Source organism: Halomonas korlensis (assembly GCF_900116705.1).
Classification (GTDB): Bacteria; Pseudomonadota; Gammaproteobacteria; order Pseudomonadales; family Halomonadaceae; genus Halomonas; species Halomonas korlensis.
Genome location: NZ_FPBP01000005.1, coordinates 170,367 through 226,982, shown reverse-complemented (window position 1 = coordinate 226,982; position 56,616 = coordinate 170,367). Strand labels below are relative to the sequence as shown.

Annotated in this window: 53 protein-coding genes and 1 tRNA gene (1 of these 54 cut by a window edge); 33 read left to right on the top strand and 21 right to left on the bottom strand. The window is 61.1% G+C overall.

Annotated features, from left to right (window positions below; genetic code table 11):
* The 4 genes from BM341_RS09295 to BM341_RS09280 all read left to right on the top strand — a co-directional run.
* On the top strand, positions 1–1,108 hold the 3' portion of the coding sequence (locus tag BM341_RS09295) for an ABC transporter ATP-binding protein (protein WP_089795185.1). 29 nt of this gene lie to the left of the window's left edge; 1,108 of the gene's 1,137 nt are visible here — the last part of the coding sequence; its start codon lies off the left edge, out of view; it ends in the stop codon at positions 1,106–1,108.
* 108 nt (positions 1,109–1,216) lie between these two features.
* Positions 1,217–2,326, top strand: coding sequence for an extracellular solute-binding protein (locus BM341_RS09290; protein WP_089795183.1), 1,110 nt, complete (start codon positions 1,217–1,219; stop codon positions 2,324–2,326).
* Positions 2,327–2,416: 90 nt separating this feature from the next.
* Entirely contained in the window at positions 2,417–3,670 is a 1,254-nt protein-coding gene (locus tag BM341_RS09285; RefSeq protein ID WP_089795181.1) for an ABC transporter permease, read from the top strand.
* A gap of 3 nt (positions 3,671–3,673) precedes the next feature.
* Entirely contained in the window at positions 3,674–4,525 is an 852-nt protein-coding gene (locus tag BM341_RS09280; RefSeq protein WP_089795179.1) for an ABC transporter permease, read from the top strand.
* A gap of 131 nt (positions 4,526–4,656) precedes the next feature.
* Here BM341_RS09280 and BM341_RS09275 read toward each other — a convergent pair whose 3' ends face one another.
* The 3 genes from BM341_RS09275 to BM341_RS09265 all read right to left on the bottom strand — a co-directional run bounded on the left by BM341_RS09275 (position 4,657) and on the right by BM341_RS09265 (position 7,679).
* Positions 4,657–5,532: a glycine betaine ABC transporter substrate-binding protein gene (locus BM341_RS09275; protein WP_089795177.1), complete on the bottom strand. Its 876-nt coding sequence runs from the start codon at positions 5,530–5,532 to the stop codon at positions 4,657–4,659.
* A gap of 105 nt (positions 5,533–5,637) precedes the next feature.
* Complete coding sequence (locus BM341_RS09270) at positions 5,638–6,471, bottom strand: ABC transporter permease (protein WP_089795247.1); 834 nt, start codon at positions 6,469–6,471, stop codon at positions 5,638–5,640.
* A gap of 5 nt (positions 6,472–6,476) precedes the next feature.
* The gene (locus BM341_RS09265; RefSeq protein WP_089795175.1) at positions 6,477–7,679 is read right to left on the bottom strand and encodes a quaternary amine ABC transporter ATP-binding protein; all 1,203 of its coding nucleotides are present in this window, start codon (positions 7,677–7,679) and stop codon (positions 6,477–6,479) included.
* 517 nt (positions 7,680–8,196) lie between these two features.
* On the opposite strand from BM341_RS09265, the gene BM341_RS09260 reads away from it, so the two are divergent.
* The gene (locus BM341_RS09260; protein ID WP_089795173.1) at positions 8,197–8,574 is read left to right on the top strand and encodes a hypothetical protein; all 378 of its coding nucleotides are present in this window, start codon (positions 8,197–8,199) and stop codon (positions 8,572–8,574) included.
* Positions 8,575–8,822: 248 nt separating this feature from the next.
* On the opposite strand, the gene BM341_RS09250 is transcribed toward BM341_RS09260, so the two are convergent.
* From BM341_RS09250 to BM341_RS09235, 4 genes are all read right to left on the bottom strand, one after another.
* Positions 8,823–9,992 (bottom strand): PQQ-dependent sugar dehydrogenase, encoded by a 1,170-nt coding sequence (locus BM341_RS09250; RefSeq protein WP_089795170.1) that lies wholly within the window; start codon positions 9,990–9,992, stop codon positions 8,823–8,825.
* Positions 9,993–10,103: 111 nt separating this feature from the next.
* Positions 10,104–10,979 carry an AEC family transporter gene (locus BM341_RS09245; RefSeq protein WP_089795168.1) on the bottom strand — a complete coding sequence of 292 codons (876 nt, stop codon included), beginning with the start codon at positions 10,977–10,979 and terminating at the stop codon, positions 10,104–10,106.
* Between the two features lie 115 nt (positions 10,980–11,094).
* On the bottom strand, positions 11,095–13,233 hold the full coding sequence (locus tag BM341_RS09240; RefSeq protein ID WP_175507838.1) for a TonB-dependent receptor domain-containing protein: 2,139 nt from the start codon (positions 13,231–13,233) through the stop codon (positions 11,095–11,097).
* Positions 13,234–13,468: 235 nt separating this feature from the next.
* Complete coding sequence (locus BM341_RS09235) at positions 13,469–14,020, bottom strand: PRC-barrel domain-containing protein (protein WP_089795167.1); 552 nt, start codon at positions 14,018–14,020, stop codon at positions 13,469–13,471.
* 165 nt (positions 14,021–14,185) lie between these two features.
* Here BM341_RS09235 and BM341_RS09230 point away from each other — a divergent pair.
* Together BM341_RS09230 and BM341_RS09225 are read left to right on the top strand one after the other, a co-directional pair.
* A tRNA-Ile gene (locus tag BM341_RS09230) sits at positions 14,186–14,262 on the top strand.
* A gap of 243 nt (positions 14,263–14,505) precedes the next feature.
* Positions 14,506–14,961 carry an aminoacyl-tRNA deacylase gene (locus tag BM341_RS09225; RefSeq protein WP_089795165.1) on the top strand — a complete coding sequence of 152 codons (456 nt, stop codon included), beginning with the start codon at positions 14,506–14,508 and terminating at the stop codon, positions 14,959–14,961.
* A 75-nt stretch (positions 14,962–15,036) separates the two neighbouring features.
* Here BM341_RS09225 and BM341_RS09220 read toward each other — a convergent pair whose 3' ends face one another.
* Entirely contained in the window at positions 15,037–17,001 is a 1,965-nt protein-coding gene (locus BM341_RS09220; protein ID WP_089795163.1) for an acyl CoA:acetate/3-ketoacid CoA transferase, read from the bottom strand.
* A gap of 252 nt (positions 17,002–17,253) precedes the next feature.
* On the opposite strand from BM341_RS09220, the gene BM341_RS09215 reads away from it, so the two are divergent.
* On the top strand, positions 17,254–17,703 hold the full coding sequence (locus BM341_RS09215; RefSeq protein ID WP_089795161.1) for a phasin family protein: 450 nt from the start codon (positions 17,254–17,256) through the stop codon (positions 17,701–17,703).
* A gap of 216 nt (positions 17,704–17,919) precedes the next feature.
* Here the strand turns inward: BM341_RS09215 and BM341_RS09210 are convergent, their stop codons facing one another.
* Entirely contained in the window at positions 17,920–18,867 is a 948-nt protein-coding gene (locus BM341_RS09210) for a glutathione S-transferase family protein (protein WP_089795159.1), read from the bottom strand.
* A gap of 71 nt (positions 18,868–18,938) precedes the next feature.
* Complete coding sequence (locus BM341_RS09205) at positions 18,939–19,394, bottom strand: DoxX family protein (RefSeq protein ID WP_089795157.1); 456 nt, start codon at positions 19,392–19,394, stop codon at positions 18,939–18,941.
* Between the two features lie 167 nt (positions 19,395–19,561).
* Here BM341_RS09205 and BM341_RS09200 point away from each other — a divergent pair, with 167 nt between their 5' ends.
* From BM341_RS09200 to BM341_RS19750, 4 genes are all read left to right on the top strand, one after another.
* Complete coding sequence (locus BM341_RS09200) at positions 19,562–20,464, top strand: LysR family transcriptional regulator (protein WP_089795155.1); 903 nt, start codon at positions 19,562–19,564, stop codon at positions 20,462–20,464.
* 182 nt (positions 20,465–20,646) lie between these two features.
* On the top strand, positions 20,647–21,015 hold the full coding sequence (locus BM341_RS09195; RefSeq protein ID WP_089795153.1) for a hypothetical protein: 369 nt from the start codon (positions 20,647–20,649) through the stop codon (positions 21,013–21,015).
* Positions 21,016–21,561: 546 nt separating this feature from the next.
* Positions 21,562–22,872, top strand: a complete 1,311-nt coding sequence (locus BM341_RS09190; protein WP_089795151.1) for an ATP-grasp domain-containing protein — start codon at positions 21,562–21,564, stop codon at positions 22,870–22,872.
* 295 nt (positions 22,873–23,167) lie between these two features.
* Positions 23,168–23,464, top strand: a complete 297-nt coding sequence (locus tag BM341_RS19750) for a con-10 family general stress protein (RefSeq protein ID WP_089795149.1) — start codon at positions 23,168–23,170, stop codon at positions 23,462–23,464.
* 113 nt (positions 23,465–23,577) lie between these two features.
* Here the strand turns inward: BM341_RS19750 and BM341_RS09180 are convergent, their stop codons facing one another.
* Positions 23,578–24,831, bottom strand: coding sequence for a threonine ammonia-lyase (locus BM341_RS09180; protein ID WP_089795147.1), 1,254 nt, complete (start codon positions 24,829–24,831; stop codon positions 23,578–23,580).
* Positions 24,828–25,469: a gamma-glutamylcyclotransferase gene (locus BM341_RS09175; RefSeq protein WP_089795144.1), complete on the bottom strand. Its 642-nt coding sequence runs from the start codon at positions 25,467–25,469 to the stop codon at positions 24,828–24,830. The genes BM341_RS09180 and BM341_RS09175 overlap by 4 nt, the downstream gene beginning before the upstream one ends.
* 219 nt (positions 25,470–25,688) lie before the next feature.
* Between BM341_RS09175 and BM341_RS09170 the strand changes: the two genes are divergently transcribed.
* The 5 genes from BM341_RS09170 to BM341_RS09150 all read left to right on the top strand — a co-directional run bounded on the left by BM341_RS09170 (position 25,689) and on the right by BM341_RS09150 (position 29,582).
* Complete coding sequence (locus BM341_RS09170) at positions 25,689–26,852, top strand: endonuclease/exonuclease/phosphatase family protein (protein ID WP_089795142.1); 1,164 nt, start codon at positions 25,689–25,691, stop codon at positions 26,850–26,852.
* A 99-nt stretch (positions 26,853–26,951) separates the two neighbouring features.
* Positions 26,952–27,518, top strand: coding sequence for an NnrU family protein (locus tag BM341_RS09165; protein WP_089795140.1), 567 nt, complete (start codon positions 26,952–26,954; stop codon positions 27,516–27,518).
* A 78-nt stretch (positions 27,519–27,596) separates the two neighbouring features.
* Positions 27,597–28,382 carry a tellurite resistance TerB family protein gene (locus BM341_RS09160; RefSeq protein ID WP_089795138.1) on the top strand — a complete coding sequence of 262 codons (786 nt, stop codon included), beginning with the start codon at positions 27,597–27,599 and terminating at the stop codon, positions 28,380–28,382.
* Positions 28,379–28,864 carry a phosphatidylglycerophosphatase A family protein gene (locus tag BM341_RS09155; protein ID WP_089795136.1) on the top strand — a complete coding sequence of 162 codons (486 nt, stop codon included), beginning with the start codon at positions 28,379–28,381 and terminating at the stop codon, positions 28,862–28,864. The genes BM341_RS09160 and BM341_RS09155 overlap by 4 nt, the downstream gene beginning before the upstream one ends.
* Before the next feature lie 154 nt (positions 28,865–29,018).
* Positions 29,019–29,582, top strand: coding sequence for a type 1 glutamine amidotransferase domain-containing protein (locus BM341_RS09150; protein ID WP_089795134.1), 564 nt, complete (start codon positions 29,019–29,021; stop codon positions 29,580–29,582).
* Between the two features lie 123 nt (positions 29,583–29,705).
* Here the strand turns inward: BM341_RS09150 and BM341_RS09145 are convergent, their stop codons facing one another.
* Complete coding sequence (locus BM341_RS09145) at positions 29,706–31,646, bottom strand: metallophosphoesterase family protein (protein ID WP_089795132.1); 1,941 nt, start codon at positions 31,644–31,646, stop codon at positions 29,706–29,708.
* Between the two features lie 203 nt (positions 31,647–31,849).
* Between BM341_RS09145 and BM341_RS09140 the strand changes: the two genes are divergently transcribed.
* Complete coding sequence (locus tag BM341_RS09140) at positions 31,850–32,605, top strand: phosphatase PAP2 family protein (protein WP_089795131.1); 756 nt, start codon at positions 31,850–31,852, stop codon at positions 32,603–32,605.
* Positions 32,606–32,629: 24 nt separating this feature from the next.
* Here the strand turns inward: BM341_RS09140 and BM341_RS09135 are convergent, their stop codons facing one another.
* Together BM341_RS09135 and BM341_RS09130 are read right to left on the bottom strand one after the other, a co-directional pair.
* The gene (locus BM341_RS09135; protein ID WP_217646197.1) at positions 32,630–32,980 is read right to left on the bottom strand and encodes a DUF1622 domain-containing protein; all 351 of its coding nucleotides are present in this window, start codon (positions 32,978–32,980) and stop codon (positions 32,630–32,632) included.
* Positions 32,981–33,288: 308 nt separating this feature from the next.
* The gene (locus BM341_RS09130) at positions 33,289–33,516 is read right to left on the bottom strand and encodes a con-10 family general stress protein (RefSeq protein ID WP_089795129.1); all 228 of its coding nucleotides are present in this window, start codon (positions 33,514–33,516) and stop codon (positions 33,289–33,291) included.
* Positions 33,517–33,826: 310 nt separating this feature from the next.
* Here BM341_RS09130 and BM341_RS09125 point away from each other — a divergent pair, with 310 nt between their 5' ends.
* Positions 33,827–34,948: a phospholipase D-like domain-containing protein gene (locus BM341_RS09125; RefSeq protein WP_089795127.1), complete on the top strand. Its 1,122-nt coding sequence runs from the start codon at positions 33,827–33,829 to the stop codon at positions 34,946–34,948.
* A gap of 59 nt (positions 34,949–35,007) precedes the next feature.
* Here BM341_RS09125 and BM341_RS09120 read toward each other — a convergent pair whose 3' ends face one another.
* Positions 35,008–35,823: a PRC-barrel domain-containing protein gene (locus BM341_RS09120; RefSeq protein ID WP_139232991.1), complete on the bottom strand. Its 816-nt coding sequence runs from the start codon at positions 35,821–35,823 to the stop codon at positions 35,008–35,010.
* 298 nt (positions 35,824–36,121) lie between these two features.
* On the opposite strand from BM341_RS09120, the gene BM341_RS09115 reads away from it, so the two are divergent.
* Positions 36,122–36,802: a PRC-barrel domain-containing protein gene (locus tag BM341_RS09115; RefSeq protein ID WP_175507837.1), complete on the top strand. Its 681-nt coding sequence runs from the start codon at positions 36,122–36,124 to the stop codon at positions 36,800–36,802.
* Positions 36,803–37,005: 203 nt separating this feature from the next.
* Here the strand turns inward: BM341_RS09115 and BM341_RS09110 are convergent, their stop codons facing one another.
* A complete protein-coding gene (locus tag BM341_RS09110) occupies positions 37,006–37,893 on the bottom strand; it encodes a LysR family transcriptional regulator (protein ID WP_089795241.1) in 888 nt (295 codons plus the stop codon).
* 166 nt (positions 37,894–38,059) lie between these two features.
* On the opposite strand from BM341_RS09110, the gene BM341_RS09105 reads away from it, so the two are divergent.
* Entirely contained in the window at positions 38,060–39,571 is a 1,512-nt protein-coding gene (locus BM341_RS09105) for a CoA-acylating methylmalonate-semialdehyde dehydrogenase (RefSeq protein ID WP_089795120.1), read from the top strand.
* Between the two features lie 18 nt (positions 39,572–39,589).
* Complete coding sequence (locus BM341_RS09100) at positions 39,590–41,257, top strand: GMC family oxidoreductase (RefSeq protein ID WP_089795118.1); 1,668 nt, start codon at positions 39,590–39,592, stop codon at positions 41,255–41,257.
* Between the two features lie 77 nt (positions 41,258–41,334).
* On the opposite strand, the gene BM341_RS19375 is transcribed toward BM341_RS09100, so the two are convergent.
* Positions 41,335–41,466, bottom strand: coding sequence for a putative transporter small subunit (locus BM341_RS19375; RefSeq protein ID WP_217646196.1), 132 nt, complete (start codon positions 41,464–41,466; stop codon positions 41,335–41,337).
* Between the two features lie 74 nt (positions 41,467–41,540).
* Positions 41,541–43,235, bottom strand: a complete 1,695-nt coding sequence (locus BM341_RS09095) for a sodium:solute symporter family protein (RefSeq protein ID WP_089795116.1) — start codon at positions 43,233–43,235, stop codon at positions 41,541–41,543.
* A 704-nt stretch (positions 43,236–43,939) separates the two neighbouring features.
* Here BM341_RS09095 and BM341_RS09090 point away from each other — a divergent pair.
* From BM341_RS09090 to BM341_RS09070, 5 genes are all read left to right on the top strand, one after another.
* Positions 43,940–44,146, top strand: coding sequence for a cold-shock protein (locus tag BM341_RS09090; RefSeq protein ID WP_089795114.1), 207 nt, complete (start codon positions 43,940–43,942; stop codon positions 44,144–44,146).
* 200 nt (positions 44,147–44,346) lie between these two features.
* The gene (locus BM341_RS09085) at positions 44,347–46,116 is read left to right on the top strand and encodes an SLC13 family permease (RefSeq protein ID WP_089795112.1); all 1,770 of its coding nucleotides are present in this window, start codon (positions 44,347–44,349) and stop codon (positions 46,114–46,116) included.
* A 105-nt stretch (positions 46,117–46,221) separates the two neighbouring features.
* A complete protein-coding gene (locus tag BM341_RS09080) occupies positions 46,222–46,893 on the top strand; it encodes an alpha/beta hydrolase (RefSeq protein ID WP_089795110.1) in 672 nt (223 codons plus the stop codon).
* 120 nt (positions 46,894–47,013) lie between these two features.
* Positions 47,014–47,238, top strand: a complete 225-nt coding sequence (locus tag BM341_RS09075; protein ID WP_089795108.1) for a hypothetical protein — start codon at positions 47,014–47,016, stop codon at positions 47,236–47,238.
* A 161-nt stretch (positions 47,239–47,399) separates the two neighbouring features.
* Positions 47,400–48,374 (top strand): malate dehydrogenase, encoded by a 975-nt coding sequence (locus tag BM341_RS09070; protein ID WP_089795238.1) that lies wholly within the window; start codon positions 47,400–47,402, stop codon positions 48,372–48,374.
* Between the two features lie 113 nt (positions 48,375–48,487).
* Here the strand turns inward: BM341_RS09070 and BM341_RS09065 are convergent, their stop codons facing one another.
* Entirely contained in the window at positions 48,488–49,144 is a 657-nt protein-coding gene (locus BM341_RS09065; protein ID WP_089795106.1) for a histidinol-phosphatase, read from the bottom strand.
* Positions 49,145–49,361: 217 nt separating this feature from the next.
* On the opposite strand from BM341_RS09065, the gene BM341_RS09060 reads away from it, so the two are divergent.
* Both BM341_RS09060 and ptsP read left to right on the top strand, forming a co-directional pair.
* A complete protein-coding gene (locus BM341_RS09060; RefSeq protein WP_217646195.1) occupies positions 49,362–49,853 on the top strand; it encodes an RNA pyrophosphohydrolase in 492 nt (163 codons plus the stop codon).
* 96 nt (positions 49,854–49,949) lie between these two features.
* On the top strand, positions 49,950–52,211 hold the full coding sequence (gene ptsP / locus BM341_RS09055) for a phosphoenolpyruvate--protein phosphotransferase (protein WP_089795236.1): 2,262 nt from the start codon (positions 49,950–49,952) through the stop codon (positions 52,209–52,211).
* Positions 52,212–52,228: 17 nt separating this feature from the next.
* On the opposite strand, the gene BM341_RS09050 is transcribed toward ptsP, so the two are convergent.
* Positions 52,229–53,002 carry an NRDE family protein gene (locus BM341_RS09050; RefSeq protein WP_089795104.1) on the bottom strand — a complete coding sequence of 258 codons (774 nt, stop codon included), beginning with the start codon at positions 53,000–53,002 and terminating at the stop codon, positions 52,229–52,231.
* 119 nt (positions 53,003–53,121) lie between these two features.
* Here BM341_RS09050 and BM341_RS09045 point away from each other — a divergent pair, with 119 nt between their 5' ends.
* From BM341_RS09045 to BM341_RS09030, 4 genes are all read left to right on the top strand, one after another.
* A complete protein-coding gene (locus tag BM341_RS09045) occupies positions 53,122–54,285 on the top strand; it encodes a response regulator (RefSeq protein ID WP_175507836.1) in 1,164 nt (387 codons plus the stop codon).
* A gap of 77 nt (positions 54,286–54,362) precedes the next feature.
* Entirely contained in the window at positions 54,363–55,154 is a 792-nt protein-coding gene (gene lgt / locus BM341_RS09040) for a prolipoprotein diacylglyceryl transferase (protein ID WP_089795100.1), read from the top strand.
* Positions 55,155–55,238: 84 nt separating this feature from the next.
* Positions 55,239–56,090 (top strand): thymidylate synthase, encoded by an 852-nt coding sequence (locus BM341_RS09035; RefSeq protein ID WP_089795098.1) that lies wholly within the window; start codon positions 55,239–55,241, stop codon positions 56,088–56,090.
* Positions 56,087–56,605 carry a dihydrofolate reductase gene (locus BM341_RS09030; protein ID WP_089795096.1) on the top strand — a complete coding sequence of 173 codons (519 nt, stop codon included), beginning with the start codon at positions 56,087–56,089 and terminating at the stop codon, positions 56,603–56,605. The genes BM341_RS09035 and BM341_RS09030 overlap by 4 nt, the downstream gene beginning before the upstream one ends.
* Positions 56,606–56,616 lie beyond the last annotated feature (11 nt).

Sequence of the window (56,616 nt, the reverse complement as noted above, 5' to 3'; positions counted from 1 at the left end):
GGTGGCAGCGCAGGCCGACTCGTCCGACTGCTTTGTCCGCTTCATCGATGTGCAGAAGAGTTATGACGGCGTTGAACTGGTCGTGAAGGGGTTCAACCTGGATGTACGGCACGGTGAGTTCGTCACCTTGCTCGGCCCGTCCGGTTCAGGCAAGACGACCTGCCTGATGATGATGGCGGGATTCGAGACCCCGACCCATGGCCAGATCCTGCTCAAGGGCGAACCGATCAACGACCTGCCACCCCACAAGCGTGGCATCGGCATGGTGTTCCAGAACTATGCGCTCTTCCCGCACATGACCGTGGCCGAGAACCTGGCCTTTCCGCTCGAGGTGCGCCATCTCTCGAAGGACGAGATCCAGCGCAAGGTGGATCGGGCGCTGGCCATGGTGCGCCTGGAGGACTTCGGCGCGCGGCGTCCCGCACAGCTGTCGGGTGGCCAGCAGCAGCGAGTCGCGCTGGCCCGGGCACTGGTATTCGAGCCCGATCTGGTGCTGATGGACGAGCCGTTGGGTGCGCTCGACAAGAACCTGCGCGAGGAAATGCAGTACGAGATCAAGCGTATCCATGCCAGCCTCGGCGTGACCATGATCTACGTCACCCACGATCAGACCGAAGCCCTGACCATGTCGGATCGCATCGCGGTCTTCAACGACGGTGTCGTCCAGCAACTCGCTACGCCCGATACGCTCTACGAGGCGCCGGAAAATGCCTTCGTGGCGAGCTTCATTGGTGAGAACAATCGCCTGCTGGGCGAGGTGGTCGAACGGCAGGGCGAACGCTGCCAGGTACGTCTCGACAGCGGCGAAACCGTGACGGCGACGCCTGTCGCCTGCGGTGAGGTGGGTACCAGGACCACGCTGTCACTGCGCCCCGAGCGTGTCGCCATCTTCGACCACAGCCGACAGGATGAGCTCGACAACTGCTTTCGCGGCGAAGTGCTCGAGGTGATCTATCTTGGCGATCATTTGCGCACGCGTCTGCGCGTCTGCGGCAACGACGACTTCATTCTCAAGACACCCAACGCCAAAGGCCATTCGGCGCTCAAGCCCGGTCAGGGTGTCGAGGTCGGTTGGTCCTGGCGTGACTGTCGCGCCCTGGATGCGTGAGCATCAGGTCGGGTCCGACGATCCCTGAGGACCTGGCCGGCGTCGTACCCGACGCCATGCAAGCGATGTAGCAGGGAACTGAGCAAGAACAACAAACGGAGAACCACCATGAAAACCCTCAAGACCTATCGTGTGATCAAGGGAACTGGCCTGGCGGTAGCCGGCATTTCGGCACTGGCCATGGCGGTCGGTGCCCAGGCCGCGACGCTTAATATCGTCTCCTGGGGCGGCGCCTACAGCATGAGCCAGCACGAGGCCTACGATAAGCCGTGGATGGAAAAGACCGGCGACGAGATCGTCAATATCGACCGTAGCGGCAATGCGCTGGCCGGCCTGCGCGCCCAGTCCCAAGCCGGCAACGTGACCTGGGATCTGGTCGACATGCTCCCGGCGGATGCCATGATCGCCTGTGCCGAAGGGCTGATCGAGCCTCTCGAGCATGATGAGCTACTGGCCGATGCCCCGGACGGTACGCCCGCAAGCGAAGACTTCGTCGAAGGCGGGCTGGGCGACTGCTTCGTGGCATCCATCGTCTACTCCAACATCGTCGCCTTCAATAGCGATATGTTTCCTGCCGACGAACAGCCGAGCACCATCGAGGACGTCTTCGACCTGGAAAACTACCCCGGCAAGCGGGCCCTGCTGCGCAAGCCGATCAATAACATGGAATGGGCGCTGATCGCCGACGGCGTCGAGCGAGACGAGGTCTACGCCATGCTCGAGACCGAGGAGGGCGTACAGCGCGCCTTTGCCAAACTCGATACCATCAAGGACGAAGTCATCTGGTGGGAGGAGGGCGCCCAGCCACCCCAGTTGCTGGCCGACCAGGAAGTCGCCTTCGCTTCGGCCTACAATGGCCGAATCTTCAATGCCATGGTCACCGAGGATCAGCCCTTCGAGATCCTATGGGACGCCCAGGTGTTCGAGCTGGATGGCTGGGTGGTGCCCACCGGCAAGCTCGACAAGGTGAAGGATTACCTGCACTTCGCCACCGATACCCAACGACTCGCCGACCAGGCGCAGTACATCTCTTACGGCCCGGCGCGTCTGTCGTCATCCGAGTTGGTTTCCACGCATGCCGAAACCGGCATCGAAATGACGCCGCACATGCCGACCCACGAGCCCAACTTCGCAACGGCGCTGCAGAAGGACGATCTGTTCTGGGCCGACTACAACGATGAGCTGACCCAGCGCTTCAACGCCTGGCTATCTCAGTAAGGCCTTGCCGCCACCCGGTGAGCGCCGGGTGGCGGCATCCCGTTGTGCACCCGCTGCCGATCGTTTCCTTCGCTTGATGGAGAGACCTGCGTGTCCGAATCTCCCGCTGCGCCCTTGAGAACCGCCGATGGCGTGCCGCTCAAGGTCAGTCTGCGTCGTGCCGTGCGACGCTCGAAAATCAAGGCGCTATTGCTGGTCGCGCCGCTGCTTACCTTTCTGATTATCGCCTTCGTGATGCCGCTGTTCGAGATGTTGTGGCGCAGCGTCGACAACCCTGAAGTCTCTACACACCTGTCGCGTACCGTGGCCGCGCTGGAGGGCTGGAACGGTGAGTCGTTACCCGATGAGACCACCTTTGCCGCTCTTGCCGAGGACCTACGCGAAGGTCAGCAGGCGCGCAATCTGGGTCTGCTGTCCAGCCGGCTAAATTACGAGAAATCGGGCATGCGCTCGACCATCAGCCGCACGGCGCGACGGATCGGCACGCTGGAGCCGCCGTATCGCGAGGCGCTGATCGAGGTCAATGATACCTGGGGTGAGCTCGATACCTGGAAACTCATCCAGCGCGAAACCTCTCCCTACACGATGTCGTATTACCTGGCGGCGATCGACCGTCAATTGAGTCCGGACGGCGAGATAATCACGGTGCCGGAACATATGCAGATCCACGCTACCCTGTTCTGGCGAACGTTATGGATGAGTGCCGTCATTACGGGCTTGACGCTATTGCTCGGCTATCCGGTGGCCTTTCTGCTGGCGAGTCTCCCGGCGCGACACTCTAACCTGCTGATGATTCTGGTATTGCTGCCGTTCTGGACCTCGCTGCTGGTGCGAACCACCACTTGGATCGCTATCCTGCAGTCACAGGGGGTCCTCAACGACGTCATGGTGGCGCTCGGCATAATTGCCGACGAGGCGCGTTGGCAGATGATTCACAACAAGATGGGCACCATCATCGCCATGACACACATCCTGCTGCCGTTCATGATCCTGCCGCTCTATTCGGTGATGAAGACCATCCCGCCGAGCTACATGCGTGCGGCACGCTCGCTGGGCGGCAAGCCGTTTCTGAGTTTCCGCCGGGTGTATTTCCCACTGACGATTCCCGGCATCGCCGCCGGCGGCATCCTGGTGTTCATCCTGTCGATCGGCTACTACATCACGCCGGCCCTGGTGGGTGGGCAGTCGGGTCGCTTCATCACCAACTACATCGCCTACCACATGCAGACATCGCTCAACTGGGGACTGGCGGCCGCCATCGCCTCGATCCTGCTGTTCGTGGTGATCATCTGTTATCTGGTCTTCAATCGCCTGATCGGCGTCGACAAGGTCAAGCTGGGGTAAACGATGGCCATTCCTTCCTATGCCACCCGTGGCGAACGCATCTGGCACTACCTGTTCCTGGGCCTCTGCGGCCTGGTCTTCCTGTTTCTGATTGGGCCGCTGCTGGTGATCATCCCGCTGTCGTTCAATGCCGAGCCTTACTTTACCTTCAGCAAGGCGATGGTGACCTTCGACCCGGCCGGCTACTCGCTGCGCTGGTATCAGGATTTCTTCACCTCGAGCGAATGGCTCAATGCCATCAAGAACAGCTTCATCATCGGCATCGCCTCCACGCTGCTGGCGACGGTGCTGGGAACGGTGGCGGCGCTCGGACTGTCGAGTCGGCACATGCCAGCGCGTGGCGCGATCATGGCCCTGCTGATCTCGCCGATGATCGTGCCGCTGATCATCTCCGCGGCAGCAATGTTCTTCTTCTTTTCCAAGGTCAATCTCGCCCAGACCTATGTAGGCGTGATCCTGGCCCATACGGCGCTCGGTATCCCCTTCGTGGTGATCACCGTGACGGCCACGCTGTCGAGCTTCGATACCACGCTGATCCGCGCCGCGCATAGCCTGGGGGCCAACCCGACACGCACCTTCTTCAAGGTGGTGCTGCCGCTGGTGACGCCGGGGGTGGTGTCGGGGGCGCTGTTTGCCTTCATCACCTCCTTCGACGAGGTGGTGGTGGTGCTGTTCATCGCCGGCCCCGAACAGCGCACCATGCCGATCCAGATGTGGTCGGGCATCCGCGAGCAGATCAGCCCGACGATTCTCGCCGTGGCGACGCTGCTGGTGCTGCTCTCCATGCTCCTGCTGACCACGCTGGAGCTGCTGCGACGCCGTGGCGAGCGGCTGCGGGGCGTGACGCCGGGCTGAGATAAGCCGGTGGCGGTAGCAGAACAATAGAAGCGTCAATGAAAACAAGAGCGGCAACGCAACGAAAAGCGGGGAGGCATCCAGGATGCTTCCCCGCTTCGTGTGGCGCTTGCTACTTCTGCTGACTCGCCTTATTCAGCGGCGGAGAGCCATTCCTCGACAACATCCTGGTTGTCTTCAACCCACTGCTTGGCGTTCTCGTAGGGGTCGGCGTCGTCTTCCTGATTCATCAACATGACCTCGCCCATCTGCTCGGGCGTCCATTCGAAGGCATCCAGAATGGCATAGGCCTCCGGCATGTCCTCTTCGAGCCCTTGACGAACGACGGTATGGATCTGCTCGGCGCCGCCATAGACGTTCTCGGGATCCTCGAGATACTTGAGATCCCAGCGAGCGAACTTCCAGTGCGGCGTCCAGCCGGTGACCACGACGTCTTCCTCGTTCTGGATGGCGTTCGCCAGCGACGCGGTCATGGTCGCGCCGCTGCCGCTGCGCAGGTTCAGGTCGAGGTCATAGGTCTCGACGACTTCTTCGGTCAGGCCCATCAGGCCGGCGCCGGGGTCGATGCCGATGATTTCGTTGTTGAACGTCTCGGCGTTGTCATTGAGCTCGGCAATGGAGTCCACATCGGTGTAGGCCGGTACGACCAGGCCCAGCTTGGTGCCGTCCAGATTGACGCCCAGGTCCTCCACGTCGTCACCGACGCGTTCCAGGTAATCGGCATGGGTAGTCGGCAGCCAGGCGGCCACGATGGCGTCGGCATCGCCCGTCGCCAGCGACTGCCACATGGCGGCGGCGGACAGCGATGTCATCTCGACCTCATACCCGGCCTGTTCCAGCACGGCGCGCACCACGTTGGTGGAGGCGACCTCGGAAGACCACTCCACATAAGCGAGATGTACGTTGCCCTTGTCCTGGGCCTGAGCGGCGCCGGCAGTGAGACCTGCCCCAGCGATCAGCGCCAGGCTGGCAAAACGAATATGACGGCTAAGCGGTTGCTTGAGCATCAATCTACCTCTTCTTTGGAGTGACCGTATCAATATGGCGACAGTCACGGAATAATTCAACCTCGGGCGTCAACGCCTGGGCTTTTGTGCCAGGCTCCGGGTGACTTAGGACTTGCGCGTCTTGCGCAGCGACTGAGTCAGGCGGTCGAGCAGCATGGCGAGGATGACCACGGCGATACCGGCCTCGAAGCCATCACCCGGGCGCAGACGCTGAATAGCGCGCCAGACTTCACTGCCCAAACCATCGGCGCCGATCATCGCGGCGATCACCACCATCGACAGGGCGAGCATGATCGTCTGGTTGATGCCGGCCATCACGGTGGGTAGCGACAACGGCAGCTGTACCTTGAACAGCTTCTGGCGACTCGTGGCGCCATAGGCGTCGGCGGCCTCGATCAGCTCTACCGGCACCTGGCGGATCCCCAGCGTCGTAAAGCGGATCGCCGGCGGCATGGAGAAGATCACCGTGGCGAAGATCGCCGAGACCGAGCCGATCCCGAAGAAGGGAATCGCCGGAATCAAGTAGACGAACGCCGGCATGGTCTGCATGAAGTCGAGCACCGGCATGATCGTCTTGTAGAGCCGCTCGGAGAGCGCCGCGGCAATACCCACGGGAAGCGCGATGACCACCGCCACCAGGGTCGCGATCACCACCAGCGTGAGTGTCTCGATCATCGGGTCCCAGAGGCCCAGATTCCAGATCAGCGCCAGGCCGAGCGCCGCCCCGATGCCCAAGCGCAGGCCGGCGGCCTTCCAGCACAACAAGGCAATGATCACCAGCAGCGCCCAGGGGGGTATCCACATCATGGCGTCGTTGAGGCCATTGATGCCGGTCTGGGTGACGCGGGAAATCGCTCGGGTGACGACGGAGTATTCACTGGTCAGCCAGGTCAGGCCGCCCTCGATCCAATCGCCTAACGGAATGCGCGGAATGTCGATTGCCATCAGTTGTCTCCTGCCTGTGCCAGTTGATCGAGAACGGCGCCCTTGACGACGACGCCGAGCAGCCGACGGTCGCTATCCACCACGGCGATGGGAAAGCTCTTTTCGCTGAACATGGCGAACAGGTTATGCATCGGCTCTTCGGGGCCCACGGAGCGGAAATCGTGGATCATGCAGTCACGAATGCTGTCCTTGCCGTCCTTGCTGGCCTGGTCGGCGGCATCGGCCTCGACCAGTCCCAGCAGCTTGCGCTCGCGGCTGGTGACATAGATCGAATCGATGGCGTTTTCCTTCATCTTGCGCAGCACCGTGCGCGGGCCATCGTCTTCGCGGGCGGTGGCGCGAACTGGGCGCATGGCGCTCTCGGCGGTGAGGATGCGTGATTTGTCGACGCCCTCGATAAAGCGGCGGACATAGTCATCGGCGGGCTGGGTGAGGATTTCCTCGGGCGTGCCAATCTGCACCACTTCGCCATCCTTGAGCAGCACGATGCGATCACCGATGGTCAGGGCTTCGTCCAGATCATGGGTGATGAACACGGTGGTCTTCTGCATACGACTCTGCAGTTCGAGCAGCTCTTGCTGCATGTCGCCACGGATCAGCGGGTCGAGGGCCGAAAAAGCCTCGTCCATCAGCAGCACGGTGGCGTCGTTGGCCAGTGCCCGCGCCAGGCCCACGCGCTGCTGCATGCCCCCGGAAAGCTGGTTGGGCAGGGCGTCTTCCCAGCCCTCCAGGCCCACCTGCTTGAGCGCGTTGCGTGCGATCTCGGCGCGCTTGGCCTTGTCCACGCCACGAATCTCCAATCCGAACTCGGCGTTCTGTTGCACCGTGCGGTGGGGGAAAAGCGCGAAGTTCTGGAACACCATTGAGAAGTGGCGACGGCGGCACTCCAGCAGCGCCTTGTCACCGAGTTCGGGAATGTTCTCCCCATCGATGACGATTTCACCCTCAGTGGGTTCAATCAGCCGGTTGAGGCAGCGAATCAGCGTGGACTTACCAGACCCCGATAACCCCATGATGACCAGCAGTTCACCTTCATGAACGTCGAAATTGATATTCGACAGGCCGAGGGTCTGACCGGTCTTTTCGAAAATGTCGGCGCGGCGCAGTCCTTGCTCGCGTAGCTCGAGTGCTTTCTTCGGCTGGCTGCCGAACACTTTGGTCAGGTTGCGAACCCGAATCTTGACGTTGCGGTTCTCGTTCATTGGCTAAGCCTTTTTTGTCGGCTCCCAGGATGACGCAGGAGCGCCCGAAGGATCGCCTACCGATTGTTGGCGTCGTTCAGTCTGCCATTCAGCACCGTTGACGCGTGGAAGGTGTCACACCCTAGTGTTTTTTGAACGATCATTCAACTTAAAGGCGGCCTAGCCCCCCTCGTCAGTGCCGGCTTGTTTCATGTCCCAGAAATAAACAATTGAGGGTGATTCAGGAGGTTAAAACAGCATTAACTATATATATCTTAGCTAATATAAAGCAGTTTTTACTGATGTCGAGCACGCTGAGCCTGGACATTTCCGGTATCAACAGGACGTTATGCCACCGGCGGAGGAGAAGAGTAGCCGGATTACGATCTCTACGAGGATGGGCAGTAATCTGAAGCAAGTGGCTTTTTGTTACATAATATTACTTTTGATTACTCGAATTAAACAAGGAAGAGCAAATCCTTATCTATATTGATTAGGGCAGAGCAAGCAAGCTGATGGACCCTAAAAGGAGTTAGACATGATGTCCAAGGAATTTCTCAAGTCGCTAGGTATTCTAGTGGTTTCAATGGGGCTGACCGCTAGCCCGTTGGTCTTGGCAAATACTCATGACGGCGATCCAGGCTCGTCCGATCCCGCTATTGATCCCACTGACCGAATCGAGAGCGACGAGCGCGACCCCGTGCCGGATGAATCCCTGCAAGAGCCCAGGACCGACACCGAGTCCGGCACAAGCACTGGAACGGGCTCAGCTGCTGGAACGGGCTCAGGCACCGAAATGGAGTCTGATGACCCCGGCTCGTCCGATCCCGCTATTGATCCCACCGATCGTATCGAGAGCGACGAGCGCGACCCCGTGCCCGATGAGTCTCTTCAAGAGCCCAGGGAGGATGAGTAAAGCTTTTTAACCCAGATGACGCTATTTCGCCTCCAGACTTCTGGGGGCGTTTTTCTTTCGCTGTCTCGTCTGCACGTGCTGTTCGAGACGCTACGCCTCGAGAAGTTAGGCTGCCCCCTGAAGCTCCTTTCGAGTCGATCGCAAATCGCGGGGTTGGCCTCGACTATCAAGGCCGAAGATTGCTCACTCGCCGCCGGTTCGACGGCGAGGTTCAGGGTGAGGAGTATGCTTTGCCATGACGGGGCCGATCACTCGGTCGGCGCGATCCGGTAGAGCGCGCCATCGGCCTCGTCGGTGAGCAGGTAGATGGCGCCATCGCTGCCTAGCCGCACATCGCGTATTCGTCCGACCTCACCTTCGAGGATAAGCTCACGTTCAACGACTTCTGTGCCTTCGAGTGCCAGGCGGATCAATTTTTCACTTGCCAGTCCGCCGGCGAGCAAGTCGCCCTGCCAGTCGGGGAAGGTCTCACCCGTGACCTCGGCCAGGCCTGAGGGGGCGAAGCGACCTTCAAAGACATGCACCGGGTCGCGCATGCCGGGTGCGCTATCGACGCCGATAGGCTGGTTGGTGCCGTAATCGCGGCCCAGGCTCACCTCCGGCCAGCCGTAGTTCACGCCGGGCTCGATGCGGTTGAGCTCATCGCCGGTGCGCGGGCCATGCTCCGTCGACCAGACCTCGCCGTCACGGGTGACCGTCAGCCCCTGCGGGTTACGGTTGCCGAGAGTGTAGAGCTCATCGAGGGCATCGGCGTCGTCGACGAAGGGGTTGTCGTCCGGTACGCCGCCAGTGTCAGTCAGGCGCAGGAAGCTCCCGGCGTGGTCACCGCTGTCCTGGGCGCGCTCGGGGGTGACACCGCGGTCGCCGATGCTCATCAACAGCGTGCCGTCATCGAGCCAGGCGAGCCGCGAGCCATAGTGGCGGCCGGGCTGCGAGAAACGGTCCTGCACGAAAATTTGCTCGACATCGACCAGACGCTCGCCCTCGAGTCGGGCACGGCTGAGGGTGGTGGCGGTGCCTCCATCGCCGGCCTGACTCCAGGTGAAATAGAGCCAGTCGTTGTCTCCCATGCCCTCACCATCGCTCCCGCTGCTGCCATAGTCGGGGTGCAGAACAATATCGAGCAGACCGCCTTGGCCGTGGCTCGCAATCTCGGGTACGCCTTCGAGGCGAACCATTTCGCCGTCGGCGTCGATCAGCACCATGTTCCCGGGGCGCTCGGTCACCAAGTAGCGGCCATCGGGCAGTTCGGCCACGGCCCAAGGGTTTTCCAGCCCGGTGGCGATGCGCTCTAGTTGCAGGTCGTAATCTTCGGTGACGATGGTGTTCTCGAGTGTGTCTGCCGCAACGGCATGTCCCGTTGCCAGGGTGGCGCCCATCAGCAGGGCGGTCGAGACGGCATGGCGTGGTGTGATCATCCGGGGTCCCTCTCCTTGGCTGGTCTCGGTGGTCGTTCAAATTAGCAGGGGCGCGCAAGGCATCCTTGATTAGTGACTGCCCCATACTGGGGGTGTTCCTCCCCACCAAGCCTAGATCATGAACGCCAGCAGTATCGGCAGGTAGACCAGCGACAGCAGGGTGGAACAGAACACCAGGCTGGCCACGTACTCGGGCTCACGCCGTGCGCGCTGCGCGAACAGGTAATTGAACACCGCCACCGGCATGCTCATCTGCAATATCAGGATACTCAGCGCCATGGCCGGCAGGCCCAGGAGCGTGCCGACACCCCAGGCCACCAGCGCTGCGGCGGGCGTGCGCAACAGGCTGAAACTGATGCCGGACTTGAGGTTCCTGGCCTGAATGCTTGCCAGCGATACACCCAGCGTGATCAGCATCAGCGGGACGGTGAAGCCCGAGATCAGGTCGACGCTGTTGTCGATCCATTTAGGCAGAGTGGTATCAGAAAGCAACAAGGTCAGCGAGATGAGAATGGAGTAGACGGTCGGCGTCTTGGCCAGGGCCTTGAGGGGGTTGCTGCGGGTAGCCAGCACCGTTCCCAGCGTGAATTGAAACAGCGCGACCGTGACCATGACCGTGATACCGAAGACGAAGCCGGCATCGCCGAAGGCATACAGCACCACCGGCAGGCCCATGTTACCGGTGTTGGGATACATCGCCGGGGCAAGGATGACCCGCCAGTCGCGGCGCAACAGCTTGGCAAGCACAAAGGACACACCGGCCATGGCCGTGAGGACCAGAGCGGTGGCCAGCATGGTACGCCCGAAACTGCCGGCATCGATGTCGGCGCCGGAGAGCGACGCCAGCACCAGCGCTGGGGTGCCGATATTGAAAACCAGGCGGGTGACGAACTCAACCGGATAGGAATAGCCGAGGCGTATCCAGGCAAAGCCCAGGCCGGCCCCGGTCAGCACGGGGGCCATCACGGCAAAGAGTTCGGCGAACATGCGTTTTCCCAGGCGACGAGTATTCGACCATTGTCGTAAATCGACGAGCCCTGATGCAAGTGGCATATCGACCCCGGTGCCGGTGTTGGGCCGAAACCGGGGTCGCGCTTGACTGTCAGAATTCGTAACGTGCGGAAAGCCAGAGACGGCGGCCTTCTTCGCTGTTGGCATACACGTTGCCGTAACTGCTGCCGTCATCGTAGGCACGATAGTCGACGAAATCCTTGTCGAAGAGGTTATAAAGAGTGGCGCTGAGCGTGACGGTGTCGGACACGGCGTAGCTGCCGCCCAGGTGGAACAACGAATAGGCCTTGAAATCGCCGAGGTCAGCGAAGGCAGGCGCCCCACGGACACTCTCGCGATTACGGTAGCGCTTGCTGCGGTATTCCGCCGATAGCCAGGCGTCGAGGCGCTCGCTGGCCTGCCAGCGCAGGGTGGCATTGAGGGCATGTTCCGGGGTGTCGGTCAGTGGCTCGCCCTGGTTGTCCCCGCTTTTCTGCTCGCTGTCGGTGTAGGTGTAATTAGCGCCGAGTTGCCACGCTGGCGCCAGCTGGAGTCGGCTGGACAGCTCGATCCCTCGGGTCACGGCCTCGTCGATATTGATGTCCTGAGCATAGACGCCATCGGGAATCAATGGGTCGCCCGTGACGAGGATGTCGTTGCCACTGGCGATCTTGTCGTCGAACTGGTTGTAGAACAGGGTGGCGCCCGCCGTGAAGCCTCGCGGGTTGTCGTACTGCACGCCGAGTTCGCTGCTGGTGCTGGTCTCGGGCGCGAGATCGGGGTTGCCGATCGTCAGCACGGTGCCCTGGCCGGTGACGCCGTTGATGCCGTTGTGCAAGTCATTAAGCGAAGGGGTCTTGTAGCCACGGCTGACGCCGCCCTTGAATGTCCAGGCCTGGGTGGCGTTCCAGACCAGATAACCACGCGGGCTGAACTGGCTGCCGAAGGCGTCGTGATGGTCGTAGCGCCCGCCCAGCGTCAGTGCCAGGTCGTCGCGCAGCAGCCATTCGTCCTCGACGAACAGCGCCCAGGTGGTCTGCTCGAAGGGCTCGGTCGCCAGGCCGTCATCGAGTTCGGCGTCCCACCACTGGCCACCAAGCGTTGCGACATGATCGCCCAGCGGCATGGTGAACTTGCTGTCGATCACCCGGTTGTGGGTTTCCAGCTCGCGTGGCTGGCCCCCGATGACCGAGGGGAAGCCGGCATAGGGCTCGCCGATCGTGCCCGGGATGGTGCGCCCTTCGGTCGAGGTGGTGTTGTGCATCACGCTCGATTCCAGCGTGCCGCTGGCAAAGTGCCCGGTGTGACCAATGGCCAGCTGTTCACGCTCGAAGCGCAACTCGTCCGCGTAGCCATTGGCCGTGCCTGGGTCCGGCTCGCAGCTGCGCGTTCGACCATCCAGGGTGCCGAGCTGACACGCATCGTTGTTGTATCGCTGACGGTTGACCTCGCCATCGAGCCAAATGTCATGACCATCGTTCGGTGTGAAGGTCAACCTGGCGCCCAGGTTGTAAATGTCACCCTCCACCGGGCTGGGACCGCGCTGGCTGACCGGAACCTCGGTGCCATCGGCTTCGGCGTAGGTCAGGCTCGAGGCGTCGCGATCATAAAAGCGGCCGCGGACCTGTAGGCCCAAGGTCTCCTCGACCAGTGGGCCTGTGACGTAGAGGCTGGTGGCACGGCTGTCGCCGAACTCGTCGTGCTGGTTGAAGGTGCTCTCCGCCTGAACCGAGCCGCTCCATTCGCGCTCCACCTGGCGGGTGATGATATTGATCACGCCGCCCATGGCATCGGAGCCATAAAGTGTCGACATCGGCCCTCGAATCACCTCGATGCGCTCGATGCTCGACACCGGCGGAAAGAAGCTGGTGGACGTCTCGCCAAAGCCGTTGGGCGTCACGCTGCCGGCGACGTTCTGGCGGCGGCCGTCGATGAGCACCAGCGTATAGTCGCTGGGCATCCCGCGGATACTGATGTTGCGACCGCCCGTCTTGCCGACCTGGCCGCCGACGTCGACCCCCTCGATGTCGCGCAGGGCATCGGCGAGGCTGCTGACGTTTCGGCGCTCCAGCTCCTCGCGAGTGACCACCGAAATGCTGGCCGGGGCGTCGACCAGCGATTGTTCGAAGCCTGAGGCCGTTACCACGATATTCTCGAGACGCTCGCTTTGCTGCGCCAGGGCAGGGAAGCTTGCAGATACTGCGGCAACGGCCATGGCGTGTGCCCACACGCGTCGAAAGGGATATTCCATGTGACTCACCTTGAATGATATTTTTTATCAAATGAGATTGTGAGTCTAATGGAATTGTTTCTTTTTTTGAAATATAGGTGAGTCCCGACAGGAGGTTAGCCAGGTAGCGAGACCGGAGGGAAGGGGTGAGTGAGTCGGGAAAGAGGGTGGATAAACGCATGAAGCCCGATCCTGAGATCGGGCTTCATGGTCGCTACCGCTTGGTGTTCGACAAATCGAGGGCTAAAAGATGGTATTACTCAGAAGCGGCGTCCTGGGTACGCTCCCCAACGTTTTCCAGCGCCTGGCCAATGCGGTCCAGCGCCTGTGAGGCGCCTTCCTGAGTGGTTTCCCAGGCACTGGCGGCGCCTTGCTTGGTCTGCTCCCACGCCTCTTGAGCGCCCTGGCGGGCGTTCTGCCACCAGTCGTTGGTGTATTCGGGCTGCTGGGTGAGCTCTTCCTCGCTCATGTCCACCATGACGCGGTATTCGATGTTTTCAATATCATTGCCGTTCTGCGTTTCGACAGTGAACTGGCCGGCCTCCAGGACGTATTGTCGCTCGCCCATGTCGAGCAGGTTGCCGGTGTCGATGACGATGGCGCGCACCTGCATGTCGTTGTCGAGCAGAATATCCTCCACTTCGCCGATTTCATCGTCGGGGTCGGCCTGGGTATAGACGTCGGCATCGAGCAGTTCGTCGGCGGAGTACAGGCCTTCTGGCGCCGCCATGGCGCTGCTGCCGAAGGCTAGGCCCCCTGCGACCAGGATACCGAGAAGCGCGGGATTGCGGAGATAGGAAGATGTCATGCAGAACTCCTTTTAGCGATAAATTCCGTGTGTCCGATGGCGCTTGGCGCCATCACACGTCGTTTAGTCGACTGATTCCCCGGTAAGTTCACTGAACCCAGGCCAATGCCTCACACGGCTCTAGCCCCGTCGAGCGGCATTCGCTATCATACGCCCGCGCAAGCAGGGCCTATAGCTCAGTTGGTTAGAGCAGAGAACTCATAATTCTTTGGTCGCTGGTTCGAGTCCAGCTGGGCCCACCAGAAATCAAAAGGTTGCAGGGTTATCTTGTGACTTCTTCAATGCGTGGCGGCGGTTTGGTTGTTAATCGCCGATAGCGCCAGGCCCTGCTCAGGCAGGGCCTTCTGCATTCTGCGAGCGGCATCCCATAATTCTTGATCGGTGAACGCTCTTGGAACGATTCATGGGCTGGGCTCCCCTTCGGGCGCGAGGCTGAACTAGACTTGTCATCAGGCCCATGAACGACACGCGGGAGGATGATTCCCATGGCCATGGAGCGCGTCAAACACTTTCTCGACGAGAACGGCGTGGAATACGTCATTCAACAGCATTCCCCGGTCTATACCGCCCAGGAGGTCGCCGAGGCGGCCCATGTGCCTGGCCGCCACTTCGCCAAGAGCGTCATGGTCAGCGTCGACGGCCGCCTCGCGTTGGCGGTGTTGCCGGCCACCGATCGGGTCGACCTGCACCGGTTGGCCCAGTCTCTCGGCGCCCAGTCCGTTGAGCTGGCCGAGGAAGGCGAGTTCAGCGACCGCTTTCCCGACTGCGAGCCCGGCGCCATGCCCCCCTTCGGCAATCTCTTTGACCTGGAGGTCTTCGTCTCGCCGCATCTCACCCAAGCCGACATCATTGCCTTCAATGCCGGTAACCATCGTGAGGTCATGCAACTCGCCTATAGCGTGTTCGACCGGCTCGTGAAGCCGGCAGAAGTGGCGATGTAGGATCCGGCCGGCCAACAAAACAGGGATCGGCCTATCAGGGTCGATCCCTGTTTTCCGTCCCGACCTCTTGGAAGATCACACCTTGAGGTGTCGACGGGCCTCCTCGGCACTCTCGTAGATGTGCGGCGAGACGGCGCGCGCCTCCAGGGCGTGGCCGAGCTTGCGACGCATGAAGCCGCTGGTGGTGTAGCGGGTCACCCGGGTGTAGAAGCGCTGCTCGAGGCCGCGCACCATCTCGGTGTAAGGGGCGAGCAGGGCGTCGTCGATGCGGAAGTGATCGTAATTGACGATGGCGTGGACCCGTCGGCCCAGCGGGGCGAGGCGGTGCTCGACCTCCTGCTCGATGGCCTCGATGTCTGCCCGGGAAGCGACCCGCAGGTGCTCGAAATTGATGAAGAGCATGTCCTCGGCCTCGTCGAGGCTGAAGCGCTGCGCCAGCGGCTGGTCGAGCAACTCGTCGGCGAGTCCCATGGGCGCCTCGCGGAAGATACGCGCGTCCATCAGGCGTGGCGGCTCGGGCATCCGCGGGGTGAAGGCCATCAGCGCCAGGACGTCGCGCTCCAGCTCGACCCCGGGGGCGATCTCGGTAAGGGTGAGCCCCTCCGGGGTGAGCTCGAACACCGCCCGTTCGGTGACATAGCAGACCGGCTTGCCGTCCGCGGCGGCCAGGGTCCCGCTAAAGGTGCGCTGTTCTACCTCGGCGACAAACTTGCCCTGGCCACCTGGGGGCGCCTCGAGCCGCCCGTCGATGACGGCGAGAGCTTCCTTGGTAGCCACAAAGGTGCCCATGAACACTACCTTGCGGGCGTTCTGGCTGATGTTGATGAAGCCGCCGGCGCCGGCCAGCCGCGAGCCGAAGCGTGAGACATTGACGTGACCTGCGGCATCGACCTGAGCCATGCCCAGGAAGGCGATGTCGAGCCCGCCACCGTCGTAGAAGTCGAACTGGGCCGGCTGGTCAATGATCGCCTGGGTATTCAGTGCCGCGCCGAAGTCGAGTCCGCCGGCCGGCAGCCCGCCGATTACGCCGGGTTCGGCGGTCAGGGTCAGGTACTCGAGCAGGCGCTCTTCGCTCGCCACCGCGCCGACGCCCTCGGGCATGCCGATCCCCAGGTTGACTACGCTGTTGGGCTTGAGCTCGAAGGCTGCGCGCCGGGCGATGATCTTGCGGGCCGAGAGCGGCAGTGGCTCAGGTGCCGCCATGGGCGCGCGGATTTCGCCGGAGAAGGCCGGGTTGTAGGCAGTATGGAAGGTCTGCCAGTGGTGGGCCGGGTCCTCGCAGACCACCACGCAGTCGACCAAGATGCCGGGGATCTTCACGTCCTTGGGATGCAGGGTGCCATGCTCGGCGAGGCGCTCCACCTGCACGATTACCACGCCTCCGGAGTTGCGCACCGCCGTGGCGATGGCCAGCGCCTCCAGGGTCAGGGCCTCGCGCTCCATGCTGACGTTGCCCAGGGTGTCGGCGGTGGTGCCGCGCAGCAGCGCCACCTGCAGCGGCAGGGCCCGGTAGAAGAGGTACTCCTGGCCGTCGATGGGCAGCAGCGACACGCGCTCCTCGAGGGTAACGTCGTTGATCCTTCCGCCGCCCAGGCGCGGGTCGACGAAGGTGCCCAGGCCGACGCGGGTGAGGGTGCCCGGCTTGCCGGCGGCGATGTCGCGGAAGAGGTGCGAGATCACCCCCTGGGGCAGGTTCCAGGCCTGGATGCGCCCCTCGATGGCGAGCCGCTGCAGAGCGGGCACCAGCCCCCAGTGGCCCCCGATCACCTTCGCCACCAGCCCCTCGTGCCCCAGGTGGTTGAGCCCGCGAGTCTTGCCGTCGCCCTGGCCGGCGGCATACATCAGGGTCAGGTCGCGGGGCTCGCCGGTCTCCAGGAAACGCTCCTCGAGGGCCACCGCAAGCCCTTCGGCGAAGCCGATGCCGACGAAGCCGCCGGTCGCCAGGGCATCGCCGTCACGGATCAGGTTCACGGCCTCGCGGGCGGAGACCACCTTTCCCTTCTCTGTAAAGGGCAGTCGAGAAAGCAGGGGGTGGGGCATGGCGGGCGTCCTGGTGATGGTTTTGTTTGTTCTTTGTGATTCTTCCTTCACGGTAGCACGCGTCGTGGTTTGCCGGCAGGGAAGAGCTGTCAAGCAAGGTGAGCAGATCCTGTGCCTTCCCTGGAAAAACTTCGAACCTTGATGTTGCACTGCACCAATCGCTTTGCTATTGTGCATTGCAACAGAGACGAGGAAGGCATCGGGAGACACCCAGGGCCTTCACCATGTTCAACACCCTCAGGAGGGTCAACCATGCAAAACTTTGACACCAAGCAGATCACCGGCCAGTTCGAATCCATGTTCTTCGCCCCGGCTCGTGCCTACGCCGAGCTGTCCGTGGACTACACCGAGAAGCTGATCAACGCCCAGCTCGACGCGGGCAAGGCGTACTCCGACACCAGCCTGGCGCAGCTGCGCAACCTCATGAACGTCAAGGATGCCGAAGGCCTCCGCGAGTACATGGAAGGCCAGCAGCAAGTCGCCAAGGACCTGACCGAGCGCCTGAAAGGCGATGCCGAGAAGGTCGTGGCCCTGCAGCAGGACTTCGTCAAGGACAGCCAGAAGCTGACCGAAGAGAACGTCAAGCAGAGCCAGAAGCTGGCCGAAGAGAACGTCAAGAAGACCCAGAAGGCTGCCGAGAGCAACGCCAAGCAGGCGACTGACAGCACCGAGACCAGCGCCAAGACTGCCAAGTCTGCCTGATCCAGGCGCCGGCCATGCCGGCGAACTGAAGGGTTAATGCCAAGAGCCGCCGATCACCGATCGGCGGCTCTTTTTTTATAGGACAAAAGTCCAGGTTTGTAGAACAGAGGTTCAAGCCGGTGGCATCGCGCGAGGGCGCATCCGCTAGCGATGAAGGCGCTCATTGCGCCTTGAAACCCTGCGTATTCAACCCTGTGCATCAAACCATGTGCAGGGTTAGATAGCGTCCGGCCCGGCCGGAACAATGCCAGAGGGGTTCAGCGCCTCGATCGAGTAGTAGCCTGCCTTGATATGATCCAGTTGCACCGTGTTGGCGATGCCCTCCAGCGCCAGGATGCGGTGCAGGTAGTCATGCAGCGCGGTCATGGAACGCAGCGTGTTGCGATTGCACTTGAACAGCCCATGGTAGGCCACATCGAAGCGTATCAGGGTCACAAACAAGCGGATGTCGGTCTCTGTCAGCGTCTCGCCAAAGAGATAACGGCGCCCATCGGAAAGCCGCGACTCGAGCTCATCAAGCTTGGCGAAGACCCGGGTATACGCTTCCTCATAGGCCTGCTGACTAGAGGCGAAGCCGGCCTGGTAGACGCCATTATTGAGGTCGGTGTAGATCGCCTGGTTCAGCGCGTCGATTTCGGTGGCGAGGACCTGCGGATAGAGGTCCGGTCCCTGGTCGACGAGGTATGAGAAGGCGTCGTTGAACATGCGCACAATGTCGGCTGACTCGTTATTGACGATGGTGCCGGTCTGCTTGTCCCACAGCACGGGCACCGTGGCGCGGCCGGAGACCTGCGGGTCGGCACGGGTGTAGAGTTCGTGCAGATAGCGCGCGCCAGTGAGGCTGTCCTCATCGGCACCGGGGAATCCGCCAAATTGCCAGCCCTGGTCGGTCAGCCTTGGGTTGACGACGGTAACTCCAATGATGTCCTGCAAGCCCTTGAGCTGGCGAACCATCAGCGTACGAGATGCCCAGGGACAGATATAGCCGATGTAGAGATGGTAGCGTCCGGGCTCTGCCTTGAAGCCGCCTGAACCTGTAGGGCCGGGAGCACCGTCCGGTGTGATCCAGTGCCTGAACGATGAGTCTTGACGAATGAAGCGCCCCTGCTCATCTTTCGCTTGAACCGGCTGCCATTTCTCCTGCCAGACACCGTTCATCAGCATGATTGATCCTCCGCGTAGCAAGGCACTCTCCGGGCTCGGAGAGTGCAGGGTCGGTATGTCGGCTGCTGGGATCAGAGCCGTTTCAGCAGCAGGCCATCCAGCAGGCTGTCCAGCGAGAGCCGGCCGGCTCCCTGAATCGCCAGGGCCACCGTGGCGGCAAGCAGGCTCAGTGCGAATTCATAACCACCGTTGGAGGCGAAAAGGCCATGGCCTATGTGAACACTGAAAATGGCCACCAGCATGGTGAAGGCGGACACCAGTGCCGCTGGGCGCGTCAGCAAGCCGAGAATCAATGCCAGGCCACCGAAGAACTCGGCACTTCCCGCCAGCAAGGCCATCAGGTAGCCGGGCTCCAGACCGATGCTGGCCAGCCACTGCCCGGTGCCTTCCAGCCCATTGCCACCGAACCAGCCAAAGAGCTTTTGCGCCCCATGTGCCATCAGGATCAGGCCGACCGGCACGCGAAGGGCCAGAGCCGCAACGCCACCGCGGGTGCTGAACAGTGCTTTCGTCAGTTGAGTCTTCATAAACTTCACCTCATGTCTGTTTCATTGGGTTTGTCCCTGAGGCGGCGAGTGGCCTTCAGGTGATGGAGGTACTCTACTACCAATAAATTCGAAGACTAACAGCGGCTAAGTTGCTTTATTATCAACCAAATGTTGATAATAGATCAGGCCTATTCCTGGAGTTGCCGATGGACCGACTCACTGCCATGCGCGCTTTCGTCACCGTGGTGGCCGAGGGGGCCTTTACCCGTGCCGCCGAGCGCCTGGACACATCACCACAGCTGGTCAGTAAATACGTGTCTCAGCTGGAGCAGCATCTGGGCGTTCGCCTGCTCAACCGCACCACACGCAGGATTCATCTGACCGAAGCAGGGAGCGCCTACCATCAGCGTGCTCAGCAGGTGCTTATCGAGATCGATGACATGGAGAACCAACTGGATGATCTGCAAACCCAGGCCCAGGGGCTATTGCGTATCAGTGCTCCGGTGTCGTTTGCTATTCGCCATCTGGCGCCGCTGCTGAGCGATTTTCAGAAGGCTCACCCCGCCGTGGGCATCGACTTGCAGCTCAATGACCGCAAGGTCGATATCGTCGAGGAAGGGTTTGATATCGCGATGCGCATCGGACGCCTGAAGAGCTCCTCGCTGGTCGCCAAGCGCATCGCCCCCATTCGCCTGGTGATGTGTGCCTCACCTCACTATCTGGAAACGCACGGAATCCCTGAGGATCCGCAAGACCTCAGCGGGCACCGTTACCTGCGCTACAGCTATATGGAGGAGAGTCGTGAACCGGCGCTCAAGTGGCTGCGACATAATAGCGGCAGCCACCTGAGCGAAATGACCAGTAACAATGGTGACGTGCTGGTCGAGGCTGCCATCGCTGGCGCCGGTATCGCGCTTCAGCCGACGTTCATTTCAGGCCGCGCCATCAAGCAGGGGAAGCTGCAAGTGGTGCTCCCGACGCATGAGCCCGAGCCCTTGGGGCTCTACGCGGTTTATGCCCACCGCCAGCTGTTGGCAAGCAAGGTGCGCCATTTTGTCGATTTCATGGAAGGGTATTTTGGTGACCCTCCCTACTGGGATCGGTTCTAGCCACTGCCGGCTCAGGCTCCGGCTAGGGCTCGAAACTTGCATCGTCCATGAGCAACGCTGAGAAAACCAGGAACTGAACGATGTCGAAACACGATTGCCAGATGGAATTGCCGCAGCTCAACGGACCACAGCTGTGTCAAATGTTGGAACCCATCCAAAGAAAGCGAGGAGAGGAGCTAGGAATGAAGGCAGTCATGAAGGTTGCAGCTATCTCTTTGGCGTTGGCCGCGACCAGTCAGGCCTACGGGCAAGGGTACGACAACGACAGCGCCCCTGGGCTCAATGAAGGCAACATTGGCTCCGGCTACGATGACTACGGCACACCCCGATTCAACGAGAGCTATCCTGGTTCCGCCAACAATGAATACAGTACCCCGGGGCTCGACGAAGGCGATACCGGCCCCGACTACGATGACTACGGCAATTCCGGGCTTACCAGGGACGATGTCGGCGCCGGCAATAATAACTACGGCACCTCGGGGCTCAACAAGGGCAATGCCGGGTCCGGCAATGATGGTTACAGCACTTCCAATGAGGAAAGTGCCTGGTAGCAAGGCAATTGCTACCAGTGGGGGATATGGTGAACCCGCTTGCGGTATGAAGATGACCTATATCTGCCAAGGCTTAATATATTTTAGCTAATAGAATTTTCCCTAGTTTTTAACGCTGCTTAACATAGTTAATTGTCTGGGTGTGCCATTGGCTGGAACCTGAGGGCCGCGAGGCTATTTTAATGTTATTAATTTAGATTGCATTGATGTAATTTGAAAAGTTTTTTTCCTGTAGTAAGCATGAGAAATCGTGATGCATAAGATTTACAGAATGAATATTGCTATATGAGGTTAGCCGCTAGCCTTGGCGTCGGGCTAATATTTTATTGTCTCGGCTCGATACATACCGTCTGTAGGGAACCAAAGGCTCCCGGGGGGCTCCCAAGCAAGTAAGCAGCTGAGCGTGATGGTGTTATTGAAACAATACGTAACGCTCGGTAAGTCGGCACAGCTCGATTAACAACAAGCACTAGCTATCCATACCAAGAAGCAGGGAAGAAAAAGAGCACAATCAGTGCTTTATTACGATGCCAAGGAGGCTGCAAGATGAAACGAAATATCTTTATCCCGGCGCTGGAGGAATACCAGCGCATGGAACTCGATACCCTGCGTGATGCGAAAGATCTCGCTTTTCATAGCTTGCTGGATGTCGAAACATTGGTTGAGAACCCGTCGTTCTCTTTTAACCAACTGCTGGAGCAGGCTCGCGAAGCGCTGGAGGAAGCAAAGCGCTCTGTCGGGTCCATTGACGCCATTATCGCCCACTGGGACTTTCCCACCAGCGTGCTGGTACCCATCCTGTGCAAGGAATACGATATCCCTGCGCCTCCATTGGCAAGTGTTCTCAAGTGCGAGCACAAGTACTGGAGTCGGCTGGAACAGAGTAAAGTGATCCCTGAGCACGTCCCACAATTCTGCTCGATCGATCCGTTCGCTCCAGACCCGCTTGACGAGCTCACTCTCGAGTACCCCTTCTGGCTGAAACCGGTCAAGGCCTTCTCGTCACAGCTCGGCTTCAAGATAGAAAACGAAGCTCAGTTCCACGCCGCGATCGAGGAAATACGCCAGGCGATACAACATTTCGGTGACCCGTTCAACGAGGCCTTGGCGCATGTAGACTTACCCGACGAAATAAAGCAGGCCAACGGTAACACGTGTATCGCCGAGCAGCTGATCGCCGGTGTTCAGGGCGCTCCAGAGGGGACAGTCTTCCAGGGCGAATTCAACGTGCATGGGGTCTTCGATCAGCCCAAGGATGAGGGAGAAGCCCTGTTCGACCGGCTGGAATATCCCTCCAGCATGCCGGAGCGCATCCAGCGGCAGATGATCGCTGCCAGCAAGCAATTTCTCGAGCATATCGGCTTCGATAATGGCTGCTTTAACGCCGAATTCATGTGGGATGAAGAGAATGATAAGCTCTGGCTGGTAGAGTTCAATACACGCATTTCGCAATCGCACAGCGAGATGTTCGTCATGGTCGACGGCATGTCCAACCATGAGGTGGCGATCGATATTGCGCTGGGGGAACGTCCTTCCATGCCAAACCGTCTGGGGCCGTTCCCGGTTGCCGCCAAGTGTATTATTCCCCATGAGCAGGAGGATGCCATTGTCAAGCGTGTGCCCAGTGAGCAGGAGCTGGACGAGCTGAAAGAGCGTTTTCCGGGAATCCAGATCAGGCTGGATATCGAGCCTGGCATGCGCTTGAGCGAGCTGCTCAATCAGGACAGCTTTACCTACCACATCGGGACGATCATTCTGGGTGCCGATAGTCATGAAGAATTGCGAACACGCTATCATGAGTGTCTGGAAGCGCTGCGTTTCGAATTCGAACCAACCAACGTGGCAGCTGAGGCTTGAGTCATACTGATTGATTTAAGTTAATAAGCTCCATCTTGAAAGCTCTCCGCCGGGAACGGCGACGGTTTCTTATAACATGTTTTTTTAAACATAGGTTATAAAGAAGCGGCTTTCGCCTATATGATTTGCGGATAGTTACAAAACGGGGCTTGAGAGAGAGTGGGGACGCTACTAAGCTTTATATGTCACATGGAAATGTGATTGAGCGCTGATAACAGCGTTCAGCGAAGGGAAGATGTTCATGCAGGTTTGAGTGGATATCTTTACATTAATCAACTACGAAGTGGAGCTAATAATGGCTGAACATCGTGGTGGTTCTGGTAATTTCGCAGAAGATCCTAAGCGCGCTTCTCAAGCGGGGCAGAAAGGGGGCGAGCAGAGCGGAGGCAACTTCGCTAATGACCCTGAAAAAGCCTCAGAAGCAGGACAGAAGAGCGGTGGCAATTTTGCCAATGACCCTGACAAGGCATCCGAGGCCGGCAAGAAGGGGGGCGAGCAAAGCGGAGGAAACTTCGCCAATGATCCCAAGAAAGCCTCTGAAGCCGGCAAGAAAGGAGGTGAGCACAGCCATGGCGGAGGCGGTAACTCCTGAGGCTGACTGACCTGATGCAAGGACGCATCTCAACCGGGAAAGGATTCCCGAATTCAAGCCGTCAACGACTCGCGAGTCGTTGACGGCTTTACTTTATTTACATGTCCTGGAGCTCAGTGCCCCTCGGGGTCATCCGCCCAGCGTTCGTCGGGGTGCACCTCATTGGTCGGCAGTACCGGATCGTAGCCTTCGGCGCGCAGTGCTTCGATGACGTCGCGGGTATGGTCGCTGCCCAGTGTCTCCAGGGTGACTTCCACTTCGGTGGCCCGCAGCGACAGGTCGGTAAAGGTTCGCTGGTGGGCGATCTGGATGATATTGGCATGCTGGCCGGCGAGCAGCTGGGTGAGCTCGGTGAGCGAGCCGGGCACGTCCGAGATACCGACCCGGATGCGGACGATACGGCCGGAGCGAACCAGGCCACGCTGAATCACCGAGGACAACGCCAGCATGTCGATGTTGCCGCCGCAAAGAACGAGACCGACCTTGCGGCCGCGATATCGCTCGGGATCAGTGAGTAGTTCAGCCAGCCCGGCGGCTCCCGCGCCTTCGGCGACGGTCTTCTCGATCTCCAGAAGTAGCAGGATGGCGCGCTCGATCTCGGCTTCGTCGACAAGCGCGATATCATTGACCAGTTCGCGCACGATCGGCAGGGTCAGCTCGCCGGGTTGCTTGACCGCAATACCCTCGGCCAGGCTGGCCAGGCCGCAGCGAATGGTCTCGCCGGCCAGCGCCTGCTTCATGGCCGGGAAGCGGTGAGTCTGCACGCCAATCACTTCGATATCCGGTTTGATGGCCTTGGCGGCCACGGCATTGCCGCTGATCAACCCGCCTCCGCCAATGGGGATCACCAGCATGTCGAGGTCAGGCACGTCCTCAAGCATTTCCAGGGCGATGGTCCCCTGGCCGGCGATGATGCGCTCATCGTCGTAAGGATGTACGAAGACCCGGTTGTGCTCGCCGGCCAGACGCCGGGCGTACTGGCCGGCCTCATCCACGCCGCTGCCATGCAGATGGACCTCGGCGCCGAAGTTGCGGGTATTGCTGACTTTCAGGCTTGGGGTATGCCGGGGCATGACGATGGTGGCATGAATGCCCAGCCGGGCCGCGTGATAGGCTACGGCTTGCGCGTGATTACCCGCCGACATGGCGATCACGCCCCGGGCCCGCTCCTCATCGGATAGCGACAGCAGATGGTTCAAGGCGCCACGCTCCTTGAAGGAGGCGGTAAACTGGTGATTCTCGAACTTGAGATAAAGCTCGCAACCGGTGAGCTGCGAGAGCGTTCGTGAATGCAGGCAGCGGGTGCGCTCCACGCTGCCTCGGATGCGCTCGGCGGCGCGGTATATGTCGTCCAGGGTGACGGTCATGTCGGGGTCTCCGTCAGCGGGGTGGCGGGCAGATGGCGAATCAGTTCACGAATATGCGCGTCCTCTACCCCCATCGCGTCCAGCGAGGCCGCCAGATTCAACAAGTAGTCACGGTTGGGACCACTCGGGCCATGCGCCCGAGCGATCTGTTCGGCGATGACGTCATGCGGAGCATCACCCAGGAAGGCCGCGTTGTCCTGTCCGGCGAGATACACCAAGCCTTCGTCTCTCTCGGTCGGCGGCTTGTTATGTAACTCGGCTTGCGACTCGGCCTGCAACGGCGTTTGCGACGCTGTCTGCAAAAAATGCAGGGTGACGATTTCGCGCAAGTAGCCGTTCTTCTCGCGTACATCCAGCGGGCCGAGGACATCGGGTTCGATACGGTAGGCCATGCCGTGGCAGATGGCGCCGGGCTGGCGGACCAGGGTCACCACGCGCCCCGGCGCCTCGGGCGTGCCGCGATGGTCATGCGAGCCCTGCCAGAAACGCCGCACCCAGCCATGTATATAGGCGGGGCGCCGCTCGTGATAGGGAAAATCGGCTTTCCAGATGAGCGAGCCATAACCGAACAGCCAGATCGCGTCATGGCCATCGAAATGGGTCATGCACTGGTTCGCGTGGGTGGTGTCGAGAGACATGGGCCTTGGATTGTCGTTATGAGGGAGGAGGCTCCATCATGCGATGTCCGGCGGGAGTTGTCGAAAGCGAAACGCTTCAGCCGCATCCGGTAGCCAGCACGACTATCGTTGGATACACGATGGTTTATAATTTTCTTACGCGTTTGCTGCGGCGCTGTGGTCGAAGCAAGCACGATCGAGCTTCTCCGGACGTCACTGTCGCGCGATTGATGAGGTGCCATGGCTGCAAAACTCCTTCTCTGGACCATCCGGGTGCTGACGCTGCTGATGGCAGTGTTGAGCGTACTGCCGATGATCCCCAGCGGTCAGTGGTGGGTGCGGCTATGGGATTTCCCGCGGCTACAGTTGACTTGGGCGCTGGTCGTGCCACTGCTGCTGCTAGCCGTACACGCGATATGGAGTCGGCCGAGGGCAGAGCACGCCGCGTGGGTGGCAGTAATTCTCGCGACGGGAGGATGGCAGTTGTCGCACATCCTGCCGTTCACGTCGGTCTGGTCGACCGAGGTCCCAACTGCCGAGTTTCAGCCCAGCGAGGCCCGGACGACCCTTAAACTGATGAGCGCGAATGTTACCTACACCAATGACCGCTACGCCGAGTTACTGGCAGTGGTCCGGCGTGAGGATCCGGACCTTCTGTTGCTGATCGAGGTCGACCGCGCGTGGGCCGAGGGGCTGGCGCCGCTAGATGAGCACTACGCGCATCGGGTCGGGGAGGTCCGTGGCGAGGGTCTGGGCCTCGTGCTCTGGTCGCGGATCCCGCTACTGGAGCAGGAGGTCAAGCATCTGGTCTCCGAGCGCCGGCCATCGGTCTTCGCGACCCTGGACGCGCCAGGGATCGGCCCGGTGCGCTATGTCGGTACCCACCCCGTCCCGCCTGGCCTGCGGGACCGGATCGGCCGCAACGACGAGAAGAGCGAGCGGCGGGACAGCCGGGTCCGCGACGCGGAGCTGATGCTCATTGCCCGCCACGTTCAAAGAGACGCGGACCACCGCTGGATCGTCACCGGGGACTTCAATGATGTCGCCTGGTCCGACGCTACCCGGCTGTTCGCCGACCTGAGCGACCTGAAGGACCCCCGCCGCGGAAGGCGGCTGCTGAGCACCTACCACGCGCAGTGGCCGCTGTGGCGATACCCGATCGACCACCTGTTCGTTTCTGACGGCTTCCATTTGATCGATCTCGACCGGGTGAGGGTACTCGGCTCCGATCACTTTGCCGTTACCGCGACACTCGCCGTTGCGAAGAAGGACCAAGCAAAGCCGGAGGCCTCTGCGGAAGAGGAGGAGCAGGCCGAGGAAATGGTCGAGGAAGGGGCCGAAGACGCTGCCGAGCACGATGTTAGCTCGTCGCAGGCGGGACAGGGGGAATCAGGGGAGAGATGACACGATAAGCACACCTAGTGAGTGGCTACCACAGCGGTTAAGCTGGCGCTGCTGCGATGCGGAACCCTTCATACCCGACCCTAGAAGGACATTACCTCCATGACCGTGATGATTCTCGGCCTGATATTGTTTCTTGGCGCCCATTCGGTGCGCATTTTCGCTGATGACTGGCGGCGCGCACAGATCCAGCGCCTGGGCGAGATGCCTTGGAAGGTGGCCTTTTCAGTCGTTTCCCTGCTCGGTCTGGCCCTGGCTATCTGGGGCTTCGGCCAGATGCGCCTCGATCCTGTCTGGGTGTGGTCGCCTCCCACGGGGATGCGCCACGCCGTGGCGTTGCTGATGATTCCCGCCTTCGTGCTGTTGGTGGCCACCTACGTGCCGGGCAATCATCTCAAGGCGAAGCTGGGTCATCCGATGGTGCTTTCGGTCAAGGTCTGGGCGCTGGCTCACCTGCTGGCCAACGGTCGACTTGGCGACATCATCTTCTTCGGCGCCTTCCTGTTGTGGGCGGTGCTGGATTTTCGCGCGGCACGTCGGCGTCCACGCCCCGCCATGTCTTCACCGCGCCTGGCCAATACCGCGGCGACAGTGGTGATCGGGCTGGTGGCGTACTATGTTTTCGCACTTCATCTGCATGTGTGGATCACCGGCGTGCCGGTGATGTGAGATAAAGGACGAGCAGTGACCGCTCAGAAGCTAGGCAGGTTTGACAGGGCTAATTAGGGCTTTTCAAGGAGAGATGAAATGAACGCCAGCAAGATCTTTCAACAGTTGATGCAACAGGCCGGCGGCAAGTCCGGGGGGCAGTCCGGTGCCGGCGGCGTGGATGTCCAGGGAATGCTGGAGGGGTTGTCGAAGCAGTTCGGCGGCGGCCAGTCGTCGGCGGGCAAGGCTGAGGGCAGCTCCGGCAGTTCTGGCTTTGACATGAAGAGTCTGCTTGGCGGCGGCGCCCTGGGCATGCTGGTGGGGTCGAGCCGGGGTCGTAAGCTGGGTGGCAAGGCGCTCAAGTATGGCGCGCTGGCCGGGGTCGGAGCACTGGCCTGGAAGGCCTGGCAGAACGCCCAGGCCAATTCCCAAACTTCGGCACAGGCCTCGACACAAACTTCGACACCGCAGGCCAGTGCCACGGCGCGTTCGAACCAGGGCGAGCCGGTGGAGCGCCTGGGAGGTGAGGCCAGCGAGCAGCGCAGCCTCGAGTTGCTGCAGGCACTGATCATGGCGGCTCGGGCCGATGGGCATGTCGATGAGCGCGAACGGGCGCTGCTCACCGAGCAGATCGACGCCATGGGCGCCGATGCGGAACTGCATGGCTGGGTCGAACAGCAGTTCAAGGCCCCGCTGGATGCCGAGGCGCTGGCGCGTCAGGCCGATTCGCCCCAGGCCGCTCGCGAGATGTACCTGGTCAGCCTTGCGGTGATCGACGAGCAGAACCCCATGGAGCGCGCCTGGCTGGACCAGCTGGCCAAGGCACTGAAGCTTGAGGCAGCAGTGGTTGAAGAACTCGAGCGCCAGGCCCGAGACGCCAGTTGAGTCTCGACACCCTCAACCTTTGGTGGGCCACCGGCTTTGGTCTGGGGCTCTCGCCGCTGGCGTCCGGCACCGCCGGTTCGCTGCTGGGCCTGCCACTGGCCTGGTGGCTGTTGGGCCGCTCGCGGCGAATCCAGCTGTCGGTTGCGGCATTGCTGCTGCTGGTCGCCGTGCCGATTTGCCATCTGGCCTCCGACACGCTCGGTGGCAAGGACGACGGGCGTATCGTCGCCGATGAATACCTGGCCTTTCCCGTTGCGATACTTGGCCAGGCAGCGGCGCGTCAGCCATTGGTGATGGCGGGCGCCTTCGTGGCTTACCGCGTGCTGGACATTACCAAGCCGCCCCCGGCGGCCCAGTTGGAAGGGGAGGCTGGCGGATTGGGCATCGTGCTCGATGACACGGTGGCGGCGTTGTACGCCTGGCTGCTGCTGGCCGCTGCGCTGGCGTTATGGCGTCGCCGTCAGGCAGACTCCGTTTCCTGAGCGCCACGGTTGCACTTCTTTACAGGACAAGTCCTTACGTACCCTTGAGAAAGGCGGGAGCTAACCTAAGCTCTGGGAGTGTGCAAGGAACCCTGTGCTGACATCATTCATTACTTGCATCCCGTAACTGGCAATGAGCCGCAAGGAGGTAGCCATGAGCCAACCCGTCGACGGTAAGCGCGTCGCCATTCTTGCCACCCATGGTTTCGAGGAATCGGAGCTGGCGGTGCCCAAGGGCAAACTCGAGCATCAGGGCATCGTGGTCGAGGTGATCTCGCCCGATGGCAAGGGCATTCGCGCCTGGGCCGAGAAGGACTGGGGTCAGACCTATGAGGCCGACAAGGCACTCGATCAGGCCTCGCCGAAGGACTATCACGCTCTGGTGTTACCGGGCGGGCTGTTCAATCCGGACACCCTGCGCCAGGACGAGCAGGCCCTGAGCTTCGTGCGCCACTTCTTCGAGGCCGGCAAGCCGGTGGGCGCGATCTGTCATGCGCCCTGGATATTGATCAATGCCGAGGTCGTAAAGGGGCGTACGCTGACCTCGTATCCCTCGGTCTCCAAGGATCTCGAGAATGCCGGGGCGCGCTGGGTCGATGAAGAGGTCGTCGTCGATAACGGCCTGGTCACCAGCCGCAAGCCCCAGGATCTCGATGCTTTCTGTCACAAGCTGGTCGAGGAGATCCGCGAAGGCCGGCATGCCGGCCAGACAGCCTGACGATCACTGTTCCTGCCGGACGAGTCGCCGGCTAATCGAGCAATGTCGAAAGACCGATACGCCTGCCGGGCAAGCCCGGCAGGCGTATTGCGTTTCAGGCCCGGCACGGTGTCGTCGCAAGCCTTAATCATGGTCGTGAGGTGGGGGAAACACCACGTCGAAGCCGCGGGCATCGAGCTGGCAAATATGACTCGGGCGTCCTTGTTCATCCAGATCCACCAGGCCGATACCGGCGCCGTTCCACAGCCGCTCGCCGGCCCTGGCGCGATCCGGGTCGCGCGGGCGGGTTTCCATGCGCCGGCGCTTGGTAAACCAGTTGAGCGGGGAGCGGGGCGAATACAGCCAGCGGTTGGCCCGGTCGAAGCCGTCCAGCAGCGTGACGGGGAAGGCGTTCTTGATGCCGCTGGAGGTGATCTGCCAGAGCTTGGGCCCTTCACGGCGCTGCCGGATGCGAATGTCGTAGACAAAGGAATAGTGAACGTCGCCGGAGAGAATCACGTAATGCCCCGGCGTGCGGGAATGGCGAAAGATATTGAGCATCACCTTGGCCGCCCCGCGATGGGCCATCCAGTTCTCGGCATCGACCAGCAGCGGTTTGCCGGCCAGCGTGAAGAGCTTCTGGATCACCTCGATCAGTTTCACGCCGAACATCGGCGCTGGAGAAACGATCACGACCGAGGGTGCATCGAGGATGTGCTGCTGAAGCTCCGACAACGCTTCCCAGTCCATCAGTCCGGAAGGACGCCGTGGGCTGCGTTCGCTGCGCCAGCGGCGAGTCCGCGTGTCCAGCACGATCAACGGCGGCGATCCCGGCACTTGGTACTCCCAGCCTTCGAAGCGCAGCAGCCGCTGGATCAACGCGTCGAGGGGCTTGCTGGGCAGCCAGCCCTGCGCCTCCGATGCCGCTTCCAGCACCTGGGCGGCCTCGTCGACGAGCGGGGCGAGGCGGTCCGGGTCGTTACCCCAGCCCTGGCAGAGCAGGTAACCAAGCAAAGCATTGCCGATGATGCGCCGCGAGAAGGGATGGCCATAGGCGGTCTGCTCCCAGTCGGCGGTGAGGTTCCAGTCATCGGTGATGTCGTGATCATCGAAGATCATCAGCGAGGGCAGGTGAGCCATGGCGCGCGCGGCGGCAGGCAGCCCGGCGATGAAAGCCTCGATGATCGTCTTTTCCGCGTTGAAACGCTGTCGGTGGGTGTCGCTCAGTGGCGGCGTGGTCATCCCGGCCAGTTGCCAGGGGATCGGCGACCATACCAGCAGATACACGGCGATGATCTCGGCGAAGCTCATCAGATGATTGTTGGCATTGGCTGAGGTGAACACGGGCTTGCGCGCGCCGCCAAAGAAGCGATCGCGCAAGGCGTTGCTTGACTCGACGTCGGGCAGAAGCTCGTAGCGCCGGTAGTAATGGGGTTCCGTGGTATGCAGGGTCCGGCTGGTGTCGATCGTCGCACCTTCCAGCACTTCATCAAACAAGCCCAGGCGGTCGATCAGCGCATGGACCGCCACCAGCAAGGGGCCTGCCACGTCGTCGGCATAGACCTGGTCGCCGGTCATCAATAACCAGGCGGGCCATTCATCGGGCCGATCGCGGCGCTCGGCCAGCCAGGCATCGGTGCGCACCAGGCCGTCCGGCCCGTCATAGTGAGGGCGCCGACAGGAGCCGTGCAGCAGGCGGTGGTGGCGCTCGGCGATCACGAAGGCGGGCCGCGTCGCGCCGTCATGCAGCAGGTGAGCGGCCCAGGCGGCAATGCCGGTGGATTTGCCGTCTGCGTCGGTAAGCAACAGGTCGTAATCGATGACGACCCCGGCCGGCAACGGTGTGGCCAGCGGCACATCGATCAGGTGCAGCCAGGCATGGCGCCCCATAGGCAAGCGTCTGACGCGACTGGCGTTGAGTGTCAGCCGGCGGGGCGGATGACCGGCAGGGCGCAGCAACAGCGTCATGTCGAGGCGATGCGACCCCACCAGCCAGATCACCAGGCGTTGCAGGGTAATACGTCTGAGCACGGGGCCCGCAAGAACCTCCGGCAGCGGCGCGTCGGGGATTGCATCGAGCGTCATGTAGCCTCCGGGGATGGTGAGCCTGATTGATTGGCTCTCTGTGGGTAGTCGTTGACGTGTTCTTTGCTGATTCTGCCTAGGTTCGCCAATCTACAGGCTGACGTCTTACATTGGCGCGGATCGACTATGATACGGTGTTAAAGCGAACTGGCCAGGGAAGCGCAGCGAGATGGCGTGTGGCTTTTCACAGCAAGGGAGCTGCCATGAAACACTTCGAAAAGACCCAACGTGTCGGACGCCAGAGCCTTTCCCTGCTGGCCCGGCTTGGTCGCCACGACCTTGCGGTGCTGCTGTGCGTGCTGGTGATGTCAGGCGGGGTCTGGGGGTTTGTCGAGCTGGCCGACGAGGTGTCCGAGGGAGACACCCAGAGCATCGATGAGACCCTGCTGCTCTCCCTGCGCAATCCTGCCGATCACACCGACCCGCTCGGCGCGGGCTGGGTAGAGGAGCTGGGGCGAGACTTTACCGCGCTTGGCGGGGTAGGCGTGCTGGTGTTGGTCTCGCTGGGCGCACTGGGCTACCTGCTACTTGCCCGGCGCTATCGTGCGGCGCTCTTTGCCTCGATCGCGGTGCCCGGCGGCATACTGCTCAGCACCTCGATGAAAGTGGGCTTTGATCGCCCTCGGCCCGACCTTGTGCCTCATGACTCCCTCGTCTACACCGCAAGCTTTCCCAGCGGCCACGCGATGATGTCTGCCGTGACCTACCTTACCCTTGCCGCGCTGCTCACCCGCGTACACCCCGAGCTGAGGCTGAAGGCCTACATCTTGGTGCTGGCGATTTTGCTCACGCTGCTGGTGGGTATCAGCCGTGTCTACCTCGGGGTCCATTGGCCGACGGATGTGCTTGCCGGCTGGACGGCCGGGGCCGCTTGGGCGGCGCTGTGCTGGCTGGCGATGCGCTGGATGCAGCGGCGTGGGCAGGTGGAGACTGAAGAGAGCTGGTCAGGCACCGATTAAACTAACTTCCCGTCAACGAACCCATTACTCTTTATTCTGCCAAGGCCAGCGCCCAGACAGCTCAACCTCCAGCGTAAAGCTGAGAAAGGTACGTATTAATACAATAATGGCTAATATGCCAACCGTTTCAAATGTCAGTTCCACTGCGACGGTATGAATGATGTCTGCCGCGACGAGGAACTCCAGGCCAAGCAGTATGCCTCGTCCGAGACGCTGGCGGACCTCACGAAATATTGTTTCGGTTTGCCCCCGCTTCTTTAGCAGCAATGGCTCAACGATTAGAGCATAGAATGCATAACCGGCAATAATGAAGATGCCAATTATCTCCATGATTGCCACGCCCCACTCTGCAATAGGCTTTACGATCTCTGACACATTTCCTCCAGAAGGGAACGACTGTAAAGGTGATTGGACTGCGCACTCGCTATTGTCTAAAATGCGCAGATGCGTTTCATAAGGCTGTTTTATAAAGTATTGCTAATATTTTTTTAACGGTCCAAGCATGGCTCGGCTGGCTTACGCAAGGTGCGTGCGCTTGCGGGTTATGCCGGTAACTTATTGCAAAGTATTGAAGCCGGCAACGTAAAGGGCCAGAGGCATTGACTCTGGCCCTATTCGTTTTCGTAAAACAATAAAGAGTGATGTTAAGCAATTAGGTCGGGGTCAACCCATTTGCTGGGCTGTCAAGAGTTGCGGCCTCCGCCATGGCTGTGTTCGCCGCCTTTCTTGCCAGCTTCAGAAGCCTTCTCGGGGTCATTGGCGAAGTTACCGCCGCTCTGTTGGCCGCCCTTCTTACCGGCTTCAGAGGCCTTCTCGGGGTCATTGGCGAAATTGCCACCGCTCTGTTGACCACCTTTCTTGCCCGCTTCACTTGTTGACATACCCTTATCGTCTTTACGCTTATCAGCCATGATAGTCTCCTTACAGTCATCCTTAACAAAGGTTAATACATTTCGAGAGCGCTTAGCTCGCTTACCTTGCAAAGCATGTATCAACCTAGAGTTTTTAGAATAGACGCTATACGGTAGCTTGCAAGCCTTTAGTTACCTGATATGTGTTTAAACGTTAATTTTTTAATTTCAGCGTTACTTATTTAAATCTGAGTTAACGTTAACTAGAGTGGTGCTGGGTATGCTGCATCAACATTGGCTGGACACGGCGAACCCCTACCCTTCGTTGAGTCATACGTCATGGGCCATAGGCGATAAAAGGTGGGCACAGATGCGTCACGCCTGGAGAAGCGGCAACCATTTCACCTTGCTCCCCGATGCCAAGCACTACTTGCCAGCGATAGTGTCAGCCATCGAAACGGCTAACGAGTCGGTGTTGTTCGAGCAATACCTGTTTGCGTCCGGACGCCTCGCTGATCGGATCAACGAGGCCTTGATCCAGGCCGCCGACCGTGGCGTTCATGTCCAGGTGCTCCTCGACCGCTACGGTGCCAAAGGCCTGAAACACCATGACCGAGCGCGACTCATGCGGGCGGGGGTGTCCCTGCGCTTGTTTAATCCGCTCTTTATGGGGCGGCTGAGCACCAACCTGACGCGCGATCATCGCAAGCTGGTACTGGTGGATCGCCGCGTGGCCTTCACGGGCGGTTTCTGCATCACGGATGATTTCCTGGAACACTGGTTTGACCTGGCAGTGCGTAGCGAGGGTCCGGTCGTTAGCGTCTGGCAGGGCCTGTTTGCCCAGCTCTGGGCTTCCTCGCTGACCCAGGGAGACGACGAGAGGCTGCTGCCGCAGGGCATGCTCAGTGACAGGAATGTCGAACCCCGCGAGCAGGGGATGATGGGTCGTGTGGTGTGGCAACGCGGACACCGCTACCAGGCGGTTCGCTTGTCTCTCCAGGCGCGCATCGCCAAGGCGGCTCGGCGTGCGTGGGTGTATACCCCTTATTTCGTCCCCACGCCTAGCCTGTGTCGTCACTTGATGGCCGCGGCACAGCGCGGCGTAGACGTACGACTGCTGGTGGCAGGCAGGCATCATGACCACCCCAGCGTGCACTACGCGGGACGCCACTATTATGGTCGCTTGCTTCGGGCGGGGGTACGTATCTATGAATACCAGCCTTCCTTCACCCATGCCAAGTTCTGCCTGGTCGATGATTGGTGCACGATCGGCTCGTGTAATTTCGATCACTGGAGTCTGCGCTGGAACCTGGAAGCCAACCTGGAGGTAGAAGACACGAGATTCGTCACGGAACTGGCCACGCTGTACAGCGAGCACATCGCCACCAGCAATGCGATATCGTCGCAGGAGTGGTCCCGACGCCCCTGGTGGCAATGGGGCCGTGAGCATACGCTGGGCAAGGTCAACGCCTGGCTGACCTTGTTGCGCTAAAGACTCGTTGCCGTCTCGCCATCGCAGTACCGCCAGCGAGGGATAGTCAGGGTTTTTTCTCAATCCCAAACGCTCTTGTATTTTTCATACTCGAATACCGGTAATGTCTCAATGTCCTCTCTAGCGAAAGGAAGGACATAATGTCTGTCACCTGGCCGCCAGCCCTGCGGGTATCCATAGAAGGGGTAGGCTCGGGGTCCCTGGCCGGTTTCGGTGTTAGCCGGTTTGATAATGATGGCCTGCATGACGCCATCCTTTGCAAAAAGTGCATCGGTAATAAGGCCGTAATCTGTACCATCTTTCATTCTTACGTAGTCATGCAAGACATCGGTGATCTTCCAGGTTCGCGGGCCGAGTGCAACATCCTCTTCCACCTCCTTGATGCGCTCAAGCTCTTGTTCGGAAACATAAGCCTCATCAAACTCCCTGAATATATCATATTCTTCGACATTGTCTTGCTGGACAGGGATTTCAACACCGTTTTCAGAAAAAACAACTTCATCCCATGGAACGGAAATGTGCCTGTCACCGCTATCCCACATGCCCCCGACTTCAGCAATGACGCCGACAATCTGGTTCTTCTGGTCAAGAAGGATATTCTTGATATCGCCTATCTCGGCTCCCTGAGTGCCGAATACCTTCGCTTCCAGCATTTTTTCAGCCCGGAAGCCTCCCTTTTCATAGATAGGCGCGTAACTCCATTCATCAATAGATCTAACATTAGTGTCGTTTGACGTTGTATCCATATCAAATTGATTAGTTCGGTCGCTGCCTTGTGTCTCCTCTTCAACTGCCTGGACCTGAGTTGCCAGTGAAAAAAGAGAGATACACATAAGTAATATTAGTGTTTTTTGATGCACATTCACTTGTGTCACCTCCAGCTGCTCGCGGCTTTGGCTAGTCAGGTTAGATGAAGTGCGGTTTGGGTGCTACTTCGATTACGCCGTGATCAGGTGTTAGTAAACATAAATAAAGTGGATGCTAAACTTCATGCGCAACGAGCTTGAATCATAGGCAAGCCATCGTGGCCGAGTTAGCGCTACATGCAAAATTAATATATGTGAATATGATTATTTGCGCGCTGGCTCGGAGGGTGCCACTTTGGAAAATAACCGGATTGATTCGTCATAAACATTGTTGTTTAACTCGAGAATGCTTGAGAGAGGAGGCAGTATGATAAATCAATATCGCTTGATTATACTCTGCATCGGTGCCTTGCCCTTTACAGTAATGGCAGCGCCTGAAAATCTGAGCGACTGGCAGGATCAGCGCAGCGATCCCTCATCGACCTGGACGATAACCCAGTTGCTGGGAGATGACGTGATCGCAGGCGAGGACACCGAGGTCGGTGAAGTTGCCGATGTGATATTCGACGATCAAGGCAACATTCAGTCGCTGGTGATCTACTCCAACGGCAATCAGGTGGAACGCGGTTTTCGTACCATCGAGTGGCCGGTGGAAGTCTTCGAGCCCAGCGATGTCTTGTTGTCCATCGGACAGCAGCCGTCAGAATTCGGCGATCAGCAGGTCACGCTTTCGCCAGGCGAGCTTTTCAGCCAGAACCAAGTCAGTGCCAGAGCCATGCTCGGCATGGGCGTACAAGTTGAAGGTTCGCCCTATGCCGAGGTCGAGGACCTGATCTTGAACGAGCAAGGGGAACTGACTAGCGCGGTCATCGGCACGGATGGTATAGAAGCCACCAATTACTGGTTACCCACCGAGCTCGGCTGGGTCACTCCGGATTGGATAATGGTCCTTCCCTACTCGCAGAGCGATATCGAGCGGACCGATTCGTATCCAGGCAATAATGGCGAGGGCAGTAATGGCGAGGACAGTAATCATGGTACGTCTTGATTAGAGAGAGTTCGCGGAGATCCAGGTCGACCGTGACGGCCGCGTCAAGTTCGAGGCGTGCGACTGAGCCCGTCGCCGGGGCCTGGCCCCGGCGCTTCCCCTATTCCCCGCCATGAAGTCCCGACAGAAAGTTCCGACATAAAGTCCGGTATGTCTGCTCTCAGGGTGCCCCTTTCCCGTATAGGGGTGTCATGGGAGCAGAGCTACCAGACGCGGCCGAGGATCTCCAGCGCAGTGGCGATGATCGGCTCCTCGCGGCGGTCACGACGCCAGATGAAGCTCAGCGCGCAGGGCAGGCGAATGCCGTCGGCAACGCACAGGCCGCGCTCCTGGCGCTCGGCCATGGCCAGGGCGTCGCGTGAGAGGCTCAGGCCCACGCCGGCGCGGACCAGATCGAGCATGCAGACCTCCTGATCCACCTGAGCCACGCCGTTGGGGGTAAGCCCCAGCGGTGCCAGCACCCCTTGCAACAACCGGTGGTGGACGGAATCCGTTGGCGTCACGATCCAGGGCAGGGCGGCGAGGCTCGCCCAGTCGGCGCTTGCCAAGCGATTGCCCCAGCCCGCCGGGGCGATGACATGGTAATGAAAATGGGTCAGCTCACGGTGGACGACGTCCGGCTCACCGGTGCCTTCGCCGGGGGCAGCGAGGAAGAAGCCGACGTCGAGCTCGCCGCGTCGAACGCGCTCCAGGACGCTACCACTCATACCGTGATGCAGCTCGGTCTCCAGCTGCGGGGCGCACTCCACCAGGCGATGCAGGAAGGCGCCCAGGCGGATGAACTCAGGGTCGACGATGGTGCCGATCTTTAGCCGGCCGTGCAGGGTGTGATGCAGGGCTTGTGCGCGCTGGTGAAAGGCCGCCATCGCGGCCAGGGTCGTCTCGGCGGCGGGCAGCAGCGCGTGACCGTCAGCCGTCAGCGTGAGCCCCTGGGGATGGCGCTGAAACAGCGTCAGAGCGAGCGATGTCTGCAGCTGCTTGAGCTTGAGGCTGACCGCCGGCTGTGTCAGATGAAGCCGCGTGGCGGCCCGAGAGACGCTGCCTTCATGGGCGACCATAACGAAGGCTCGGAGTGCCTGGAGATCCTGCATGATGAAGGCCTGAGACAACGCGATATAAGATAACTTTATATCCCGGTTCGAGATTTCTCAATTGCTACCTGCGGTCACCCCGGTAAGCTGGCCTGATACCTTCTTGCATCCATCGCGCAGGCATTGCGATCGGTGCCGATCACAACTCACAACTCACGAGGCCACCATGACCACAGCTTCCATCACGCATTTCATCAATGGGCAAATGGCCAGCGGTGATTCCGGCCAGACCCAGAATGTTTACAACCCGGCCACCGGTAAGGTCAGTGGGCAAGTAGCCCTGGCCTCGCACGGCGATGTCGATCAGGCGGTGTCTGCGGCCAAGGCGGCGTTTCCGGCCTGGGCCGACACCCCGCCGCTGCGTCGCGCCCGGGTCATGTTCCGTTTTCTCGAACTGCTCAACGCGCACAAGGATGAGCTGGCGCGCGCGATCACCCTCGAGCATGGCAAGGTCTTCACCGACGCCCAGGGCGAAGTCGCCCGCGGGATCGATATCGTCGAGTTTGCCTGCGGCATTCCACAACTGCTCAAGGGCGACTACACCGAGCAGGTCAGCACCGGCATCGATAATTGGACGATGCGCCAGCCATTGGGCGTCGTCGCTGGTATCACACCCTTCAATTTCCCGGTCATGGTGCCGATGTGGATGTTCCCCATCGCCATTGCCACGGGTAATACCTTCATCCTCAAGCCCAGCCCGATCGACCCCAGCGCCTCGCTGCTGATCGCCGACCTGCTCAAGCAGGCGGGCCTGCCGGATGGCGTTTTCAATGTGATCCAGGGCGACAAGGCCTCCGTGGAGGCGCTGATCGAGCACCCGGACGTCAAGGCGCTGTCCTTCGTTGGCTCCACGCCGATTGCCAACCTGATCTACGAGCGCGGGGCCCATCACGGCAAGCGCGTCCAGGCGCTGGGCGGGGCCAAGAACCACATGGTGGTCATGCCCGATGCCAACCAGGACAAGGCTGTCGATGCGCTGATCGGCGCGGCTTACGGCTCCGCCGGCGAGCGCTGCATGGCGATCAGCGTGGCGGTGCTGGTGGGTGATGTCGCCGACACGCTGGTGCCGCGACTGGCCGAGCGGGCAAAGTCCCTGACGATCAAGAACGGCATGGAACTTGACGCCGAGATGGGCCCCATCGTGACGCCCCAGGCGCATCAGCGCATTACCGGCTATATCGAAAAGGGCGTGGAAGAGGGCGCCAAGCTGGTCGTCGACGGCCGCAACTTCGATGCCTCGGGCAGCGGTGACGACTGTGCCGAAGGCTTCTGGATGGGCGGTACCCTGTTCGATCACGTCACCCCGGAGATGACCATCTACAAAGAGGAAATCTTCGGCCCGGTGCTGGTCTGCGTGCGGGTGCCGGATATCGCGACCGCCATCCAACTGATCGATGACCATGAGTTTGGCAACGGCGTGAGTTGCTTCACCGAGAGCGGCAGCGTGGCCCGCGAGTTCGGCCGCCGCATCCAGGTCGGCATGGTCGGCATCAACGTGCCGATTCCGGTGCCCATGGCCTGGCACGGCTTCGGTGGCTGGAAGCGCTCGTTGTTCGGCGATACCCACGCCTACGGCGAAGAGGGCGTGCGCTTCTATACCAAGCAGAAGTCGATCATGCAGCGTTGGTCCGATTCCATCGACGCCGGGGCCGAATTCGTCATGCCGACCTCCAAGTAAGCTGCCGGAGCGTCGGTCATGTCTGAGTCAACCCAAGCATTCGACTACATCATCGTGGGGGCCGGTACCGCCGGCTGCCTGCTGGCCAACCGCCTGAGCGCCGACCCGGCCAACCGGGTACTGCTGATCGAGGCGGGTGGCCGCGACAACTACCACTGGATCCATATCCCCGTGGGTTATCTCTACTGCATCGACAACCCGCGGACCGACTGGTGTTTTCGCACCGAGCCCGACCCGGGCCTCAACGGCCGTACCTTGATCTATCCGCGCGGCAAGACCCTGGGCGGCTGCTCCAGCATCAACGGCATGCTCTATATCCGGGGCCAGTCGCGGGACTACGACCATTGGGCCGAGGTTACCGGGGAGAACGCCTGGCGCTGGGACAATTGCCTGCCGGATTTTACCCGGCACGAGAGTCATTATCGCCTGGACGAGGGCGGTGACGCCGATAACGCCCACCGCGAGTATCACGGCCAGGGCGGCGAGTGGCGGGTGGAGAAGCAGCGCCTCAAGTGGCAGGTGCTCGATGACTTCGCCACGGCAGCCGTGGAGGCCGGCATTCCGCGCACCCGCGATTTCAACCGCGGCGACAACGAGGGGGTCGACTACTTCGAGGTCAATCAGCGCTCGGGCTGGCGCTGGAATACCGCCAAGGCGTTCCTGCGTACGGCCGAAAAGCGCGCCAATCTGACGCTTTGGCACTCCACGCAGGTGTTGGGGCTGATTCTGGAACGAGGAAGCGAGACGGCGCCGGGTGGCGAAGTGCGTTGTCAGGGGGTGCGCGTCGAGCGTGAGGGCAAGGAGGTGGTCGCCCAGGCGGACCGCGAGGTGATTCTCTCCGCCGGCGCCATCGGCTCGCCGCAACTGCTGCAGCTCTCAGGAATTGGCCCGGCCGACCTGCTGGCCGAGCACGACATTCCGCTGGTAGCCGACCTGCCCGGGGTGGGCGAAAACCTGCAGGACCACCTGCAGATCCGCTCCATCTACAAGGTCAAGGGCGGCAAGACGCTCAATACCATGGCCAACTCGTGGGTGGGCAAGGCGAAGATTGGCCTGGAGTATGTCCTGAAACGCTCCGGTCCCATGAGCATGGCGCCGTCGCAGCTGTGCGCCTTCACGCGCAGCTCCGACGCGTATGCGCACCCCAATCTCGAGTACCACGTTCAGCCACTGAGCCTGGAAGCCTTCGGCCAACCGCTGCACGACTACCCGGCGATCACCGCGAGCGTGTGCAACCTCAACCCGACCAGTCGCGGCACGGTACGCATCAAGAGTCGCGATCCCCGCCAGGCGCCGGCTATCTCGCCCAACTACCTGAGCACCCCCGAGGATCGCCAGGTAGCGGCGGATTCGCTGCGGGTCACCCGGCGTATCGCCGAACAGCCGGCCTTCGCGAAGTATTCGCCCGAGGAGGTCAAGCCGGGGATGGCGTACCAGAGCAACGACGATCTGGCGCGGCTGGCCGGCGACATCGGTACCACTATCTTCCATCCGGTGGGGACTGCCCGGATGGGGCGGGACGACGACGCCATGGCGGTGGTCGACCCGCATCTCAGGGTGCGTGGCGTGGCGGGGCTGCGCATCGTCGATGCGAGTGTCATGCCCACCATTACCAGTGGCAATACCAATTCGCCGACGCTGATGATCGCCGAGAAGGCGGCGAACTGGATTCTCACCGGCGAGTGAAGTGCCATCACCTGGCGGGATACGACAACGGCAGGCCATTGGCCTGCCGTTGTCGTGTTGGTGGCTGCTACCCGGCCCTAGACCAGGTCGCGATCATCCTTATTGGCGGCGCGCATGTCGCGCCACACGGCCCGGCAGATCAGGGCCAGCACCCCAAGGGTCAGGGCGGGCCAGACGAGGACGTAAGCGCCGTAGATCAAGGTCTGCATGAAAGCATGCTCCTATGTCGTTGAGGGGGCGTTGTCGGGGCCGGCAGAGCCGCCGGCCCGAACATCTGCGTAATTCAGTATTGCTCGGCGAAGCCCGGGGCAGCGCCGCCTCGGGCCGGACGCTCGTCCGTCGGCTGGTGGTCGTCATAGTTGCCGACCCGCTGGCGAATGGTGTCGAAGTCGAAGCGCTGCGGGCTGGCGAGGCTCATCAGGGTACAGACCAGGGTACTGGCGCCGTAGGCGGTCAGCGAGGCCAGCAGTACGGTGTAGTCGCGCAGGAAACCGGTGGCGAACACCAGCATGGCGAGGCCGGCCAGCACGCCGGCAATGGCGCCCAGACGCCTGCCGCAGAAGCCGAAGACCATCAAGGCGATGATGATCCCGCCCCCGATGCTGGCGAGGATCTCGAAGAACAGACCAGCGCCGCCGGCGAGCGGCACCAGCTCGAAGCGTGCAATACAGAACAGCACCATGGCGACCAGCACCGAGGTGGTGAAGGCGGCATTGGTCACGCGATCCCAGAAGCAGCTGGCGATCACCGGGAAGACGATGGCGCCCCATAGTGCGCCGACGAAGACCAGCATCACCAGGATATCCAGGGAAAAGCTGGCGAAGACGATCCCCACCATGGTGGCGACTACCATGGTCAGCCGGCCGATCAGCAGCATGCGTTTAGGATCTGCCTTGCCGCGAGCGATGTTCTTGCCGTAGACGTCGGCCATGATGATCGCGGAGAGCGCCGAGAGATCCGAGTCGGCGGTTGAGGAGAGCGAGCCGATCACCAGGATGAAGAAGAGTCCGATGAACACCGGGGGCAGATAACTCGAGACCATCTGCGGAATCAGGTTGTTCATGTCACCGTTCATCGGCTCCACGCCGAGTGTCAGTGCCATCAGGCCGATCATGCCCAGGCCAATGACGATAGCGCCGTAGCCTACGGTGGCAGTAATGAAGGTGGGCTTGATGTGGCTCTCGTTCACCGCGAACAGACGCTGGGAGATGGTCTGATTGCCGATGGCATAGGCCAGCACGGCTACAAAGAAGGGAGCTCCCTGTTCCAGGATGGCGGTCATCGAGAAGAGGTTGGATTGTTCGGCTGTGAGATTGTCGAGGCCGGCCACCATGGCGCCAGGCCCCCCCATGGCGAACAGCACCGCCGGGATGATCACCACGGCGATGGCCATTAACGCCACCAATTGGGCGAAGTCGGTGAGCACCGAGGCGCGAAAGCCCGACCACAGGGTGTAACCGAGCACCCCGACCCCGGCGATGATGACCCCCGCCTGGAACGAGAGCGGCGAGAGCACGGCTACCAGGGCGCCGGCGGCGGTGAAGTTGACCATCAGGCTGATCACGCTGCCCATTACGTTGGAGAGTGCCAGGATCAGCTGGCTCGAAGAGCCATGGCGCGCATGAATCAGCTCGCCCAGGGTATGCGCGTTGGGTGCCAGCTTGCGGAATCGCCTGCCGAAGGGATAGATGAACAGGATCATCAGTGCCCCCCACAGGCCGTAATGTAACGGGCCGGAGACGCCATAGGTGTAGCCGGAGGTGGCGGCAGCGTAGAAGGAGGCCGCCCATATCCAGGTGGCGGTCATGCTGGCCGCCCCCATGCCGAAGCCGATGCGGTGATTGGAGACCATGTAGGCGTCGGTATCTTCCTGAGGCTTGCGGATCTTCAGTGTCAATAGGTAGGTCCCGCCGTAGAAGGCGGCGAGCAGCAGCAATACCGTCAGGGTGGAGAATTGATAGAAGTCAGGATCGTTCACGGAGTTCCTCGCAGTGATTCAGTACGCCGACATGATGCGGTCGGCACAGAGTGGTGTCTGACCATTGCGGACAATGGCCGGCAGGGGGCGCCGCCCGGTAGGGAGTGCAGAACACACACCGGCCCCGTGCTGAATCTGTCAGGCAGTCAGCGGGGGTAACGGGCTGGCAATCCGGCCGCAGGGCGGCCGGGGAGTGGCCTCAGGGGTCGCCCTTGTCGCTCAGGGCAGCCGCTATGTCGGGCCGGGGAAACGGGTGGGAGGCGCTATCCTTGAGGGCAAGTGTTGCCGTCATGGATTCCCTTGTTGTCGAGGGCGTCATGAACATGAGCATTCAAGCGTATCGGTGATCCGGCCGCCGTGGTCGGTGTGGCCAGCGGCCATGATACAATTTTTGTATACAATATGGCCTTGTCTGCCAGCTACCTTACGGTTTCCCTTCCACTATGTCCAGACGCCCGCTTGGTCCAGACGCCCGCTTGTGCAGGGTAGAGGCCTGTTATCCAGAGCATGCCATCCATAACAAATAGTATTTGACCTGCGCTCGGCAAGAAGGCATGATGCGTCCAGTTGGTTAGCAAGTCGAACATCGCAAGTGGTCATCGAAACGCTCTGTAGCATCGATTTCCCGGTGAAAGTTTCTTGTTTTACCCACTGCAATTCGGGTATCTCCCGGCACAATCAAACGCTATTCGAGGATTTCGAAAATGGCTACTGGTACAGTTAAGTGGTTCAACGACACTAAAGGCTTTGGCTTCATTTCTCCGGACGACAACGGTGACGACCTGTTCGCTCACTTCTCCGAGATTCAGGCTGAAGGCTTCAAGTCCCTGCAAGACGGCCAGAAGGTTTCCTTCGACGTCACCCAGGGCAAGAAAGGCCTCCAGGCTTCCAACATCCAGGTTGTCAACTGAGCCTAATTGGCTGAGTCTGTAATGACCTAGATGTCACTGCTTTCGAGTAGTGTAAAAAAGGCCCGCGAAAGCGGGTCTTTTTGCGTGCGCGTCATTATTTCATATAATATTTAAGTCTTAAAAAATTATTAAAAATAACTTTTTAGAATAATCCGATGGCCTCACAATGGCTGCTTTGCCTGTTGTGATGGATCTGCTTCATGACGCTGGATGCCTGGCTCGCCCTCATCGTTGTTACCGCTGTCTTTCCCATGATGGCGTTCTCCCGCCTTGGACCCGATATCGTGCTGCTCGGCGCGGTGATCCTGCTGCTGACCCTGGGTGTGATCGAGCCCGACCAGGCGCTGGCAGGCTTCTCCAGCAGCGGGCTGTTCACCGTGGCGTTCATGTACGTGCTGGTCGCGAGCATCCGCGAAACGGGCGGCATCGACTTGATCATCCGTTACGTGCTCGGGCGGCCGCACGGTGAGTTCAAGGCACTTATACGCCTGTTACTGCCGGTGGCCTCACTCAGCGCGTTTCTCAACAATACGCCGGTGGTCGCAACCTATATTCCTGCGGTCCTGAGCTGGAGCCGACGGCTGCCGCTGCCCGCTCACCGCCTGCTGATGCCATTGAGCTTCGCTTCCATTCTGGGTGGCACCATTACGCGTTTCGGCACCAGTACCAACCTGGTGGTGCATGGCCTGCTGATTGATCGCGAGCCTCGGCTTGCCATGGGGTTGTTCGATATCGCCTGGGTAGGAGTGCCGGTCGCGATAGCCGGTCTGGTTTACCTGGTCGTGCTGGGTCCCAGAATGCTTCCGGCGCGGCGCGGTGCCGCGGCGTTGTTCGAGAATCCGCGCGAGTTCACCATCGAGATGGAAGTCGATACGGCGGGCCCGCTGGTCGACAAGACCGTGGAGCAAGCCGGGTTGCGCCATCTTCGCGAATTGTTTCTGGTCGAGATCGAGCGCGAGGGCAACGTGGTCAGTGTGGTCGGGCCCGGGGAGCGCCTGAAGGGTGGCGACCGGCTGGTCTTTGCTGGTACCAGCGAAGGGGCGGTGGATCTGCAGCAGGTTCGTGGCCTGGTGCCATCGCGTCATGGAGCGTCGAGCCTTGAAAAGGATTTCAAGGAGCGCCGTCTGGTGGAGGCCGTGGTGTCCAACCAGTGCCAGTTCGTCGGTCAACGGATTCGCGACGGGCATTTTCGTACGCTCTATGGCGCCGCGGTGCTGGCGGTGTGCCGCGGTGGCGAGCGAGTCGTTGGCAACCTCGGGCAGGTGCGCCTGCAAGCCGCCGATGTACTGCTGCTGGAGGCGCGTCCGCCCTTCATCGAGCGCCATCGGCAATCACGCGACTTCCTGTTGATCAGTCAGGTCAATGGCGCGGCGCGGCCGGTCCACGAGAAGGCCTGGCTGGCCTGGAGCATCCTCGCCGGCGTGGTGCTGCTGGCCTCGTTGGGCGTGATGAGCATGATGAACGCCGCAATGCTGGGCGCGGCCCTGTCGCTGCTCACCGGGTGCTGCAGCGTGGGCGCGGCCAAGCGCGGCCTGGACACGCAGGTGCTACTGACCATCGCCGCCTCCTTCGGCCTTGGTGCGGCCCTGGAGACGTCCGGCGCGGCGGGGGTGCTGGCCGAAAATGTGCTTGCCATGGCCGGCGGCAATCCCTGGGCCTTGTTGGTGGCCACTTATATCGTGGTGGCGCTGCTCACGGCGCTGGTCACCAATAATGCCGCGGCGGTGATCACCTTTCCCATCGTCATGACCAGCGCCGAGAGCCTGGGGGTCAACCCGATGCCCTTCGTCGTGGTGGTAATGTTCGCGGCCTCGGCCAGCTTTCTGACGCCCATCGGTTACCAGACCAACCTCATGGTGCAGGGGCCGGGAGGCTACCGTCTCAGCGATTTCCTGCGCCTGGGTGCCCCGCTCAACCTGCTGACGGGAGGCATAGCGCTGGCGCTGATTCCGCTTATCTGGCCTTTTTAAGCGGTGGCGGACCGTCTCGCCGCGGCGGCAGCTTTACGGTAGGGTGGCGAGGTTTTCCCACTTTTTTCGCCTGATCGTCTAGAAAGACCAAGGAATTACGCGCCCATGAGCAATCCCGGTGAACTGATCATCGAGCCGCGCAACGGCAAGCCCGCCGATGCCTGTTTTTTCATCCTGCATGGCCTGGGAGCCGACGGCCGCGATTTCGAGCCGCTGGTACCAGCGCTGCCGCTACCCGCCGATGCCAGCGTGCGCGTGATTCTCCCCCATGCGCCACGGATGCCGGTCACCGTCAATGGCGGCATGGTCATGCCGGCCTGGTACGACATTCTTGAGATGAGCCTGGACCGCCGCGTAGACGAGCCGCAGCTCAAGACTTCCGCCAAGCGGATCCAGTCGTTGGTGCAAGCGCAGATCGATCAAGGCATCGACAGCCGTCGAATCATACTGGCCGGTTTCTCACAGGGCGGCGCCGTGGCCTATGAGGCCGCGCTGTCGTTCGAGCAACCGCTGGGCGGGCTGCTGGCGATGTCGACCTATTTCGCCACCGCCGACAGCATCACGCTTGCCGAGACCAACCGTGGGCTACCCATCGAGGTGCACCACGGCAACTTCGATCCGGTCGTGCCTGAGGCGCTGGGCAAGGCCGCCTATGAGAAAGTGCTGTCGCTCGGTTATCCAGCGAATTATCGCAGCTATCCCATGGCCCATGCGGTTTGCCCCCAGCAGGTGCTGGATATCGGCAAATGGCTGGGCGAGCGGTTGGAGCAATCATGACAGCGGTGCCATGCTACTGATGATGTGGCGGTGGGGTAATTGTCCCTCGACGTTGTTTGAAGCCGTCGATATTACCCCAGCGTCCTGAGTGCATTGTTCAGTTAAAAGGAGTTAGCGACCATGTCCGATCTGTCTACCGAATTTCGCCTGCCGTCTGGCTGCCCGTCGTGCGGCAGCCATCGCATGCAGGTGTCGGAGGTCAAGAACCCCGATGACAAGGTTTTCTGCGCGTCCTGTCGGCGTTTTGTGTGCCTCTGGCATGAGGCCGAATCTGCCCTCGAGCATGGCCCGTCCAGCGAAACCGAGGCGCTGATCGAGAAGGTGACCAATCGCAAGAGCGAATGAGCCGGCTGGCTGGCCTGGCGGGTAGGTAGCCTCAGGTCGAATTGAGTTTTGTGCACCGCAGGAATACCATTTCCGCGGTTCGAATGCCGGCCAAGGCGAGCGACACCCGCCCGGCCAATCCTCACGGCGACAATCCGCGTGTTGACAACCAAGGAGTCACCATGAAAGACCCCGTTCGCATTACCATTACCGGCGCCGCCGGCCAGATCAGCTATTCCCTTGCGTTCCGTATTGCCTCCGGCGACATGCTGGGCAAGGACCAGCCGGTGATCCTGCAACTGCTGGAGATCCCGCCGGCCATGGACGCCCTGAACGGCGTGGTGATGGAACTCAACGACTGCGCCTTCCCGTTGGTGCAGGATATTGTTGCCACCGACGATGCCAACGTCGCCTTCAAGGACAGCGATTACGCGCTGCTGGTCGGCGCCCGCCCGCGCGGTCCGGGGATGGAGCGCAAGGACCTGCTGGAAGCCAACGCGGCAATTTTCTCCGTGCAGGGCAAGGCGCTCAACGACAATGCCAGCCGGAACGTCAAGGTGCTGGTGGTGGGCAACCCGGCCAACACTAACGCGCTGATTGCCTCCTGCAACGCGCCGGAACTCGATCAGGGCCAGTTCACGGCAATGATGCGCCTGGATCACAACCGTTCGCTGACACAGCTGGCGCAGAAGGTTGGCAAGCACGTCACCGATGTGGAATCCATGATCGTCTGGGGCAACCACAGTGCCACCCAGTACCCCGATCTTGCTCACTGCAAGGTAGGCGGCAAGCCCGCGCTGGAACTGATCGAGCGTGAATGGTACGAGAACGATTTTATCCCCACCGTGCAGCAGCGCGGGGCGGCCATCATCAAGGCGCGTGGCGCGTCTTCCGCGGCCTCGGCGGCCTCGGCGGCCATCGATCACATGCGTGACTGGGCGCTGGGCAGCGACGGTATCGTCAGCATGGGCATCCCGTCCGAGGGCAGCTACGGCATCGAGCCGGGTATCATCTATTCCTACCCGGTAATCTGCAAGAACGGCCACTACGAGATCGTTCAGGGCCTCGAGGTCGATGACTTCAGTCGTGGCCGCATGAAGGCCACCGAAGACGAGCTGCGTGAAGAGCGCGCCGCCGTTGAGCACCTGCTGGGCTGATGAGCTAGCGCTGGTACGAAAAAAAACGCCCTGGCGGGCATTCCCGCCAGGGCGTTTTCGTATTTCTGGGCTAGATTTCTATGTCTGGAATCATTTCGCTTGTCTGACGTACGTCAGTCGCGCAGGCTGATGATCTTCCAGCCGTGCGCTTCAGCGGCCTGGCGCAGGGTAGGGTCCGGGTCGACGGCGACCGGATGGTCGACGCGCTCGAGCAGCGGCAGGTCGTTGTGGGAGTCGCTATAGAACCAGGCACCGTCGAGGGCCATGTCCTTGCGGGTCAGCCATTCATCGAGCCGCTTGACCTTGCCTTCCCGGTAGCTGGGAGTGCCGCTGACGCGACCGGTATAACGGCCATCGAGGCTTTCGGGCTCCACCGCAATCAGCTCGTCGATGCCTAACCGCTTGGCGATAGGGCCGGTGATGAAGCGGTTGGTCGCGGTAATGATCAAGAGCGTATCGCCGCTGGCGCGGTGGCGTGCCACCAGGTCCTCACCCTTGGGGAGGACATGAGGCTCAATCTTGCTGGCCATGAATTGCTGGTGCCAAGCCGCCAGTTGCTCGGGGCTGTGCTGCGTCAGCGGCTTGAGCGCGACCTCGAGGAAGGCGTAGATGTCCAGGGTGCCGGCTGCGTAGTCGGCCAGGAAGCGATCATTGGCCTCGCGATAGGCAACCGGGTCAACGGCGCCTTGTTCGAGCAGGAACTCGCCCCAGGCATGGTCGCTGTCGATCGAAAGCAGGGTGTTGTCCAGGTCGAAGATGGCCAGGCTCACGGCATACCTCTTTAAAGGATTCTGAAAGGGTTCTGGGTGGACGGTTTCTTTAGATAGCTTCATTAACGGGATGATGACGAGGCTGGGGATTATGGCAGAAGCGATGGGGAGCTTCGAGCGGCACGCCCTTCGTCGTTCCGTCCCGTGCAGTTTTGTTGATGCCCTTTGCAGGCTTATGGAAGAATGTTCCCAATACTGGATTAATAAGGTGAAGTCCGTGATCGACGCTGACGGCTTTCGCCCTAACGTTGGCATCATGATTGCCAACGAACAGGGGCAACTGCTCTGGGCGCGTCGGGTAGGGCAGAACGCTTGGCAGTTTCCCCAGGGAGGCATCAAGGCGAACGAGACTCCGCAACAGGCACTTTTTCGCGAGCTGCACGAGGAAATCGGCCTCACCGCCGATGATGTTCAGGTTCTTGCCTGCACCCGGGGCTGGCTGCGTTATCGCCTGCCCAGGCGCATGATTCGTACCCATTCACGGCCGGTATGCATCGGCCAGAAACAGAAGTGGTTCTTGCTGCGAATACGCTGCCAGGATAGTCGAATTTGTGTAGACGGTACGCCCAAACCGGAATTCGATGGCTGGCGCTGGGTCAGTTACTGGTACCCTCTGGGTCAGGTAGTGCCCTTCAAGCGTGAGGTATACCGACGGGCCTTGCGCGAGCTGTCGCCCCGCGCCCAGCGGCTTGCCCTCGGGCTGGGGTGATTGAGACGGGGAGGAACACCGGCGATAGCGTCGGGTCTGACATTCATCAAATCCTGCTGTACTAGCAGGAAACATTACGTGGATACCAGGACGCTCATGCTCGAGGTTTTGCGCCGCATCATTCAGGAAGTCAACGGGGCCCGTAATCTGGATGCGGCCTTGTCCACCATGGTGCGTCGCATTCGCAAGGCCATGCGTACCGATGTCTGCTCCTTCTATCTCTTCGACGCCGATATTGACCGTCTCGTGCTCATGGAAACCATCGGCCTGCGCGCCCAGGCCGTCGGCCAGGTGACGCTGTCGCTTGGCGAGGGCCTGGTGGGGTTGGTGGCCAGCCGTGAAGAGCCGCTGAATCTGGAAGATGCCCAGTCGCACCCGTACTTTCGCTACTTCGAGTCGACCGGCGAGGAGCGCTTCTCCAGCTTCCTCGGCGTGCCGATCATTCATCAACGCCGCATGCTCGGCGTGCTGGTGGTGCAGCAGTCGGTCAAGCGCCGCTTCGATGAAGAGGACGAGGCGTTTCTCGTCACCATGGCCGCTCAGCTGGGGGGTGTGCTGGCGCACTCGCTGGCGACCGGAAACCTCAATCGACGTAGCCTTTCCGATGGCCAGGCGGTGTTCAAGGGCGTTGCCGCCGCCCCGGGCATGGCCATCGGCGAGGCGGTCGTGATCGCCCCGCCTGCCGATCTCGACAGTGTCCCCGATCTGATTCCCACGGATGTGGAGTACGAGATCACCCGGCTCAACGAGGCGATCGGGCGAGTCAGAAACGAGATACGTTCGGCCGGCGAACGCCTGGCCAGCCGTATCTCGGCCCAGGAGCTGGCACTGTTCGAGGTCTATCAGCAGATGCTTGGCGAGGCCGCGCTTTCCCAGGAAGTCGTCAAGCGCATTCGCGAGGGGCAGTGGGCCCCCGGTGCGCTGGCCGACGTGGTGCGTCGCCACGTGCAGTATCTCGAGCGGGTCGATGACGATTACCTGCGCGAGCGTGCCGCCGATATACGCGATCTCGGCCGGCGGGTGCTGGCCCATCTTCAGGAAGAGACCTCACTGACGCCCGCTGTCTTTCCGCAGCGCACCGTACTGGTCGGCGATGAGATCAGTGTGACGATGCTCGGCGAAGTGCCGCGGGAGAAGTTGGTGGGGTTGGTGTCGGTACGCGGCTCCAGCACCTCTCATGTGGCGATCATCGCCCGCGCCATGGGAATCCCCACCGTGTCGGGGATGGTCGATCTGCCCTTGCCGAGGCTCAATGGGGCGCCGGTGGTGCTCGACGGCCACCGCGGGCGCCTTTTCGTCCGACCCGGCCCGGAGCTAGAAAGCCATTACCAGATATTGATCGACGAGGAGCTGGCCCTGTCCGAAGTGCTCGAGCATGAGCAGGACCTGCCCAGCCGCACTCCCGACGGCCATGACATGGCCTTGATGGTCAATACCGGCCTTACCGTTGACGCCGTGGCATCGCTCAAGAACCGCATCAGTGGGGTGGGGCTCTATCGCACCGAAGTGCCTTTCATGATCACCGAGCGCTTTCCCGGTGAGCAGGAGCAGACGCGCCTCTACCGCGACCAGCTCGAGAGTTTCGCTCCGCTGCCAGTGGTGATGCGCACCCTGGATATCGGTGGCGACAAGGATCTGCCGTATTTCCCGATCGAGGAAGCCAATCCCTTCCTGGGGTGGCGGGGCATCCGCGTGACGCTCGACCACCCCGAGGTGCTGATGGTGCAATTGCGCGCCATGCTGCGGGCCTCGCAAGGTCTCGACAACCTGCAGGTGCTGTTGCCCATGGTGACCAACGTCGATGAGGTCGACGATGCGTTGCGTCTGCTCGACCGTGCCATCATCGAGCTGGGCGAGGAGGGTGTGGTGGCCAGGCGGCCGAAGGTGGGGGTAATGATTGAAGTGCCGGCGACGCTCTATCAGCTCGAGGCGCTTGCGCAGCGTGCCGATTTCTTCTCGGTCGGCACCAACGATCTCACGCAGTATCTGCTAGCGGTGGATCGCAATAATCCGCGTGTTGCGGAACTCTACGATACCTGTCATCCCGCCGTGCTCTCGGCGATGGCGCGCCTGGCCGACGAGTCACGCGCACTCGACCGGCCGATCTCGGTATGTGGTGAGTTGGCCGGTGACCCGGCCGGCGCCCTGCTATTGATGGGCATGGGCTTCGATGCACTATCGATGAACGCTCCCAGCCTGCCACGGGTCCGCGCCGCGATCCGCCGTGTGCCCCACAGTGCGGCTCGCGAGCTGGTTACCCAGACCCTCGCCCTGGAATCGCCGAAGGCGGTTCGCCACCATCTTGCGACCCGCTTCGGGGAATGGCAGCTGACGCACCTGCTGCCACCGGGAAATTGATCAGGCCGGGAAATTAATCAGGTGCCGATCTCGATGCGCAACTCGTCTTCGCCGAGCATCACGCCTTCGGGCCCGAAGCGCCGCTCGCCGATGGTGAGGCGGTCATCGGCCCGCCATTCCAACCAGGTAGTCGCACGGGTGCCGTAATCCTGGCCAACGATAAAGGCAGCCGACAAGTGACGCTCCAGTTCGAGGCCTACCCCCGTGTCCGGCAGCTGATGATCGATAGCGGGATGCGAGTCGCGCATTGCCTGTAGCGCCTCATGCGGCCAACGCTGATGCGCCACACTGGCGGCAAGGCCGTTACAGGCGGCGGTCAGCTTGGGCCAGGGCGTATCGAGCCCGGCATTGGAAAGGCCGTGCAGGCCAGGCGTTAGCATCTGCAGCGAGACACCTTCCCATCCGCGGTGCAGGTGCCAGAGTCGCTCCCCGTCACCCACCAGCAGGTTGAAGCCGGCGTAGCGCAGGGCGTCGCCGACCGCCAGCCTGTCGAGCCAGGCCGGCAGCATGTCCGCTTCGAGGGCTTCACGGACCAGCGCGCCGCGGCTCGGCGCCTCGGCACTAACCTGTAGGCGAGGGTCACGGACATTGGTCACGGCGGCGAAGCGCCCGCGACGATGTACCGCCAGCCACGATCCTCCGGCAACCAGGTCGCGACCGCCGACGATAGCCGGCGCATCGTCCCAGGCCGCCAGCGGCGCCGTGGGGCGAGCATGAAATTCGTCACGGTTGGCTACCAGGCGCAGCGGAAAAGCGCTGCCGGGGCGATGATCCAGGGCAATGAGACACATCCGCAGAGCTTAGCGTTACGGCGCCCAGTAGGGAAGATATCCTGCCTGGCAGGCCCCGCCATGACAGCAATGGTGCCGGCATCGTACACTCACCGCACCTTTGTTTCCCAAGGATGGTCATGCGAGCCGAGACAAGCAAGGAGCGCCTCTGGGCGCGGCTGGTCAAGCCCCTGCTATGGCCTGTGCTGTGGGCTCAGGCCTTGCTTGTCACGCTGTGCGTCCTGGTCTGCTTGTCGCTCTGGTGGGCTATTCCGCACAGTGTCTCCTGGAGCTTCACTGTCTGGTTGGGGCTGGCGCTTCTGGCGGGCAGCAGCCTCAACGTGATGATCTTTCTGGTGATGCTGCGTCATCGGCTGGCCGCGCGGGAGGAAAGCCTGGTCGAACTGCTGGAGGATAACGAGCGGTGGCTGGAGGAGGTCGAGCGACGCGAAGGGCGCTTCTTGATGCTCGGTGGCGTTCCTGTCGATCTTCGCGACCGTATTATCCGGCTGCTGGTGGGCATGCGGGCATTTTACGATACGCACTTGTCGTCACCCGCGGCCGCCGTGTTCGACAGCAGCGAAGAGCATGCGAAGCTAGTCGAGGCGCTGGAAAGCCGTGAGCGTCGCCTCGAACAGCTGTTGGTGGGCCAGCAGCGGGCGCGCGAAGAGTCGCGGCTCAAGTCCGGCTACTTGAACCATCTGCAAAGAGAGCTCGAACCATTGATGGCCTCACTGGACAGCATGCTCATCCATGCACCCGGCAGCGCAGCGCACGAATCCGCGCTTGCCTCCACCCAGACCCTCCAGGACTTTCGCGAACGGCTGAAAGATATCTCGGTATTGGTTTCCAACTTGACGGGTGAAGTGCCCACGAGACGTGACAGGGAATCGCGTCAGCGCCAGCTCCGTGTGCTGATCGTCGACGACGGTCCGGTCAATCTGATGCTGGCGCGGAAGGTCCTGGAGGGGCAGGGATTCATCGTCGAGGCTGTCACCAGCGGTACCGAGGCCCTGGAGCGCGAGAGGCAGGTGTATTTCGACCTGGTGCTGATGGATATCTACATGGCCGACATGGATGGCGTGGCGACCAGCTATCAATGGCGCGAATACGAGGCGTGCCGGCAGGACGCCCACCGCAGCATCCTGGTCGCGCTGACAGCCAATGCCAGCGACGAGGACCGACATCGCTTTCGCGAGGCGGGAATGGACGATTGCTTGGCCAAGCCTTATCGTCCCCAGGCGCTGGTCGAGCTGGTACGGCACTGGCTACCGGGTCGTGTCGAGAATGTCGGCAATGCCTGACCCCGCAGCCGCTCACGTCGCTCTGTTATCCTTGCCGCCATCTTTCATCGACTAACCCGCCTGCCTGAGGATCATCAATGCTGACTTACCCCGCCATCGACCCGGTCGCCATCTCGCTCGGGCCTTTCCAGGTGCACTGGTATGGCTTGATGTACGTGATCGGCTTCGTTGCCGCCTGGTGGCTCGGACGCCTGCGTGCCCGGCGCATCGGCCTGACCCACGATGACATCGGCGACCTGCTGTTCTATGCCGCCATCGGGGTGGTGGTCGGCGGCCGACTGGGCTACGCGCTGTTCTACGGCATGCCGCAATGGCTCGCCGATCCGCTGTGGATCTTCCGCGTCTGGGACGGCGGCATGAGCTTCCACGGTGGCCTGGTCGGGGTGTTGCTCGCCGCCCTGTGGTTCGCCAGAAAGAAAGGGCTGGCCTTCTTCACCCTGACCGACTTTGTCGCCCCGCTGGTGCCCATCGGCCTGGGAGCGGGGCGCATCGGCAATTTCATCAATCATGAACTTCCCGGTCGGGTCACCGGGCTGCCCTGGGGCATGCCCTTTCCCGGCATGGGCCCCGAGCCGCGCCATCCTTCGTCGCTGTATGAGGCGCTGCTGGAAGGTGCGGTACTCTTCGTGGTGCTGTGGTGGGTCTCGGCTCGGCCGCAGCGCCGCGGGCTGGTCTCCGGGCTCTTCCTCGTGCTCTATGGCGTGTTCCGTTTCCTGGTCGAATTCGTGCGCCTGCCGGACGCCCATATCGGCTATCTTGCCTTCGGCTGGTTGACCATGGGTATGCTGTTGACCCTGCCGATGATTGGTATCGGCGTGGGATTGATCCTCTGGTCACGGCGCCAGCCGGTCGATGTCCGCGACGCCTAATGGTTCGCTGGCCCGGTAGCAAGCGGGCAAGTAGACTAACGCTTTTTTATTCCGACTCTCCTGCCATTTAGGGTCCGCCAGACGATGCACAACCACCAAGACCAGCACGAAGGCCAGTCGGTGCTGGAATCGCCCGCCCTCGAACAACCCTACCTGGATCTGATGCGCCAGGTGCTCGATCACGGCATGGAGCGTGGCGATCGCACCGGCGTCGGCACGCGCTCGTTGTTCGGCCACCAGATGCGCTTCGATCTGTCGCGCGGCTTCCCGCTGGTGACCACCAAGAAGCTCCATCTGCGCTCGATCATTTTCGAGCTGCTATGGTTTCTGCGCGGCGATACCAACATCGCCTATCTCAAGCAAAACGGCGTGCGGATCTGGGACGAATGGGCCGACGACAACGGCGACCTCGGTCCGGTCTATGGTTATCAATGGCGTAGCTGGCCCGACCCGCACGGCGGTCACGTCGATCAGATCGAGAGGCTCCTCGAGCAGATCCGCAGCAATCCGCAGTCGCGGCGCTTGATCGTTACCGCCTGGAATCCCGCCCAGGTCGATGACATGCAGCTGCCGCCGTGCCACTGCCTGTTTCAGTTCTATGTCGCCGATGGGCGTCTGTCCTGCCAGCTTTACCAGCGCAGCGCGGATATCTTTCTCGGGGTGCCGTTCAATATCGCCAGTTACGCGCTGTTGACGCAGATGATCGCACAGGTCTGTGGTCTTGCGCCCGGCGACTTCGTGCATACCCTGGGCGATGCGCACCTTTATCTGAATCATCTGGAGCAAGCCGAGCGTCAGCTCACACGCTCGCCGCGTCCCTCTCCGCAGCTGGTGCTCGAACCCGGTGTCACGAGCCTCTTCGACTTCCGCTTCGAGGATATCGCCATCGAAGGCTACGACCCGCATCCCTCCATCAAGGCACAGGTAGCCGTATGAACGACGAGACGCTGATTCCAGTCGCCATGATCGCTGCGCTGTCCCGCAACCGGGTGATCGGCGTGGACAACCAACTGCCCTGGTACCTGCCGGAGGATCTCAGGTTCTTCAAGCGCATGACCCAGGCCAAGCCGATGGTGATGGGCCGCAAGACCTTTGCCTCGATCGGCCGGGCGCTGCCGGGGCGTCTCAACATCGTGGTGACTCGCGATCGCGACTTTGCACATGAGGGCGTGCGGGTCTGTCATGACCTCGCATCAGCGCTGCGTCTGGCCGATCAGCAGGCCACCATCGACACCGCCGAAGAAATCATGGTGATCGGGGGGGGGGAGATCTTCGTCCAGGCGATGCCCTGCGCCTCGCGCCTCTATCTCACCGAAGTCGATGTCGAGATATCGGGTAATGCCCACTTTCCCGAGCTGGACGCGGCCGACTGGCAAGAGGTGCAGCGCGTTGCCGGGGAGCCCGCCGAGGGGCAGCCGAATTATGATTTTGTCTACTATGTCCGCAAGTGAGTGTCCGCCGA

Bases quoted from the DNA above. Each gene is read 5' to 3' on its own strand.
- BM341_RS09290 (WP_089795183.1), top strand. From the start codon at position 1,217: ATGAAAACCCTCAAGACCTATCGTGTGATCAAGGGAACTGGCCTGGCG.
- BM341_RS09280 (WP_089795179.1), top strand. From the start codon at position 3,674: ATGGCCATTCCTTCCTATGCCACCCGTGGCGAACGCATCTGGCACTAC.
- BM341_RS09275 (WP_089795177.1), bottom strand. From the start codon at position 5,532: ATGCTCAAGCAACCGCTTAGCCGTCATATTCGTTTTGCCAGCCTGGCG.
- BM341_RS09265 (WP_089795175.1), bottom strand. From the start codon at position 7,679: ATGAACGAGAACCGCAACGTCAAGATTCGGGTTCGCAACCTGACCAAA.
- BM341_RS09260 (WP_089795173.1), top strand. From the start codon at position 8,197: ATGATGTCCAAGGAATTTCTCAAGTCGCTAGGTATTCTAGTGGTTTCA.
- BM341_RS09250 (WP_089795170.1), bottom strand. From the start codon at position 9,992: ATGATCACACCACGCCATGCCGTCTCGACCGCCCTGCTGATGGGCGCC.
- BM341_RS09245 (WP_089795168.1), bottom strand. From the start codon at position 10,979: ATGTTCGCCGAACTCTTTGCCGTGATGGCCCCCGTGCTGACCGGGGCC.
- BM341_RS09240 (WP_175507838.1), bottom strand. From the start codon at position 13,233: ATGGAATATCCCTTTCGACGCGTGTGGGCACACGCCATGGCCGTTGCC.
- BM341_RS09235 (WP_089795167.1), bottom strand. From the start codon at position 14,020: ATGACATCTTCCTATCTCCGCAATCCCGCGCTTCTCGGTATCCTGGTC.
- BM341_RS09225 (WP_089795165.1), top strand. From the start codon at position 14,506: ATGGCCATGGAGCGCGTCAAACACTTTCTCGACGAGAACGGCGTGGAA.
- BM341_RS09220 (WP_089795163.1), bottom strand. From the start codon at position 17,001: ATGCCCCACCCCCTGCTTTCTCGACTGCCCTTTACAGAGAAGGGAAAG.
- BM341_RS09215 (WP_089795161.1), top strand. From the start codon at position 17,254: ATGCAAAACTTTGACACCAAGCAGATCACCGGCCAGTTCGAATCCATG.
- BM341_RS09210 (WP_089795159.1), bottom strand. From the start codon at position 18,867: ATGCTGATGAACGGTGTCTGGCAGGAGAAATGGCAGCCGGTTCAAGCG.
- BM341_RS09205 (WP_089795157.1), bottom strand. From the start codon at position 19,394: ATGAAGACTCAACTGACGAAAGCACTGTTCAGCACCCGCGGTGGCGTT.
- BM341_RS09200 (WP_089795155.1), top strand. From the start codon at position 19,562: ATGGACCGACTCACTGCCATGCGCGCTTTCGTCACCGTGGTGGCCGAG.
- BM341_RS09195 (WP_089795153.1), top strand. From the start codon at position 20,647: ATGAAGGCAGTCATGAAGGTTGCAGCTATCTCTTTGGCGTTGGCCGCG.
- BM341_RS09190 (WP_089795151.1), top strand. From the start codon at position 21,562: ATGAAACGAAATATCTTTATCCCGGCGCTGGAGGAATACCAGCGCATG.
- BM341_RS19750 (WP_089795149.1), top strand. From the start codon at position 23,168: ATGGCTGAACATCGTGGTGGTTCTGGTAATTTCGCAGAAGATCCTAAG.
- BM341_RS09180 (WP_089795147.1), bottom strand. From the start codon at position 24,831: ATGACCGTCACCCTGGACGACATATACCGCGCCGCCGAGCGCATCCGA.
- BM341_RS09175 (WP_089795144.1), bottom strand. From the start codon at position 25,469: ATGTCTCTCGACACCACCCACGCGAACCAGTGCATGACCCATTTCGAT.
- BM341_RS09170 (WP_089795142.1), top strand. From the start codon at position 25,689: ATGGCTGCAAAACTCCTTCTCTGGACCATCCGGGTGCTGACGCTGCTG.
- BM341_RS09165 (WP_089795140.1), top strand. From the start codon at position 26,952: ATGACCGTGATGATTCTCGGCCTGATATTGTTTCTTGGCGCCCATTCG.
- BM341_RS09160 (WP_089795138.1), top strand. From the start codon at position 27,597: ATGAACGCCAGCAAGATCTTTCAACAGTTGATGCAACAGGCCGGCGGC.
- BM341_RS09150 (WP_089795134.1), top strand. From the start codon at position 29,019: ATGAGCCAACCCGTCGACGGTAAGCGCGTCGCCATTCTTGCCACCCAT.
- BM341_RS09145 (WP_089795132.1), bottom strand. From the start codon at position 31,646: ATGACGCTCGATGCAATCCCCGACGCGCCGCTGCCGGAGGTTCTTGCG.
- BM341_RS09140 (WP_089795131.1), top strand. From the start codon at position 31,850: ATGAAACACTTCGAAAAGACCCAACGTGTCGGACGCCAGAGCCTTTCC.
- BM341_RS09130 (WP_089795129.1), bottom strand. From the start codon at position 33,516: ATGGCTGATAAGCGTAAAGACGATAAGGGTATGTCAACAAGTGAAGCG.
- BM341_RS09125 (WP_089795127.1), top strand. From the start codon at position 33,827: ATGCGTCACGCCTGGAGAAGCGGCAACCATTTCACCTTGCTCCCCGAT.
- BM341_RS09115 (WP_175507837.1), top strand. From the start codon at position 36,122: ATGATAAATCAATATCGCTTGATTATACTCTGCATCGGTGCCTTGCCC.
- BM341_RS09110 (WP_089795241.1), bottom strand. From the start codon at position 37,893: ATGCAGGATCTCCAGGCACTCCGAGCCTTCGTTATGGTCGCCCATGAA.
- BM341_RS09105 (WP_089795120.1), top strand. From the start codon at position 38,060: ATGACCACAGCTTCCATCACGCATTTCATCAATGGGCAAATGGCCAGC.
- BM341_RS09100 (WP_089795118.1), top strand. From the start codon at position 39,590: ATGTCTGAGTCAACCCAAGCATTCGACTACATCATCGTGGGGGCCGGT.
- BM341_RS19375 (WP_217646196.1), bottom strand. From the start codon at position 41,466: ATGCAGACCTTGATCTACGGCGCTTACGTCCTCGTCTGGCCCGCCCTG.
- BM341_RS09090 (WP_089795114.1), top strand. From the start codon at position 43,940: ATGGCTACTGGTACAGTTAAGTGGTTCAACGACACTAAAGGCTTTGGC.
- BM341_RS09085 (WP_089795112.1), top strand. From the start codon at position 44,347: ATGACGCTGGATGCCTGGCTCGCCCTCATCGTTGTTACCGCTGTCTTT.
- BM341_RS09080 (WP_089795110.1), top strand. From the start codon at position 46,222: ATGAGCAATCCCGGTGAACTGATCATCGAGCCGCGCAACGGCAAGCCC.
- BM341_RS09075 (WP_089795108.1), top strand. From the start codon at position 47,014: ATGTCCGATCTGTCTACCGAATTTCGCCTGCCGTCTGGCTGCCCGTCG.
- BM341_RS09070 (WP_089795238.1), top strand. From the start codon at position 47,400: ATGAAAGACCCCGTTCGCATTACCATTACCGGCGCCGCCGGCCAGATC.
- ptsP (WP_089795236.1), top strand. From the start codon at position 49,950: ATGCTCGAGGTTTTGCGCCGCATCATTCAGGAAGTCAACGGGGCCCGT.
- BM341_RS09050 (WP_089795104.1), bottom strand. From the start codon at position 53,002: ATGTGTCTCATTGCCCTGGATCATCGCCCCGGCAGCGCTTTTCCGCTG.
- BM341_RS09045 (WP_175507836.1), top strand. From the start codon at position 53,122: ATGCGAGCCGAGACAAGCAAGGAGCGCCTCTGGGCGCGGCTGGTCAAG.
- lgt (WP_089795100.1), top strand. From the start codon at position 54,363: ATGCTGACTTACCCCGCCATCGACCCGGTCGCCATCTCGCTCGGGCCT.
- BM341_RS09035 (WP_089795098.1), top strand. From the start codon at position 55,239: ATGCACAACCACCAAGACCAGCACGAAGGCCAGTCGGTGCTGGAATCG.
- BM341_RS09030 (WP_089795096.1), top strand. From the start codon at position 56,087: ATGAACGACGAGACGCTGATTCCAGTCGCCATGATCGCTGCGCTGTCC.